This is a genomic window from Pseudomonas sp. NPDC085632, from assembly GCF_044541255.1.
Lineage (GTDB): Bacteria > Pseudomonadota > Gammaproteobacteria > Pseudomonadales > Pseudomonadaceae > Aquipseudomonas.
Genome location: NZ_JBITSX010000013.1, coordinates 38508 through 95824 on the forward strand (window position 1 = coordinate 38508; position 57317 = coordinate 95824).

The 57317-nt window shown below is 60.2% G+C and carries 49 protein-coding genes (1 of these 49 only partly in view); 26 read left to right on the forward strand and 23 right to left on the reverse strand.

All coding sequences use genetic code 11. The annotated features are described in order from the left end of the window. From ACIF4X_RS11965 to fdhA, 6 genes are all read left to right on the forward strand, one after another. Positions 1 to 411 (forward strand): FAD-dependent oxidoreductase (locus ACIF4X_RS11965; RefSeq protein ID WP_397482280.1); only part of this gene is annotated, 411 nt, incomplete at its 5' end. Between the two features lie 14 nt (positions 412 to 425). Then, complete coding sequence (locus tag ACIF4X_RS11970; protein ID WP_016986286.1) at positions 426 to 755, forward strand: sarcosine oxidase subunit delta; 330 nt, start codon at positions 426 to 428, stop codon at positions 753 to 755. Further along, positions 752 to 3769 (forward strand): sarcosine oxidase subunit alpha, encoded by a 3018-nt coding sequence (locus ACIF4X_RS11975; protein ID WP_158833404.1) that lies wholly within the window; start codon positions 752 to 754, stop codon positions 3767 to 3769. The genes ACIF4X_RS11970 and ACIF4X_RS11975 overlap by 4 nt, the downstream gene beginning before the upstream one ends. A gap of 132 nt (positions 3770 to 3901) precedes the next feature. After that, a complete protein-coding gene (locus tag ACIF4X_RS11980; RefSeq protein WP_397482281.1) occupies positions 3902 to 4534 on the forward strand; it encodes a sarcosine oxidase subunit gamma in 633 nt (210 codons plus the stop codon). A 221-nt stretch (positions 4535 to 4755) separates the two neighbouring features. Then, positions 4756 to 5613 (forward strand): formyltetrahydrofolate deformylase, encoded by an 858-nt coding sequence (gene purU, locus ACIF4X_RS11985; RefSeq protein WP_008086918.1) that lies wholly within the window; start codon positions 4756 to 4758, stop codon positions 5611 to 5613. A gap of 153 nt (positions 5614 to 5766) precedes the next feature. Beyond that, positions 5767 to 6966: a formaldehyde dehydrogenase, glutathione-independent gene (fdhA, locus tag ACIF4X_RS11990; RefSeq protein ID WP_008086916.1), complete on the forward strand. Its 1200-nt coding sequence runs from the start codon at positions 5767 to 5769 to the stop codon at positions 6964 to 6966. Between the two features lie 268 nt (positions 6967 to 7234). On the opposite strand, the gene ACIF4X_RS11995 is transcribed toward fdhA, so the two are convergent. Both ACIF4X_RS11995 and ACIF4X_RS12000 read right to left on the reverse strand, forming a co-directional pair. Continuing rightward, complete coding sequence (locus ACIF4X_RS11995; protein ID WP_397482282.1) at positions 7235 to 7909, reverse strand: anti-sigma factor domain-containing protein; 675 nt, start codon at positions 7907 to 7909, stop codon at positions 7235 to 7237. Next, positions 7906 to 8541, reverse strand: coding sequence for a sigma-70 family RNA polymerase sigma factor (locus tag ACIF4X_RS12000; protein WP_397482283.1), 636 nt, complete (start codon positions 8539 to 8541; stop codon positions 7906 to 7908). Before ACIF4X_RS12000 ends, ACIF4X_RS11995 begins: the two co-directional genes overlap by 4 nt. 150 nt (positions 8542 to 8691) lie before the next feature. Here ACIF4X_RS12000 and ACIF4X_RS12005 point away from each other — a divergent pair, with 150 nt between their 5' ends. Next, positions 8692 to 9249: a DUF2780 domain-containing protein gene (locus tag ACIF4X_RS12005; protein ID WP_064119218.1), complete on the forward strand. Its 558-nt coding sequence runs from the start codon at positions 8692 to 8694 to the stop codon at positions 9247 to 9249. Between the two features lies 1 nt (position 9250). On the opposite strand, the gene ACIF4X_RS12010 is transcribed toward ACIF4X_RS12005, so the two are convergent. Continuing rightward, positions 9251 to 10138, reverse strand: a complete 888-nt coding sequence (locus ACIF4X_RS12010; RefSeq protein WP_397482284.1) for an acyltransferase — start codon at positions 10136 to 10138, stop codon at positions 9251 to 9253. Between the two features lie 257 nt (positions 10139 to 10395). Here ACIF4X_RS12010 and ACIF4X_RS12015 point away from each other — a divergent pair, with 257 nt between their 5' ends. From ACIF4X_RS12015 to creD, 4 genes are all read left to right on the forward strand, one after another. Then, the gene (locus ACIF4X_RS12015; RefSeq protein ID WP_110720758.1) at positions 10396 to 10899 is read left to right on the forward strand and encodes an ATP-dependent zinc protease; all 504 of its coding nucleotides are present in this window, start codon (positions 10396 to 10398) and stop codon (positions 10897 to 10899) included. Positions 10900 to 10966: 67 nt separating this feature from the next. Beyond that, positions 10967 to 11647, forward strand: a complete 681-nt coding sequence (gene creB, locus ACIF4X_RS12020) for a two-component system response regulator CreB (RefSeq protein ID WP_077574813.1) — start codon at positions 10967 to 10969, stop codon at positions 11645 to 11647. Next, positions 11647 to 13065 (forward strand): two-component system sensor histidine kinase CreC, encoded by a 1419-nt coding sequence (creC, locus tag ACIF4X_RS12025; protein WP_397482285.1) that lies wholly within the window; start codon positions 11647 to 11649, stop codon positions 13063 to 13065. Before creB ends, creC begins: the two co-directional genes overlap by 1 nt. Positions 13066 to 13234: 169 nt before the next feature. Continuing rightward, complete coding sequence (creD, locus tag ACIF4X_RS12030) at positions 13235 to 14605, forward strand: cell envelope integrity protein CreD (protein WP_397482286.1); 1371 nt, start codon at positions 13235 to 13237, stop codon at positions 14603 to 14605. Positions 14606 to 14813: 208 nt separating this feature from the next. On the opposite strand, the gene ACIF4X_RS12035 is transcribed toward creD, so the two are convergent. From ACIF4X_RS12035 to ACIF4X_RS12070, 8 genes are all read right to left on the reverse strand, one after another. Next, a complete protein-coding gene (locus ACIF4X_RS12035; RefSeq protein WP_397482287.1) occupies positions 14814 to 15443 on the reverse strand; it encodes a glutathione S-transferase in 630 nt (209 codons plus the stop codon). Between the two features lie 209 nt (positions 15444 to 15652). Further along, complete coding sequence (locus ACIF4X_RS12040; RefSeq protein WP_194935251.1) at positions 15653 to 15832, reverse strand: hypothetical protein; 180 nt, start codon at positions 15830 to 15832, stop codon at positions 15653 to 15655. Further along, the gene (locus ACIF4X_RS12045; RefSeq protein ID WP_397482288.1) at positions 15829 to 16959 is read right to left on the reverse strand and encodes a PepSY-associated TM helix domain-containing protein; all 1131 of its coding nucleotides are present in this window, start codon (positions 16957 to 16959) and stop codon (positions 15829 to 15831) included. The genes ACIF4X_RS12040 and ACIF4X_RS12045 overlap by 4 nt, the downstream gene beginning before the upstream one ends. A gap of 74 nt (positions 16960 to 17033) precedes the next feature. Beyond that, the gene (locus ACIF4X_RS12050; protein WP_397482289.1) at positions 17034 to 19460 is read right to left on the reverse strand and encodes a TonB-dependent siderophore receptor; all 2427 of its coding nucleotides are present in this window, start codon (positions 19458 to 19460) and stop codon (positions 17034 to 17036) included. 231 nt (positions 19461 to 19691) lie between these two features. Then, entirely contained in the window at positions 19692 to 20666 is a 975-nt protein-coding gene (locus tag ACIF4X_RS12055; RefSeq protein WP_397482290.1) for a FecR domain-containing protein, read from the reverse strand. After that, the gene (locus ACIF4X_RS12060) at positions 20663 to 21139 is read right to left on the reverse strand and encodes an RNA polymerase sigma factor (protein ID WP_189684071.1); all 477 of its coding nucleotides are present in this window, start codon (positions 21137 to 21139) and stop codon (positions 20663 to 20665) included. Before ACIF4X_RS12060 ends, ACIF4X_RS12055 begins: the two co-directional genes overlap by 4 nt. A 332-nt stretch (positions 21140 to 21471) precedes the next feature. After that, a complete protein-coding gene (locus ACIF4X_RS12065) occupies positions 21472 to 22179 on the reverse strand; it encodes a PolC-type DNA polymerase III (protein WP_397482291.1) in 708 nt (235 codons plus the stop codon). Then, positions 22176 to 24110: a DUF294 nucleotidyltransferase-like domain-containing protein gene (locus tag ACIF4X_RS12070; RefSeq protein ID WP_397482292.1), complete on the reverse strand. Its 1935-nt coding sequence runs from the start codon at positions 24108 to 24110 to the stop codon at positions 22176 to 22178. Before ACIF4X_RS12070 ends, ACIF4X_RS12065 begins: the two co-directional genes overlap by 4 nt. A 258-nt stretch (positions 24111 to 24368) precedes the next feature. Here ACIF4X_RS12070 and ACIF4X_RS12075 point away from each other — a divergent pair, with 258 nt between their 5' ends. Then, on the forward strand, positions 24369 to 24815 hold the full coding sequence (locus ACIF4X_RS12075) for a response regulator (RefSeq protein WP_397482293.1): 447 nt from the start codon (positions 24369 to 24371) through the stop codon (positions 24813 to 24815). 339 nt (positions 24816 to 25154) lie between these two features. On the opposite strand, the gene ACIF4X_RS12080 is transcribed toward ACIF4X_RS12075, so the two are convergent. Next, the gene (locus ACIF4X_RS12080) at positions 25155 to 27332 is read right to left on the reverse strand and encodes a malate synthase G (RefSeq protein WP_397482294.1); all 2178 of its coding nucleotides are present in this window, start codon (positions 27330 to 27332) and stop codon (positions 25155 to 25157) included. A gap of 453 nt (positions 27333 to 27785) precedes the next feature. On the opposite strand from ACIF4X_RS12080, the gene ACIF4X_RS12085 reads away from it, so the two are divergent. Next, complete coding sequence (locus tag ACIF4X_RS12085; protein ID WP_016983184.1) at positions 27786 to 28304, forward strand: glycine cleavage system protein R; 519 nt, start codon at positions 27786 to 27788, stop codon at positions 28302 to 28304. Positions 28305 to 28527: 223 nt separating this feature from the next. Here the strand turns inward: ACIF4X_RS12085 and rarD are convergent, their stop codons facing one another. From rarD to ACIF4X_RS12110, 5 genes are all read right to left on the reverse strand, one after another. Beyond that, positions 28528 to 29415: an EamA family transporter RarD gene (rarD, locus tag ACIF4X_RS12090; protein WP_007910020.1), complete on the reverse strand. Its 888-nt coding sequence runs from the start codon at positions 29413 to 29415 to the stop codon at positions 28528 to 28530. A gap of 174 nt (positions 29416 to 29589) precedes the next feature. After that, entirely contained in the window at positions 29590 to 30564 is a 975-nt protein-coding gene (locus ACIF4X_RS12095) for a serine/threonine protein kinase (protein WP_016983182.1), read from the reverse strand. A gap of 167 nt (positions 30565 to 30731) precedes the next feature. Beyond that, on the reverse strand, positions 30732 to 32633 hold the full coding sequence (locus ACIF4X_RS12100; protein ID WP_397482295.1) for a PhoX family protein: 1902 nt from the start codon (positions 32631 to 32633) through the stop codon (positions 30732 to 30734). 70 nt (positions 32634 to 32703) lie between these two features. Continuing rightward, entirely contained in the window at positions 32704 to 33468 is a 765-nt protein-coding gene (locus ACIF4X_RS12105) for a TOBE domain-containing protein (RefSeq protein ID WP_397482296.1), read from the reverse strand. Positions 33469 to 33655: 187 nt separating this feature from the next. Continuing rightward, on the reverse strand, positions 33656 to 34390 hold the full coding sequence (locus ACIF4X_RS12110; protein WP_397482297.1) for a ComF family protein: 735 nt from the start codon (positions 34388 to 34390) through the stop codon (positions 33656 to 33658). Positions 34391 to 34481: 91 nt separating this feature from the next. On the opposite strand from ACIF4X_RS12110, the gene bioB reads away from it, so the two are divergent. From bioB to ACIF4X_RS12165, 11 genes are all read left to right on the forward strand, one after another. Beyond that, entirely contained in the window at positions 34482 to 35537 is a 1056-nt protein-coding gene (bioB, locus tag ACIF4X_RS12115; protein WP_129395794.1) for a biotin synthase BioB, read from the forward strand. 130 nt (positions 35538 to 35667) lie between these two features. Further along, positions 35668 to 36846 carry an 8-amino-7-oxononanoate synthase gene (gene bioF, locus ACIF4X_RS12120; protein WP_397482298.1) on the forward strand — a complete coding sequence of 393 codons (1179 nt, stop codon included), beginning with the start codon at positions 35668 to 35670 and terminating at the stop codon, positions 36844 to 36846. Further along, entirely contained in the window at positions 36839 to 37570 is a 732-nt protein-coding gene (locus ACIF4X_RS12125) for an alpha/beta fold hydrolase (RefSeq protein WP_397482299.1), read from the forward strand. Before bioF ends, ACIF4X_RS12125 begins: the two co-directional genes overlap by 8 nt. Continuing rightward, positions 37563 to 38375: a malonyl-ACP O-methyltransferase BioC gene (gene bioC / locus ACIF4X_RS12130; protein WP_397482300.1), complete on the forward strand. Its 813-nt coding sequence runs from the start codon at positions 37563 to 37565 to the stop codon at positions 38373 to 38375. Before ACIF4X_RS12125 ends, bioC begins: the two co-directional genes overlap by 8 nt. Continuing rightward, a complete protein-coding gene (gene bioD, locus ACIF4X_RS12135) occupies positions 38372 to 39052 on the forward strand; it encodes a dethiobiotin synthase (RefSeq protein ID WP_397482301.1) in 681 nt (226 codons plus the stop codon). Before bioC ends, bioD begins: the two co-directional genes overlap by 4 nt. A gap of 107 nt (positions 39053 to 39159) precedes the next feature. Next, the gene (locus ACIF4X_RS12140) at positions 39160 to 39456 is read left to right on the forward strand and encodes a hypothetical protein (RefSeq protein ID WP_016983171.1); all 297 of its coding nucleotides are present in this window, start codon (positions 39160 to 39162) and stop codon (positions 39454 to 39456) included. Positions 39457 to 39731: 275 nt separating this feature from the next. Then, positions 39732 to 41537, forward strand: a complete 1806-nt coding sequence (locus ACIF4X_RS12145) for a phenylacyl-CoA dehydrogenase (RefSeq protein WP_110720737.1) — start codon at positions 39732 to 39734, stop codon at positions 41535 to 41537. 273 nt (positions 41538 to 41810) lie between these two features. Beyond that, positions 41811 to 43913 carry a cytochrome-c peroxidase gene (locus ACIF4X_RS12150; protein WP_397482302.1) on the forward strand — a complete coding sequence of 701 codons (2103 nt, stop codon included), beginning with the start codon at positions 41811 to 41813 and terminating at the stop codon, positions 43911 to 43913. 197 nt (positions 43914 to 44110) lie between these two features. Further along, positions 44111 to 45400: a GGDEF domain-containing protein gene (locus tag ACIF4X_RS12155; protein WP_397482303.1), complete on the forward strand. Its 1290-nt coding sequence runs from the start codon at positions 44111 to 44113 to the stop codon at positions 45398 to 45400. Between the two features lie 90 nt (positions 45401 to 45490). Further along, positions 45491 to 47287, forward strand: coding sequence for an acyl-CoA dehydrogenase C-terminal domain-containing protein (locus ACIF4X_RS12160; protein WP_397482304.1), 1797 nt, complete (start codon positions 45491 to 45493; stop codon positions 47285 to 47287). A 209-nt stretch (positions 47288 to 47496) separates the two neighbouring features. Continuing rightward, positions 47497 to 49275 (forward strand): acyl-CoA dehydrogenase C-terminal domain-containing protein, encoded by a 1779-nt coding sequence (locus ACIF4X_RS12165; protein WP_397482305.1) that lies wholly within the window; start codon positions 47497 to 47499, stop codon positions 49273 to 49275. Positions 49276 to 49502: 227 nt separating this feature from the next. Here ACIF4X_RS12165 and ACIF4X_RS12170 read toward each other — a convergent pair whose 3' ends face one another. Then, positions 49503 to 50417: a LysR substrate-binding domain-containing protein gene (locus ACIF4X_RS12170; RefSeq protein ID WP_397482306.1), complete on the reverse strand. Its 915-nt coding sequence runs from the start codon at positions 50415 to 50417 to the stop codon at positions 49503 to 49505. Between the two features lie 168 nt (positions 50418 to 50585). Here ACIF4X_RS12170 and ACIF4X_RS12175 point away from each other — a divergent pair, with 168 nt between their 5' ends. After that, complete coding sequence (locus ACIF4X_RS12175) at positions 50586 to 51869, forward strand: aspartate aminotransferase family protein (RefSeq protein ID WP_397482307.1); 1284 nt, start codon at positions 50586 to 50588, stop codon at positions 51867 to 51869. Positions 51870 to 52063: 194 nt separating this feature from the next. After that, positions 52064 to 52222 carry a YqaE/Pmp3 family membrane protein gene (locus tag ACIF4X_RS12180; protein ID WP_003228885.1) on the forward strand — a complete coding sequence of 53 codons (159 nt, stop codon included), beginning with the start codon at positions 52064 to 52066 and terminating at the stop codon, positions 52220 to 52222. A 133-nt stretch (positions 52223 to 52355) separates the two neighbouring features. Here the strand turns inward: ACIF4X_RS12180 and ACIF4X_RS12185 are convergent, their stop codons facing one another. From ACIF4X_RS12185 to pqqB, 5 genes are all read right to left on the reverse strand, one after another. Beyond that, entirely contained in the window at positions 52356 to 54155 is a 1800-nt protein-coding gene (locus ACIF4X_RS12185; protein WP_397482308.1) for a S9 family peptidase, read from the reverse strand. Next, positions 54121 to 55260, reverse strand: a complete 1140-nt coding sequence (gene pqqE, locus ACIF4X_RS12190) for a pyrroloquinoline quinone biosynthesis protein PqqE (protein ID WP_397482318.1) — start codon at positions 55258 to 55260, stop codon at positions 54121 to 54123. Before pqqE ends, ACIF4X_RS12185 begins: the two co-directional genes overlap by 35 nt. Next, complete coding sequence (gene pqqD / locus ACIF4X_RS12195) at positions 55253 to 55528, reverse strand: pyrroloquinoline quinone biosynthesis peptide chaperone PqqD (RefSeq protein WP_158953217.1); 276 nt, start codon at positions 55526 to 55528, stop codon at positions 55253 to 55255. The genes pqqE and pqqD overlap by 8 nt, the downstream gene beginning before the upstream one ends. Next, positions 55525 to 56277, reverse strand: coding sequence for a pyrroloquinoline-quinone synthase PqqC (pqqC, locus tag ACIF4X_RS12200; protein ID WP_122599223.1), 753 nt, complete (start codon positions 56275 to 56277; stop codon positions 55525 to 55527). Before pqqC ends, pqqD begins: the two co-directional genes overlap by 4 nt. A 134-nt stretch (positions 56278 to 56411) precedes the next feature. Next, positions 56412 to 57317 carry the 3' portion of a pyrroloquinoline quinone biosynthesis protein PqqB gene (gene pqqB, locus ACIF4X_RS12205; RefSeq protein ID WP_397482309.1) on the reverse strand. Its footprint extends 6 nt past the window's final position, so only the last 906 of its 912 coding nucleotides appear in the window; the start codon falls outside the window, past its right edge; the stop codon is at positions 56412 to 56414.

Sequence of the window (57317 nt, forward strand, 5' to 3'; positions counted from 1 at the left end):
TTCGGCGCTCAGTACCGGGGTCAGCGTCTGGCTTGCGTACCTGTTGGCGCGCCGGCTCTGGAACAACCCGCGCATCAGCGCGGCTCGTACCCGGTGATCGAACACACCATTCAGGCCATCGTCGAGATGTTCCCGGTGTTGTCCCGCGTGCGCATGAACCGCCAGTGGGGCGGCATCGTCGACACCACGCCGGACGCTTGCCCGATCATTTCGAAAACCCCGGTCCCGAACATGTTCTTCAACTGCGGTTGGGGCACTGGTGGCTTCAAGGCAACGCCTGGCTCGGGCAACGTGTTTGCCGCGAGTCTGGCCAAGGGTGAAATGCACCCGTTGGCCGCACCGTTTTCCATCGACCGTTTCCACAACGGCGCACTCATCGACGAACACGGCGCTGCTGCCGTCGCCCACTAACAGGAGAAATCCCCATGTTGCATATCTTCTGTCCTCACTGCGGCGAACTGCGCTCCGAAGAGGAATTCCACGCATCCGGTCAGGCGCACATTCCGCGTCCGCTCGACCCTGGCGCCTGCACTGACGAGGAGTGGGGCGACTACATGTTCTTCCGCGACAACCCGCGCGGTCTGCACCACGAACTGTGGGATCACGTTGCCGGTTGCCGCCAGTACTTCAACGTCACCCGCGACACCGTGACCTACGAGATTCTCGAAACCTACAAGATCGGCACCAAGCCGCAATTCACCGACAAGGCTGATACGGCGAAAACAGCCACGACGGCGCTGGGAGAGAAGGTATGAGCCAGACCAATCGCCTGTCCAACGGTGGACGGATCGACCGTAACAAAGTGCTGAGCTTCACCTTCAACGGTCAGAGCTACAAAGGCTTCGAGGGTGACTCGCTGGCCGCCGCGCTGATCGCCAACGGCGTCGACATCATCGGCCGCAGCTTCAAGTATTCGCGTCCTCGCGGGATCTTCGCCGCCGGTGCCGAAGAGCCGAACGCGGTGCTGCAGATCGGCGCGACCGAAGCCACCCAGATTCCTAACGTGCGCGCCACGCAACAGGCGTTGTATCAAGGTCTGGTCGCGACCAGCACCAACGGCTGGCCGAGCGTCAACAACGACATGATGGGCATTCTCGGCAAGGTCGGCGGCAAGCTGATGCCGCCGGGTTTCTACTACAAAACCTTCATGTACCCGCAATCGTTCTGGATGACCTACGAGAAGTACATTCGCAAGGCCGCCGGCCTGGGCCGTTCGCCGACCGAAGTCGATCCGGACACTTACGACTACATGAACCAGCACTGCGACGTGCTGATCGTCGGCGCTGGCCCGGCCGGTCTCGCCGCTGCATTGGCAGCGGCGCGCAGCGGTGCCCGAGTGATTCTGGCGGACGAGCAGGAAGAGTTCGGCGGCAGCCTGCTCGACTCGCGCGAAAGCCTCGACGGCAAACCGGCGATGGACTGGGTCGCCAGCGTCATCACTGAACTGAAGAACACCCCGGACGTGCTGCTGTTGCCGCGCGCCACGGTCAACGGTTACCACGACCACAACTTCCTGACCATTCACGAACGCCTTACCGATCACCTCGGTGACCGCGCGCCGATCGGTCAGGTGCGTCAGCGTATCCATCGTGTTCGCGCCAAGCGTGTGGTGCTGGCGACCGGTGCTTGCGAGCGTCCGCTGGTTTACGGCAACAACGACGTGCCGGGCAACATGCTTGCTGGTGCGGTGTCGACTTACGTGCGTCGCTACGGCGTGGCCCCAGGCAAAAAACTGGTGCTGTCGACCAACAACGATCACGCTTATCGCGTCGCTTTGGATTGGCTCGATGCCAGTCTGCAAGTGGTTGCCATCGCCGATGCGCGTAGCAATCCGCGTGGTGCGTTGGTGGAAGAGGCGCGTGCCAAAGGCATCCGCATCCTCACCGGCAGCGCCGTGATCGAAGCCCGTGGCAGCAAGCGCGTGACTGCTGCCCGCGTGGCGGCGATTGATGTCAAAGCGCACGCCGTGACCAGTCCTGGCGAGTGGCTCGACTGCGATGTAGTTGCAAGTTCCGGCGGTTACAGCCCGGTGGTTCACTTGGCTTCGCACTTGGGTGGCAAGCCGACCTGGCGTGAAGACATCCTCGGTTTCGTACCGGGCGAAGCACCGCAGAAACGCGTGTGCGTCGGTGGCATCAACGGCGTTTACGGTCTCGGCGATTCGCTGGCTGATGGTTTTGAAGGTGGCGTGCGCGCTGCCGCTGAAGCCGGTTTCCAGACCGTCGAAGGTGTGCTGCCGAAAGCCCTGAGCCGCCACGAAGAACCGACGCTGGCGCTGTTCCAGGTGCCGCATGAAAAGAACACCGCACGGGCGCCGAAGCAATTCGTCGACCTGCAAAACGACGTGACCGCTGCGGCGATCGAACTGGCGACCCGCGAAGGTTTCGAGTCGGTCGAGCACGTCAAACGCTACACCGCGCTGGGTTTCGGCACCGATCAAGGCAAGCTCGGCAACGTCAACGGTCTGGCCATTGCCGCCCGTTCGCTGAATGTGACCATCCCGCAGATGGGCACCACGATGTTCCGCCCGAACTACACGCCGGTGACTTTCGGCGCCGTGGCCGGTCGTCACTGTGGGCACATTTTCGAGCCGGTGCGTCATACCGCGCTGCATGCCTGGCATGTGAAGAATGGCGCCGAGTTTGAAGACGTCGGTCAGTGGAAGCGTCCTTGGTACTTCCCGAAAAACGGTGAAGACCTGCACACCGCCGTGAAGCGCGAATGCAAAGCCGTACGCGACAGCGTCGGCCTGCTCGATGCCTCGACCCTCGGCAAGATCGACATTCAAGGCCCGGATGCGCGCGAGTTCCTCAACCGCGTGTACACCAACGCCTGGACCAAACTCGATGTGGGCAAGGCGCGCTACGGTTTGATGTGCAAAGAAGACGGCATGGTCTTCGACGACGGTGTGACGGCGTGCCTGGCCGACAACCATTTCGTCATGACCACCACCACCGGCGGCGCGGCTCGCGTGCTGCAATGGCTGGAGCTGTACCACCAGACCGAATGGCCGGACATGAAGGTTTACTTCACCTCCGTCACCGACCACTGGGCAACCATGACCCTGTCCGGGCCGAACAGCCGCAAGCTGCTCAGCGCAGTGACTGACATTGATCTGAGCAATGAAGCCTTCCCGTTCATGACCTGGAAAGAAGGGCTGGTCGGCGGTGTGCCGGCGCGGGTGTTCCGCATCTCGTTCACCGGTGAGCTGTCGTACGAAGTCAACGTGCAGGCCGACTATGCGATGGGCGTGCTGGAGAAAATCGTCGAGGCCGGCAAGCAATACAACCTGACCCCGTACGGCACCGAGACCATGCACGTCCTGCGGGCCGAGAAGGGTTTCATTATCGTTGGTCAGGACACTGACGGCTCGATGACCCCGGACGACCTGAACATGGGCTGGTGCGTGGGTCGCACCAAACCGTTCTCGTGGATCGGCCAGCGTGGCATGAACCGTGAAGATTGCGTGAAGGATCAGCGCAAACAGTTGGTGGGCTTGAAGCCGATCGATCCGAACGTCTGGCTGCCGGAAGGTGCGCAGTTGGTGTTCAACACCAAGCAGGCGATCCCGATGACCATGGTCGGCCACGTGACCTCCAGCTATGCGCACAACTCCCTCGGTTATTCGTTTGCCATGGGTGTGGTCAAGGGCGGTCTGAAGCGCCTCGGTGAGCGGGTATTTGCACCGCTGGCCGATGGCAGCGTGATCGAGGCGGAAATCGTTTCTTCGGTGTTCTTTGATCCGAAAGGTGATCGCCAGAACATCTGACACTGATCGTTCCCACGCTCTGCGTGGGAATGCATCCCGGGACGCTCTGCGTCCCAAGAGCGGACGCAGAGCGTCCATGGCGGCATTCCCACGCAGAGCGTGGGAACGATCAAGAATTCAGGAAGGTGCTTTATGACCACAGCCAACGTGTACCAACAACGCCCGACCACTGGGGCCCGTGCCGAGTCGTCGCTGCACCATGCCGACCTCGCCAGCCTGGTCGGCAAGGGCCGCAAAAACGCCGGCGTGATCGTGCGTGAAAAGAAACTCCTCGGTCACCTGACCATCCGTGGTGATGGCCACGATGCCGCGTTCGCCGCCGGTGTGCACAAAGCCCTGGGCATCGAACTGCCCGGCGCGCTGAGCGTTATCGTCAAAGGCGAAACCAGCCTGCAATGGATGGGCCCGGACGAGTGGCTGCTGATCGTGCCAAGCGGCGAAGAGTTCGCCGCTGAACAGAAACTGCGTGAAGCGCTGGGCGATCTGCACGTTGCGATCGTCAACGTCAGCGGCGGCCAGCAAGTGCTTGAGCTGAGCGGGCCGAATGTGCGTCAGGTGCTGATGAAATCCACCAGCTATGACGTGCACCCGAATAGTTTTCCGGTGGGTAAGGCGGTTGGCACAGTGTTCGCCAAGTCGCAGTTGATGATTCGGCATACGGCAGAGGACACGTGGGAATTGCTGATTCGTCGCAGTTTTTCGGATTACTGGTGGTTGTGGTTGCAGGATGCTTCGGCTGAGTACGGGTTGAGCGTTCAGGCCTGACAGATCAAGAGCTACCCCCTCACCCCAGCCCTCTCCCCCAGAGGGGAGAGGGGGAAAGGGAGCAGATTTGTGTAGTTTTCGAGACTGAGTTCGACCCGATATTTCAGGTCGGCGTAGCTCGAAAGAACAACTCGGTCAGTCCCCTCTACCTCCGGGAGAGGGCTAGGGTGAAGGGCAAAAATCCCCCAGACACCCGCACAAAGAACAGGAGTCACCGCACCATGAGCCGCGCCCCAGACACATGGATTCTGACCGCCGACTGCCCCAGCGTCCTCGGCACGGTGGACGCGGTCACGCGTTTTCTGTTCGAGCAGGGTTGCTACGTCACCGAGCACCATTCGTTTGATGATCGCCTCTCCGGGCGTTTTTTCATTCGCGTGGAATTTCGTCAGCCCGACGGCTTCGACGAACAATCCTTCCGCGCAGGCTTAGCCGAGCGCGGGCAGGCCTTCGGCATGATCTTCGAGCTCACTGCACCGAACTACCGGCCAAAAGTGGTGATCATGGTTTCCAAGGCCGATCACTGCCTCAACGACTTGCTCTACCGCCAGCGCATCGGCCAGTTGTCGATGGACGTTGCCGCGGTGGTGTCCAATCACCCCGATCTCAAACCGCTGGCCGACTGGCACCAGATTCCCTACTACCATTTCCCCCTCGACCCCAACGACAAACCATCGCAGGAGCGTCAGGTGTGGCAGGTGATTGAAGAGTCCGGCGCCGAACTGGTGATTCTCGCCCGCTACATGCAGGTGCTGTCACCGGAGTTGTGCCGCAAGCTCGATGGCAAGGCCATCAACATTCATCACTCGTTGCTGCCGGGCTTCAAGGGCGCCAAGCCGTATCACCAGGCTTACAACAAGGGCGTGAAACTGGTGGGCGCGACGGCGCATTACATCAATAACGATCTCGATGAAGGGCCGATCATTGCCCAAGGCGTCGAGGCGGTGGATCACAGTCACTACCCTGAGGATCTGATTGCCAAGGGGCGGGATATTGAAGGCCTGACTCTGGCGCGGGCGGTTGGGTATCACATCGAAAGAAGGGTGTTTTTGAACGCCAATCGCACGGTCGTTCTTTAGATCGCTAAAAGATCGCAGCCTTCCGCAGCTCCTACAGGGGGATGCGATTCATGTAGGAGCTGCCGAAGGCTGCGATCTTTTGATTTACCGAGCACTCAACGCGCTGCCTGCCTGGGCAACGCGGTTCCATAAAAACAACAGCGAGGTGAAAGCATGTCTGGCAATCGTGGTGTGGTGTATCTCGGCGCTGGCAAGGTCGAAGTACAGAAAATCGACTATCCGAAAATGCAGGACCCGCGCGGTCGCAAGATCGAGCACGGGGTCATTCTCAAAGTGGTTTCCACCAACATCTGCGGCTCCGACCAACACATGGTGCGCGGCCGTACCACGGCGCAGACCGGTCTGGTGCTGGGCCATGAGATCACCGGCGAGGTGATCGAGAAGGGCTCCGACGTTGAAAACCTGAAAATCGGCGATCTGGTCTCCGTGCCGTTCAATGTCGCTTGCGGGCGCTGCCGTTCCTGCAAAGAGCAACACACCGGCGTCTGCCTGACCGTCAACCCGGCCCGTGCCGGTGGCGCTTACGGTTATGTCGACATGGGCGACTGGACCGGTGGCCAGGCCGAATACGTGCTGGTGCCGTACGCCGACTTCAACCTGCTGAAACTGCCGGATCGCGACAAGGCCATGGAGAAAATCCGTGACCTGACCTGCCTCTCCGACATTCTCCCGACCGGTTATCACGGCGCCGTCACTGCCGGCGTTGGTCCGGGCAGCACCGTTTACATCGCGGGCGCTGGCCCGGTCGGTCTGGCCGCTGCCGCTTCTGCACGTCTGCTCGGCGCTGCGGTGGTGATCATCGGCGACGTCAACACCATCCGCCTGGCTCATGCCAAGGCGCAAGGTTTTGAAATCGTCGACCTGTCGAAAGACGCGCCACTGCACGAACAAATCGCTGCGTTGCTGGGCGAACCCGAAGTGGATTGCGCGGTGGACTGCGTCGGTTTCGAAGCCCGCGGTCACGGCCATGACGGTGCAAAATCGGAAGCACCGGCCACCGTACTCAACTCGTTGATGGGCGTGGTACGCGTCGCCGGCAAGATCGGTATTCCAGGTCTGTACGTCACCGAAGACCCGGGTGCCGTGGACGCTGCCGCGAAAATGGGCAGCCTGAGCATTCGCTTCGGTCTGGGCTGGGCCAAGTCGCACAGCTTCCACACTGGCCAGACGCCAGTGATGAAGTACAACCGTCAACTGATGCAGGCGATCATGTGGGATCGCATCAACATCGCCGAAGTGGTGGGCGTGCAGGTGATCAGTCTGGATCAGGCACCGGAAGGTTACGGCGAGTTTGATGCGGGCGTGCCGAAGAAATTTGTGATTGATCCGCATAAGTTGTTCAGTGCGGCGTAAGGCTTAAGCGCGATGCAAAACGGCGACTTCAGGGTCGCCGTTTTTTTGTTGCAAGCCCAGGTCAAAAGCTACCCTCATCGGAACGCCGCCCGCCCAGCCCTCTCCCGGAGGGAGAGGGGGCCGACCGAGGTGTCTTGCGTCGCACATCGACCTGAAAGATCGAGTCGACTATGGATTCAACGCAAGTCTTTCACGTCGGCGTATTACGTCAATATCCCACGGTCAGTCCCCTCTCCCTCGGGGAGAGGGCTAGGGTGAGGGGCTTGCTTCAAAGGGCTGCCAAGGCACCCTGATAAAGAACCGGCCCCGTCGGGTGCCCTGTCGGCGAACCACCTTTCGGCTCCAGACTGACTGCCAGCGCAATCGGTTTCCCGATCAACACCTTCTGCGCCTCACTCAACTCAACCTTGCCTTTGCCCCCCGCCGGAATTACACCCAGCGAGATCGGCTTGCCATCCGCCGGTATCGCCCACAGTTCCAGGCTGCGATCCGCATCAACCGCCGCCAGCGTCAGCGGCTCGACTTGCAGATAATCCGCATGCGCCTCGACCTTCAGTGCCGGCTGCGCATCGGCGCTCAGCAGAGTGGCGCGGTAGCGGGCGTCGTCGCGGTTATAAAGTGAGCCGAAGAACACCAGCACGGCAATGGAGCAGACCGCAGCGGTGAGTCGCAGCCAGTTCCAGAACGGCCGTTTCTTAGGCACATGCAGCACTTGCGGTTCAATCCGCGCGGTAATGCTGTGCCACACACGCTCCGGCACCGGTTGTTCCGGCAACGCTTCGGTCAAAGAGGTCAGGCTTTCCTGCCATTGCGCCACTTCAGCTCGCAACACCGCGTCGTCCAGCAGCAATTGTTCAAACCGCCGCCGCGCTGGCGCAGACATCAGGCCGATGGCGTAATCGGCAGCGAGGGCGCGGCGCAGGGCAGGGGTCTGGTATTTCATGATTCAAGGCACCGGCGCAGACGTTCCATGCCACGACGGATCCACGATTTCACCGTTCCCAGTGGCGTGGCCAGGTGTTCGGCGAGTTCCGTGCACGACAAACCCTGAAAGTACGCCACAGTGATCGACTGGCGCTGCATGCCGTCGAGGGTTTCCAGACAGCGGTTCAACGCACGGGCCTCGCGGGCGCTGCTCAATTGTTCATGGGCGGAGGGGCTTTCGTCCGGCAGGGCGTCCTGTTCGAGGTCAGTCAATGGCCGGTCGCGATGTTTGCGCAACTGATCGATGGCCTGATTGCGGGTAATGTTGATCATCCAGGTCAGCGGTGCCGACAGGTGTGCTTCGTAGCGCGAGGCGTTGTTCCAGATGCGCACGAAGGCTTCCTGCAGCACTTCTTCGGCCAGATCCGTGCGGCCCATGAAGCGCAGGGCGACCCCGTGCAAGCGCGGGCCGACGCTGCGATAGAGCGTTTCGAAGGCGCGACGATCGCCCAGTGAACACTGGGCCAACAGCTTTCGCAACTGATCGGTGTCGGCGATGGAAATGACAACTCTCCAGGCAAGAGTGAGCGCGCGAGGGCGAGACTCGGAATGTTCACAGGCTAGTTCAGCGACAGCGGTTGTGCCATTCATCGCGAGGGTGTCCGGGATTTCACGTTTTATATACGCAGGCCGGATGAAAATGGATGCACCGCGCCGGAACATGCCGGCGGATACCCGGTCAAACCGGCAGTTTCGCCGCCCGTTCTACGGGTGGTTTTCACAGCGCAAGAGGATGTCTGAATGAAGATTTCACGCGGTATTGCCATGGCTTCGCTGATGACCCTTGCGGCCAGCCCGGTGTTCGCCGGTTTCAGTCTGGACGACGTGACCAAGGCGGCTTCGAGCATGCAGGGCGGCAACGCGGCCACAGCCGCCGCACCGACCTCGGAAACCGCCGGTCTGCTGCAAGCGGTCACCGGTCTGGGGGTTACCCCGCAGCAAGCCGTTGGCGGCACCAGCGCCATGCTTGGTCTGGCGAAGAACCAATTGAGCAGCACTGATTATTCGCAATTGGCCAAAGAAGTGCCGGGCATCGACAAACTGTCGGGCGGTAGCGGCAATCTGGCGGCGTTGAGCGGGCTGCTCGGTCAGTCCGGCAAGTCTGCCGGTCTGGAAAACGCGCTGGGCAACGTCAAGGACACCAATGACCTGAACAACGCTTTCGGTGCGTTGGGCATGGACAGCGGCATGGTCGGCCAGTTTGCCCCGGTGCTGCTCAAGTATCTGGGTGATCAAGGCGTCGGTGGCCCGCTGCTGCAAAGCCTGGGCAGCATCTGGGGCGCCGGCACCGGTAGCTGAGTCAGCGGCGCTCGCTGCGCAGTTCGGCGATGCGCTGATCTTTCTCGTTCCAGAGCTGGTTGACCCAGCTCTGGACCTTCTCGCGAAACACCGGATCATTCTCATAATCGCCCTGCCACAGCGCCGGGTCGAGTTCGCGGGTCTTGATGTCGATGATCACGCGCGGCACGTTGCCGCTGATCAAATCCCAGAAGCCCGGGATTTTCGCCTGTGGATAAACCACGGTGACGTCGAGAATCGCATCCAGCTGTTCACCCATCGCCGCCAACACAAACGCCACGCCGCCCGCCTTGGGTTTGAGCAAGTGGCTGAACGGTGATTGCTGTTCGGTGCTTTTCGCCGCCGTGTAGCGCGTGCCTTCCAGATAATTCACCACGGTCACCGGCTGGCGCTTGAACAGCTCGCAGGCCTGTTTGGTGATTTCCAGATCCTTGCCGGCCAGCTCGGGGTTTTTCGCCAGAAAGGCTTTGGTGTAGCGCTTCATGAACGGGTAATCCAGCGCCCACCACGCCAGCCCCAGGAACGGTACCCAGATCAGTTCTTTCTTGAGGAAGAATTTGAAGAATGGCGTGCGCCGGTTGAGCGTCTGGATCAGCGCCGGAATGTCGACCCACGACTGGTGATTGCTGACCACCAGATACGAGGTGTCGCCGCGCAAGTCTTCGCCGCCGCGAATGTCCCATTGAGTGGGAATGCACAGGCGGAAAATCAGCTTGTCGATTTCGGCCCAGGTCTCGGCGATCCACATCACCGCCCCCGACGCGTAATCGCGCCAGCGGCCTGGTGCGATCAGTTTGAGCAGGGCAAACACCAGCAATGGCCCGATCAGGATCAGGGTGTTGAGCAACAGCAGCAGGGTGACGAAACAGCCGGTGAGCAGGCGGCGCATAAGCAACTCTTTGCAAACGGATGGGCGCGCCATGATAAGCAGCTTCGCGCGACAGGCCAAATCGGTGGTGACGAATGTTTCACTTTAGTCGCGTTAACCTGATCGTTCCCACGCTCTGCGTGGTAACGCCGCCCGGGACGCTCCGCGTCCCTGTGACGCAGAGCGTCACTGGATGCATGCCCACGCAGAGCGTGGGAACGATCAAGCGCGCAACGGTCTAAAATCCCGTTGCCCAACCTCTCAAGGAAGCCCCTTACGTGAAATCCCTCCTTGCACTGTTTGCCCTCGTCGCCCTGCCAGTCATGGCCGCCGAGCCGACCCTGTACGGGCGCTACGAATACATCGCGCTGCCGGAAATCGGCGGCGAAGTGCTCAAGGCCAAGATGGACACTGGCGCGCTGACCGCCTCGCTGTCGGCCAAGGACATCGAAACTTTCACCCGCGATGGCGACGACTGGGTGCGTTTCCGCCTCGCCACCAAGGACGCCAGCAACAAGGTTTATGAACACAAGGTTGCGCGCATCAGCAAGATCAAGAGCCGCTCGGATGAAGAGGACGAGGGCGAAAGCACCGAAGTCGCCAAGCGCCCGGTGGTCGATCTGGAACTGTGCCTGGGCAACGTCAAGCGCACCGTCGAGGTCAACCTGACCGACCGCAGCAACTTCAATTATCCGTTGCTGATCGGTGCCAAGGCCTTGCGCGAGTTCGGCGCGGCAGTGAATCCGGCGCGTCGCTTCACGGCCGACAAGCCGGACTGCTAAGTGGTCTCATTGACGTAACGTCAGGCTTGGGGCACCGTTCGCGCACTCAACCATGGGCTCGGACGCCATGCCTCATATCCTGATTGTCGAAGACGAAGCGGCGATTGCCGACACGCTGATTTTTGCCCTGCAAGGCGAGGGATTCAGCACCACGTGGCTGAGCCTCGGCGCGGCGGCGTTGGAGCATCAGCGGCAGACGCCTGCCGATCTGATCATCCTCGACATCGGCCTGCCGGACATCAGCGGCTTCGAGACCTGCAAACAGTTGCGACGCTTCAGCGAGGTGCCGGTGCTGTTCCTGAGTGCCCGGGATGCCGAGATTGATCGCGTGGTGGGCCTGGAAATTGGTGCCGACGACTACGTGGTCAAGCCGTTCAGCCCTCGAGAGGTGGCGGCGCGGGTCAAGGCCATCCTCAAACGCATGGCACCGCGTCCCGTCATTGAAGCCAGTTCAGCGCTGTTTCGTATTGATCCGGAGCGGATTCAAATCCTTTATCGCGGCCAGACCCTGAGCCTGACCCGCCACGAATTCCGCCTGCTGCAATGCCTGCTCGAACAACCCGAGCGGGTGTTCAGCCGCGAGCAATTGCTCGACGCGCTGGGCGTCGCCGCGGACGCAGGCTACGAGCGCAGCATCGACAGCCACATCAAAAGTGTGCGCGCCAAACTGCGTCTTGTGCGTGCCGACGCCGAGCCGATCCAGACCCATCGCGGCCTCGGTTACAGCTACAGCCCGGGGCACAGCTGATGTCACTGGGGTTGCGGATATTTCTGGTGTACGTGCTGTTTGTCGGCCTCACCGGCTATTTTGTGCTCAACACGGTGATGGAAGAAATCCGCCCCGGCGTGCGCCAGTCCACCGAAGAAACCCTGGTCGATACCGCCAACCTGATGGCAGAAATCCTCCGTGACGATTTCAAGGCCGGCACCCTCAGCGAGAACCGCTGGCCCGAGCTGCTGCGCGCGTATGGCGAGCGCCAGCCGCAAGCGACCATTTGGGGCTTGCCGAAAAATCAGGTCAACCACCGCATCTACGTCACCGACGCCAAAGGCATCGTCGTGCTCGATTCCAGTGGCGTCGCGGTCGGGCAGGATTACTCGCGCTGGAACGACGTTTACCTGACCCTGCGTGGCGAGTACGGCGCACGTTCGACTCGCAGCGATCCGGACGACGCGAGCTCGTCGGTGATGCACGTCGGCGCGCCGATCCGCGATAACGGCAAGATCATCGGTGTGGTCACCGTGGCCAAGCCCAACAGCTCATTGCAGCCGTATGTCGATCGAACCGAACGGCGTTTGCTGTTTTACGGTGCCGGTTTGATCGGACTCGGTCTGCTCTTTGGCGCATTGCTGTCGTGGTGGCTGAGCCGCGCGCTGCACCGACTGACCGGTTATGCCCAAGCGGTGAGCGAAGGTCGGCGGGTGGAAGTGCCGCATTACCGTGGCGGTGAACTGGAACAACTGGCCACCGCCGTGGAGCAGATGCGCACACAGCTGGAAGGCAAGGCCTACGTCGAGCGCTATGTGCACACGCTGACCCATGAACTGAAAAGTCCGCTGGCGGCGATTCGTGGCGCGGCGGAGTTGCTGCAAGGGGACATGCCGCCGGTTCAGCGCCTGCGCTTTGTCGGCAACATCGACAGCGAAAGTGCGCGGATGCAGCAGTTGATCGAACGGTTGCTGAATCTGGCCCAGGTTGAACAGCGTCAGGGTCTTGAAGAGCGGGTCGCCGTGCCTTTGGCAGTGTTGGTCGATGAGTTGCTGCAAGGGCAGGCGGCGCGGATCGAGGGTAAGCAGTTGCGGGTCGAGCAGGCGATTGCAGCGGATCTGTTGCTGATCGGCGAGCCGTTTTTGCTGCGTCAGGCGTTGGGTAATCTGCTGGAGAATGCGCTGGATTTCACCCCGGTTCAGGGGCTGCTACGTTTCAGTGCCGAGCGGGTTGGCGAGCAGATCGAATTTCGATTGTTCAATGAAACGGCGCCGATTCCTGACTACGCTTTGCCGCGTTTGACTGAGCGTTTCTACTCGTTGCCGCGTCCGGACAGTGGGCGCAAAAGCACGGGGTTGGGGCTTAACTTCGTTGAAGAGGTGGTCAAGTTGCATAGTGGGGCGATGCAGATTCGCAATGTCGAGAACGGTGTGGAAGTGACATTGCGCTTGCCTTGATACCGTCAAAAGTTCGCAGCCTTCGGCAGCTCCTACATTGGATTGCGTACACCTGTAGGAGCTGCCGAAGGCTGCGATCTTTTGATCTTTCCACACAATCTCCATATTCACCCCACATTCCCCTCATACAGCACCACCAGACTCTGCCCATCCAAACAGGGAGAGTCCCATGAACAAGAATCTGACGATAAAGCTCGGCGCCATCGCCCTGCTGATCCTGCTGTTATTGATCCCGCTGCTGATGATCGATGGCGTCATCGACGAGCGCCAACAGTTGCGCGACGGCGTGCTTGAAGACATCGCCCGCAGCGCCAGCTACAGCCAGCAACTGAGCGGGCCGGTGATGGTGGTGCCGTATCGCAAAGTGATTCACAACTGGAAAACCAACGACAAAACCAACCAGCGCTACGACGAGCCGAGCGAAGAGCGCGGCCGTTTGTACTTCCTGCCGGAGCGTTTCGAGCTCGACGGCCAGGTGCAAACCGAACTGCGTGCGCGAGGCATTTATGAGGCGCGGCTGTTCCACGCCGACAACCGCATCAACGGCCATTTCACATTGCCTGCGCAATTGGGCATCAAAGAAGACTTCAGCGATTACCAGTTCGATGCAGCGTTTCTCGCGGTCGGTATCAGCGACATTCGCGGCATCGAAAATGCGCTGAAGCTGGAGCTTGACGGCCAGCGCCTGGACTTCGTTCCGGGCACCCAGGTCGGTTGGCTTGGCGAAGGTGTGCGAGTGACGTTGCCGCTGCTCGACACCAGTAAAACCACCGAGCTGAGCTTTGGTTTTGACCTGCGCCTGCAAGGCACCGGTTCGTTGCAAGTGTTGCCGGTGGGCAAGACCAGCAGCGTCAGCCTCACGGCCAATTGGCCACACCCCAGTTTCATCGGCAATTTCCTGCCGGCCAAGCGTGAGATCAACGATCAGGGTTTCAGCGCCGATTGGCAGACCACGTTTTTCTCCACCAACCTGCAAGACGCCATGAGCCGTTGCGTCAGCGGCAATGATTGCGAGGCGTTCAACGGTCGCAGCTTCGGCGTGAGCTTCGTCGATCCGGTGGATCAGTATCTGAAGAGCGACCGGGCGATCAAATATGCGCTGCTGTTCATCGTCCTGACGTTCGCTGGTTTCTTTCTGTTCGAAGTGCTCAAGAGTCTGGCCGTGCACCCGGTGCAATACGCGTTGGTCGGTGTCGCGCTGGCGCTCTTTTATCTGTTGCTGCTGTCGTTGTCGGAGCACATTGGTTTTGCCCCAGCGTATCTGCTGTCGGCCAGCGGTTGTGTGTTGTTGATCGGGTTTTATGTCTGCCATGTGTTGCGCAGCGTGCGCCACGGTTTGAGTTTTTCGGCGGGGCTGGCGGCGTTGTATGGCCTGCTTTATGGATTGTTGAGCGCTGAGGATTACGCGCTGCTGATGGGCTCGTTGCTGCTGTTCGGTCTGCTCGGTGTGTTCATGGTGCTGACGCGCAAACTGGACTGGTACGGGATCGGGCAGAAGCCGGCCAAGCCGTTGGAGTTTGATGTGGGGGCGATGCAATGAGTCGGTCGCTGGGATTGCGTGAGGATCAGTGCTGGAAGGATGAGTTGGTGACGCGGATTATCGGGTTTTTGCCTGTGGAACCGAGGTGGTGCCATCGCTGGCAAGCCAGCTCCCACAATGAGTTCGGTGATGACACAAATCCCCGATCTACCACAAATCCTGTGGGAGCTGGCTTGCCAGCGATAAGGCCGGAACTGGCGCCGCCGATTTAAGGCTTGGGCATGGTCGCGATCATGGACGGTCGCTGACTCACTTCAAAAAACCAGTTGGCCAGTTGCGGGTTGGCGTCACGCCAGCCCAGATCCGGAAAGCGTAAATCGAGATAACCCAAGGCACAGGCCACGCTGATCGCCGCCACGTCGAAATGGCTGGTCAGCTCGGCAATCGCCTCCTTTTCAAGTACAGCGAGGGCGCGGCGGATCTTGTCGCGCTGGGCTTCGAGCCATTCGTCCCAATGCTTTTCCGGAGCACGCAGGACCATTTCATAACGCACCATCACCGACGCATCCATGATCCCGTCGGCCATCGAAGCGAGGGTCAGACGCCGCCATCGAGCCGCGCCTTCGCGGGGGATCAACGGATTGCCGACGTGTTGCTGGTCGAGGTATTCGAGGATGACGCGGCTGTCATGGATGACATTGCCGTCGGCCAGGCGCAGTGCAGGGATCTTGCCCAGCGGGTTGTCGAGATTGAGCTCGGCGCTCGGGCTGACCGGGCTCAGCACGCAGTCTTGCAGGGCGACGCGATCCTGCTGACCGGTTTCGTGCAGCACCACCATTACTTTGCGCACGAACGGGGAGAGGGTGTTGTGGTACAGGGTCATGCTGGGTGCGGACATTGGCAAACCTCGGTGATCGTCGAAGAGCAGGTGGTTAGCCTAGTCAGAACCGCGATGGCTGGCGAGGGAATTTATGGCGCCCATCCGGCCGCCATCGCTGGCAAGCCAGCTCCCACAGGTGTTTGCAGTGAACACACATTTCAGGCCCAGCAGAGATTCTTGTGAGAGCTGGCTTGCCAGCGATGAGGCCATCACCGACAGCACAAAAACTACCTGCGCAGCAACAATCCCCTGATCGCCAGAACGGCCGGAACACCCAGCCCAACCCAGCTCAACGCATCCCAAATCCCATCTCCAAGCAACGCTGCAAACAACCCCGCCGCACTGAGCAGCGCGATCACGATTGGCGTGCTGAATACCTTCCAGAAATTCGACTGACGCGGCTTCATGCAGACGCCTCCGCCGTTTCCAGCACAGGCTTGGCCGCTTTGCGCCGTACCACCCACAGATACACGCCACTGCCGAGCACAATGATCGTCAACACATCGAGCGTGGCCCAGAGAATCTTCATCGGCATGCCGCCGTAGTCGCCGAAGTGTAGGGGTTGCGACATGCCCATGGCGTCCATGTACCACGGTCGTTCGGCCACGGCAGTGACCTGCAGCGTGGTGGCATCGATCAGCACCGGCGTCAGTAGATGCGAGGTCAGGTGCGTGCCGCCCTTCATGAACACCGAGTAATGGTGCTCACTGGAAAAGCGTGTGCCGGGGAAGGCAATGAAATCCGGCTTCATCCCCGGTGCCACTTCGGCGGCGATGTCGAGCAAACGCGTGGCCGGCGCCAGATGCGTCAGCGGAGGTGCATCGCGGTAAGGTTCAATCAGCGCAGTCAGTGCTTCATTGCGCCAAGCGGCGATCAGCAGGTCGGCGCAGGCGCTGATCACGCCGGTCACGCCGACCACCAGCGCCCAGGTCAGGGTGACCACGCCAATCAGGTTGTGCAGGTCGAGCCAGCGCAACCTTGTCGACTTGTCCTGGCGTACGGTGCCGAATTTCAAACGACGCATGAACGGCAGGTACAGCACCGTCCCGGAAACAATCGCCACGACAAACAGCAATCCCATGAACGCCAGCAGCAGCTTGCCCGGCAGCCCGGCGAACATGTCGACGTGCAGGCGCAGGATAAACAGCATCAGGCCGCCGTTGGCCGACGGTGTTTCCAGCGCCTCTCCGGTACGCGCATCGAGCATGAAGGTGTGCGATGAGTTCGGTTCGGTGCCGGCGGTTTTCGCCATGATCGTCAGCACGGCATTCGGCTCATCGTCGTCGAAACCGAAGTACTGCACGACTTCCTCGGGACGATATTTTTCCGCTGCTTCGACTAACTGCGCCAGATTCAGCCGTGGCGTGTCGGCCGGCATCTCGCGCACTTCGGGCGCATCGCCGAGCAAGTGCTCGATCTCGTGATGGAAAATCAGTGGCAGACCGGTCAATGCCAGCATCAGCAAAAACACGGTGCAGACCAGGCTGGTCCAGGTGTGGATGAACGACCAGCGACGGATTGTTTTACTTTTCATTTCATGACCTTCAAAAACACCAAAGCCGTCCACGAAGGACGGCCTGGTCACAGGGCCTGTTTCAGCTCAGTTGCTTACCACTTGTAAGTGGCGCTGGCGACGACGCTGCGCTGGTCGCCGTAGTAGCAGTAGAAGCTGTCGCAGGTGGAAATGTAGTCCTTGTCGAACAGGTTGGTCGCGTTGAGTGCCAGCGATGCGCCTTTGAGGCTGTTGTCCAGACGGCCGAGGTCATAATGCACGCTCGCGTCGAACACGGTGTAGGCATCCGCCTTGCCCAGCCAAGTGTTGGCCTTGTCGCCGTAGGTGTTGCCGGTGTAACGCACGCCACCGCCAATGCCGAAGCCGTCGAGCACGCCGGCGTGCCAGGTGTAATCGGTCCACAACGATGCTTGCTGGTTCGGCATCAGTTGCAGGCGATTGCCCTTGTCGACGCCATTCTGCACTTCGGATTTGGCCAAGGTGTAGGCAGCGATGACTTTCAGGTTGTCGGTCACGTCGGAAACCGCTTCCAGCTCCAGGCCTTTGACTTTCACTTCGCCAGTCTGGCTGGTGATCGATACGTTGTTGACGAAGGTGTTGACCGAGACGTTCTTCTGGGTGAGGTCATACACGGCGGCAGTCAGCAGGGTTTTGCTGCCCGGGGGCTGGTACTTGATGCCCAGCTCCCACTGCTTGCCTTCGGTCGGTTTGAGCGATCCGGTCGAGGTGGCGTCGGCGCCCGTGGTCGGCTGGAAGGATTCGGCGTACGACAGGTACGGCACGAAACCGTTGTCGAACACGTAGCTGAGCGCGGCGTTGCCGCTGAAGGCTTTGTCACGCTGAGTGTTGGTGGCATCGCCCTTGTTGATGAACTTTGTGCTGGTGTGCACCCAGTCTTCACGGCCGCCGAGGGTCAGGCGCCACTGGTCGAGGGCCATCTGGTCCTGGATGTACAGGCCGGTCTGGTAGGTCTTCTGGTTGTAGTCGTAAAACGCCGTCGAGCGCGCCGGGCGCACGATCGGCTGACCGTAGATCGGCGTGATCACGTTGGTTGGCAGGCCATCACCGAAGATCGAGGTGTAGTTGGTGTTGCTGCGCTGGTGATCCAGACCCAGCAGCAGGGTGTGGCGGATGTCACCGGTGGCGAAGTCGGCCTGGAAGTTGTTGTCCACGGCGAACTGGCTGATGTCTTCGTCGACGCTGGTGCTGGTGCGGTTTACGTTGCCCTGATCGTCAACTTGCGCGAACGGATAGGAACCCGGCGTCAGCGACTGGAACGACAGATCCGACTTGGTGTAGCGCAGGTTCTGCTTGAACTGCCAGACATCGTTCAAACGATGTTCGAAGGCATAGCCCAGCGCGTAGTAGGTGCGGTCGTAATATTCCCAGTCCGGATCACCGAGATTCTTGTGGTGGGAAATATCACCGAACGGTGACTTGATCTTGGTGCCCTGCACCGGCAGGAACTGGCTGGTGATGCCGGTATCGTCGCGGGTGAACTGGCTCAGCAGGGTGAACTTGGTGTCGTCGTCGATGTTCCAGGTCAGGCTCGGCGCGATGTTGTAGCGTTTGTTGTCGACGTGATCGACCTGCGTGCCGCTGTCGCGCACCACGCCGCTGAGTCCGTAGAGAAACTGGCCGGCGTCATCGATCTTGCCGGTGCTGGCGAAGTTGATCTGGCGATGGTTGTCGCTGCCGTACTGCAACTGGATTTCGCTGCTGGCTTCGGCGCTTGGGCGACGGCTGACCATGTCCAGCAGGCCGCCCGGTGGGGTCTGGCCGTAAACCGACGAGGCCGGGCCGCGGAGCAGGGCGAGGCGGTCGAGGTTCCAGGTTTCCTGTTTCGGGTTGGCGTACACGCCTTTCGGCAGCGGCAGGCCGTCGAGGAATTGCGTCGGTTCGAAACCGCGTACGCGCAACCAGTCGGCGCGGGTATCGCTGCCGTAGCTGCTGGCGGTGATGCCCGGCATATAGCGCACGGCGTCATCGAGGCTGTGCACGCTGCGGTCGTCCATTTGCTGGCGGGTGGCTACCGAGATCGAACGCGGTGCTTCGACCAGCGCGGTGTCGGTCTTGGTGCCGGCGGCGGTACGGGTGGCGGTGTAGCCTTCGACCGGGCCCCAGGCACTTTCAAAGTTTTCCACGCCGATAACCGATGTTTCCGGCAGGGCCAACGTCCCTTCAGGCACGGCCACCAGGGTGTAGGTGCCGGTGCTGCTTTGTTCCAGTTGCAAACCGGTGCCACGCAGGGCCGCGCGCAGAGCGCCCGCCGCATCGTACTGGCCGCTCACCGGGGCCGAGGTCTTCCCCGCTGCCAGCGACGGGCTCAGCGACAGCGCAATGCCGCCCTGGCTGGCGATCTGATTCAGGGTGGTCGACAGCGGCGCCGCCGGCAGGTTGTAGGCGCGCACGCTGGACGCTTGTTCAGCGGCGAGCAACGGACTGCTGATCAGCGGCGCGCTGAGCGCGATGGCGACGGCCAGCAGACTGGGGCGCAACAAGGTGTCTAGCGAACGGGACATACGGCGGCTCCTGAATGGAAATATTTCTCAATTGCCTGTGTGCCGGATGAAAAGCAGAAAGTGATAGGGCTGGATGAAAATAATTTCGATTAACTGAAAGTGCAGGCTGTAGGAGCCTCATCGCTGGCAAGCCAGCTCCCACAGGTTTCAGTGCTGTTAACAAAATTGATGCTCACCGCAGATCCCTGTGGGAGCTGGCTTGCCAGCGATGGCGGCCGCGCAGGCGCCACACTACTCAGGCTTGATATCAGCCTTCGCGACGGTCACCCAATACGGCGTATGCCGCTCGATCTGCACCGGCAGGGTCGGCAGCAGCGCGCTCAAGGCCTTATCGGTGTCATGCAGCGGGAAGCTACCGGTAATCCGCAGATCCGCCACTTCCGGCGCCACGCCCAGATGCCCGCGACGATAACGCCCCAGTTCATGCACCAGATCGCCGAGGCGCGCGTTATCCACCACCAGCATGCCACGCGTCCAGGCGTCGGCACCGGGATTGAGCGCGACAATCGAGCCCAGCCCGTCACTGCGCAGCAGCACTTGCTGGCCTTCATGGAGAATTTGCTCTTCAGGGTTGGATTGCGGGTGCGCCGCGACCGCCGACTGCAACACGCTCAGGCGTGTGCCTTCGTCTTCACGCTTGACCAGAAACCGCGTGCCCAAGGCACGCATGCTGCCTTCGCGGGTTTCAACGATGAAGGGCCGCGGATCGCCGTGACCGGTCTCGACGAGAATTTCGCCTTCCTGCAACACGATCAGTCGGCGTGTCTCATCGAAGCGCACATCCACCGCACTGTGAGTATTGAGATTCAGCACGGTGCCGTCAGCCAGGCGCACGGTGCGCTGCTCACCGGTAGCGGTGCGCTGATCGGCGAGCCAGTAATCCAGCGGCATAAACCGTTCACTGGCGAACAACCCCAGACCCACGATCACCACCACGCTGGCCAACCCGCTGCCAAGCTTGCGTACCCGCCGGCGAATGCCCTCACGCGATTGCAGCAGTGCACTGCGCGCTGGCCCTTTGGCCACGCTGAAACGCTGATCGAGCATGCCCAGCTGCCGCCAGGCGCGGGCGTGTTCTTCGTTGGCCGCATGCCATTTGGCGAACTCTTCGCGCTCCAGCGGACTGCTCGAATCGAGGGTCAGTTGCCAGGCAATCGCCGCATCCAGTACATGCGCCGGTACGGGACTGGAACTGGCCGGACTCACGTCGGTTCACCGTACAGGGCGATGTAGCACTGACGAATGCCTTGCGCCAGGTACTGACGCACGCGCGGCACCGAGACGCCGAGCTTGTCGGCGATCTCGGCATGGCTGAGCCCGTCGAGGCGGTTATAAAGAAAAGCGGCACGGGCCTTGGTCGACAGTTTGCCGAGCAAGCGGTCGATGGCTTTGAGGTCTTCGAGGATCATTTGCTGTTCTTCCACCGAGGGTTGTTCGCCTTCGGGGATCAGCATCAATTCGGTGAGGTAAGCCTGCTCCAACGCCGCGCGGCGGAAGTAGTCGAACAGCAAGCCTTTGGCGATTGCCACCAGAAAGGCGCGCGGTTCGCGGGGTGTCAGCATTTCATCGCGCCCGAGCAGGCGGACGAAAGTGTCCTGGCTCAGGTCTTCGGCACGTTGCGGACACGCCACATTGCGCCGCAGCCATGCCAGCAGCCAACCACGATGGTCACGATACATCGCACCGACGAGCTCACTGTGAGGGCTTGGGACTGACGACACCGGACATCACCGATTGGGAAATGTTAACTAACGCGAATTGTTCGCGATTGTGGCAGAGGTGGGAATGGTTAGCAATTGGCCACTGGTCAGGTGGGCGTTTAAAGGCGGGCCCTCACCCTAGCCCTCTCCCGGAGGGAGAGGGGACCGATCGGGGGATATTCAGGAGATACACCGACCTGAGCGATCTTTAGTGAATCCATAATCGACTCGTTTTTTCAGGTCGATGCAAGTCTTCAGGCGACGCGGTCGGCTCCCTCTCCCTCGGGGAGAGGGCTGGGGTGAGGGTGCTTCTAAAAAGAAGGCGCCTGCTGCCGCCGCTTCCACTGACTCAACCGCTGCTGCAAATTCAACGGACTATGAATCTGCTGCCCCCGCGCCCGGCTGAACAGAATCAACGCCAGCTCCGCCGTGGCCAGCGCATCGGCACTCGCATTATGCCGCTCGAACACCTCAAGCTTGAACCAGTCGATCCACTCATCCAGCCCGGCCTCACGAATCTGCGCATGTGGACACACCAGCGGCGCGATATCAGCGACATCCAGAAACACTTGCTGCAATTTGTGCCCCAGATGCTCCTTTAATGCGCGGCCCAGCATGTGCTGATCAAACGGCGCATGAAACGCCAGCACCGGGCTGTCACCGACAAACTCCATGAACTCCAGCAACGCCTCGGCCGGTTCACTGCCCGCCGCAATCGCGTTCGGCCCCAATCCGTGAATCAACACGCTGGGGCTGAGCTTCAATTCCCGGCATTGCAGCGTCCGCTCGAACTGCTGACTGAAATCGATCGCGCCGTCCTCGATCACCACCGCGCCAATCGACAGCACGCGATCCTTGTTCAGGTTGAGCCCGGTGGTTTCCAGATCCAGCACCACCCAACGTTGTTCGCGCAGCGTGCATTCGCTCAGCTCGGTGATCGCCGGCAGCTTCGTCAGACGCTGCTGAAAATCTGCCGGCAGCACCGGACTCGCCGGGCGCAGCCACGAGAACAGACTCATAGCTGATACCGCAAGGTCAGGCTGCTTTGCAGGCGTTGAGCCTGACGCAGGGATTCACGCAGGATGCGCCGGTCCAGATGGTTGAGGCTGTCGGGGTCGACACGGTTGGAGTAGGGCAGGTTTTCCCGCGTCTGCAGTTGATGTTGTTGCATGCGCGTTTGCTGAATGAAGTGATAGGCCTCTTCATAAGCCGCGCCATCCAGCCGCTCGATCACTTCTTTTTCGACCAACTGACGGAAGCGTTCGAGGGTGTTGTTGGTATCGATGCCATTGGCCAGCGCCAGCAGTCGCGCGCCATCCACGAACGGTGTCAGCCCCTGTACCTTGAGATCCAACGTGGCTTTCTCGCCATTCTTGCGCGCCAGCACGAACTCGCGGAAACGCCCCACCGGTGGACGATTGCGCAAGGCGTTCTCGGCCATCATGCGCTGGAACAAACGGTTGTCGCCGACCTGCTCCAGAATGCCCCGGCGCAGTTGTTCGCAGCTCGTTTCATCGCCCCAGACCACGCGCAGATCGAAATAGATGCTCGACCCAAGAAGATTTTCAGGCGTCGCCTCACGGATAAATGCCGCGAAGCGTCGCGCCCATTCTGCTCGCGACAAACACAGCTCGGGGTTGCCGGCCATGATGTTGCCTTTGCACAGGGTGAAGCCGCACTGCGCCAGGCTCTGGTTGATCTGCTGGGCAATCGGCAGCAGCTTGCCGCGAATCTCCGCCGCATGCGCAGCATCGCGGGCATCAAACAGAATGCCGTTGTCCTGATCGGTGTGCAGGGTCTGCTCGCGCCGGCCTTCGCTGCCGAAACACAGCCAACTGAACGGCACGCCGGGATCGCCTTTTTCGGCGAGGGTCAGTTCGATCACCCGGCACACGGTGTGGTCGTTGAGCAAGGTGATGATGTGGGTGATCTGCGTCGAAGACGCGCCGTGGGCGAGCATGCGTTCGACCAGTTGGCCGATCTCGCCGCGCAGGCTCACCAGTTGTTCAACGCGCTGGGCGCTGCGAATCGTCCGCGCCAGATGCACCAGGTCGACTCGTTGCAGCGAGAACAGATCGCGCTCGGAAACCACGCCACACAGGCGCTGATCCTTGACCAGACAGACGTGCGCAATGTGCCGTTCGGTCATGGCAATCGCCGCATCGAACGCGCTGTGATCCGGCGACAGATAGAAGGGCGCGGGCGTCATGTGTTGCTCGATGGCTTCACTGAAATTGCCGACGCCTTCAGCCACGACATGGCGCAGATCGCGCAGGGTAAAAATGCCCAGCGGTGCCCTGTGTTCATCCACCGCAACGATGCTGCCGACCTGCTGCTCGTGCATCAACTTTACCGCCTCACGCAACGGCGTGTCGGGGCTGCAGGTCACCGGATGACGCATCGCCAGTTCGCCCAGTCGGGTGTTCAGCGAGTACTGCGTGCCGAGGGTTTCCACGGCTTTTTGCTGCACTTGCTGATTGACCTGATCAAGCAGACTGCTGACCCCGCGCAAGGCGAAATCACGGAAGGCGTTGGACAGGGCGAACAGCTTGATGAACGCCAGTTTGTTCAGTTGCAGGCAGAACGTATCTTCGCCGGCCAGATGCTCGGTGCGCGTTGCGCGTTCGCCGAGCAATGCAGCCAGCGGAAAGCATTCGCCGGTGGTGATTTCAAACGTGGTCTCGGTGCCGGGCTTGGTGATGTGCTGACGTTCGCCGACCACCCGACCCTGTTTGACGATATAGAAGTGTTCGACCGGGCCGTCGGCGGGTTTGATGATGCTTTCGCCCTGGCCATAGAAACGCAGCTGACATTGTTCCACCAGATACGCGAGGTGGGCGTGTTCCATCTGATTGAAGGGCGGGAAGCGCTGGAGGAATTGCAGGGTGCCCTGAATGTTCTGCAATACCGCGGTTTTCCCTGCCTGGGTGAAGGCGTCCGCTTTACTCATAACCATTACCGCAGTCTTTTTTGAATTGTTGTTGTCGGATCGTTGCAGCCATGGTCGGCCCCTGCGCGCGGGGTGCCCATTGGACGTAAGTCTAGGTTTTGCCACCATTGGCGCAGTTTCAGAGATGCCCTACGCAAACAGTCGGAAATTCCCTGTATTACCCCCTTGGAAAAAAATCCGACGAAGTGCACATTGAAGCTCTGCCCCGCGATGTCTGACCACTTGCCAAGGGATTGTTTTGAACATTTAGAGAACGCCATGTCCGACCACGATATTTTGAGCGATGCCGAGCGAGAAGCGCTCAGTGCAGTCATGCTCGAACCTGACCTGCCGCCGCAGCGTGTACTGATCGTCGATGACGACAAGGACGCCCGGGAGCTGTTGTCGGAGATTCTCGCGTTGGATGGCATCCGTTGCATGACCGCCGCCAGTGGTGAAACGGCGCTGAAGATGCTCGAAGAAAAACCTTCGATCGGGCTGGTCATTACCGATCTGCGCATGGGCAATGTCGGTGGCCTCGACCTGATTCGCCAGGTGCGAGAATCGGTGCGGGCGGCGATGCCGATCATCATTGTCTCGGGCGATGCCGATGTGAAGGATGCGATTGCGGCGATGCATTTGAGCGTGGTGGATTTTCTGCTCAAGCCGATTGATACGGGCAAGTTGTTGGCGCTGGTGAAACATGAATTAGGCATCGAGCCTTAGAAGCCCCTCACCCTAGCCCTCCCGAAACGTCGGACCGCCCAGAGGGAGAGGGGACTGACCGAGGTGGATGTTCGAGGTACACCGACCTGAGATTCCTCAGTCGAACTCAGGGTTTGAAAAGCACCAATATCTGCTCCCTTGCCCCTCAACCCTTGGCAATTCCTGAGCCGAACTCAGATTTTGAAAAGCATATAGATCTGTTCCCTTTCCCCCTCGCCCCCGTGGGGAGAGGGCTGGGGTGAGGGGGATCGATCTCAAGCCCACCACAAATACAGCCCAAACCGCACAAACAAAAAAGCCCTGATCTCTCGACCAGGGCTTTTTCACATCTACGCAAATTTACAGACCGTTAGCCGCCTTGAACTCGCGACGACGACGGTGCAACACCGGCTCGGTGTAACCGTTCGGCTGCTTGGTGCCTTCGATCACCAGTTCGACCGCCGCCTGGAAGGCGATGTTGCTGTCGAAGTTCGGTGCCAGCGGACGGTACAGCGGGTCGTTGGCGTTTTGACGATCCACCACCGGCGCCATGCGCTTGAGGCTTTCCATCACTTGCGCTTCGGTGACCACACCGTGGCGCAGCCAGTTGGCGATGTGTTGGCTGGAGATACGCAGCGTGGCACGGTCTTCCATCAGGCCGACGTCATTGATGTCCGGCACTTTCGAGCAACCCACACCCTGGTCGATCCAGCGCACCACGTAACCGAGAATGCCCTGGGCATTGTTGTCCAGTTCGTTCTTGATCTGCTCTGGCGTCCAGTTCGGGTTGACCGCCAGCGGGATGGTCAGGATGTCGTCGACCGAAGCGCGAGCACGTTTGGCCAGTTCGGCCTGACGGGCGAACACGTCGACCTTGTGGTAGTGCAGCGCGTGCAGTGCTGCGGCAGTCGGCGAAGGAACCCAAGCGGTGTTGGCGCCGGCCAGCGGGTGAGCGATTTTCTGCTCAAGCATCGCCGCCATCAGGTCGGGCATTGCCCACATGCCTTTACCGATTTGCGCGCGACCTTGCAGGCCGGTGCTCAGACCGATATCGACGTTCCAGTTTTCGTAGGCGCCGATCCACTTCTCTGCCTTCATGTCGGCCTTGCGCACAACCGGGCCGGCCTCCATGGAGGTGTGGATTTCGTCGCCGGTGCGGTCGAGGAAACCGGTGTTGATGAACACCACGCGCTCGCTGGCGGCTTTGATGCAGGCCTTGAGGTTGACCGTGGTGCGGCGTTCCTCGTCCATGATCCCGACTTTCAGCGTGTTGCGCGTAAGGCCCAGCACGTCTTCGATGCGACCGAACAACTCGTTGGTGAACGCCGCTTCTTCCGGGCCGTGCATCTTCGGTTTAACGATGTAAACCGAACCGGTGCGGGTGTTACGACGCGAGGTGTTGCCGTTGAGGTTGTGCATCGCCGCGAGGCAAGTGACCAGACCGTCGAGGATGCCTTCCGGCACTTCGTTGCCGTCTTTGTCGAGGATCGCGTCGATGGTCATCAGGTGACCGACGTTACGCACGAACAGCAGCGAACGACCGTGCAACGTCACTTCACCGCCATTCGGCGCGGTGTAGGTGCGATCCGGGTTCATGGTGCGGGTGAAGGTCTGGCCGCCCTTGGACACGGATTCCGACAGATCGCCCTTCATCAGGCCGAGCCAGTTGCGGTAGATCACCACTTTGTCGTCAGCATCGACGGCGGCGACGGAGTCTTCGCAGTCCATGATGGTGGTCAGTGCCGCTTCCATCAGGATGTCTTTGACGCCGGCGGGGTCGGTCTGGCCAACCGGGGTGGTGGCATCGACCTGGATTTCGAAGTGCAGGCCGTTGTGTTTCAGCAGGATGGCGATTGGCGCGTTGGCGTCGCCCTGGAAACCGATCAGTTGCGCATCGTCGCGCAGGCCAGCGTTGCTGCCATCCTTGAGGGTGACTAGCAGTTTGCCGTCAGCGATCTTGTAGCCGGTCGAATCAACGTGAGAACCCGCAGCCAATGGTGCGGCTTCGTCGAGGAACGCACGGGCGAAGGCGATGACTTTGTCGCCACGCACCTTGTTGTAGCCTTTGCCTTTTTCCGCGCCACCGTCTTCGCTGATCGCGTCGGTGCCGTAGAGGGCGTCATACAGCGAACCCCAACGGGCATTCGAGGCATTGAGAGCGAAGCGGGCGTTCATCACCGGCACAACGAGTTGCGGGCCGGCGGTACGGGCGATTTCATCATCGACGTTTTGTGTCGTTGCCTGGAAATCAGCCGCTTCTGGCAGCAGATAACCGATTTCTTGCAGGAAGGCTTTATAGGCCACGGCGTCGTGCGCCTGACCGTTGCGTTCCTGATGCCAGGCGTCAATGCGTGCCTGGAAGTCATCGCGTTTGGCGAGTAGGGCTTTGTTCTTCGGCGCCAGGTCATGAATGACCTTGTCGGCACCTTCCCAGAATTTGTCGGCGGTGAGGCCGGTACCGGGAATGGCTTCGTTGTTCACGAAGTCGAACAGGACTTTGGCGACCTGCAGGCCACCGACTTGAACGTGTTCAGTCATTGCTTGCCTCACTCTGCTCAGCTATTTCGCTTTTCAGCTCTTCAATTTGACAATGAAGCCTCTGGCCATTTAAACCACAAACCTGCCGACCAGTACATGCCATTGCTGGCGGCTGGGCTGGGACCAATCAACGGCTTGGGGCCTTGCTGACGGGGCTTTCAGGGTTGCGAACAGGCCTTGGGCAGACATCGATCCAGCGTTATGTAGTGCGCGCTGCGGCATACTACATGATGAGTTGCGCTTGTGAAAATCAGACTAATTACGTCGTTCTGCGACCTCATGTCGCATTGCGGTCACATCGCGGAACGGGATGTTCTCAAAAAACCGATGGATTGTTCCAGCTAAATATAAAAAGTTGTACACGATTTGTCTTTTCGGGCGTCTGAGGCGGCTGACCATCCCTTGCCTATACTTGCCCTTCTACAACAAAAGTCATGACAAGAGGGCTGCGCCATGGACCATCTCGTACTCACCGTTTTCGCCCCGGACAAGCCCGGGCAGGTCGAGCGCATCGCCCAATGCATTGCCGAACACGGCGGTAACTGGCTGGAAAGCCGCATGTCGCGGATGGCCGGGCAGTTCGCCGGGATTCTTCGAGTGGGGGTACCGGCAGAGGCTTACGACGAATTAGTCGATGCCTTACAAGCCCTGTCGACTCATGGCATTCGCGTGCTGATCGCCGAAAGCGGTATCGAACAATCCTGCACCTGGAAACCTATCGCCATGGACCTGGTGGGCAATGATCGTCCGGGGATCGTGCGCGATATCACGCGGTTGTTGAGCGAGCAGGGTGTGAATCTGGAAAGGTTGGTAACCGAAGTGCGTCCGGCGCCGATGAGCAGCGAGCCGTTGTTTCATGCCGAGGCGATTCTCGCGGTGCCGCTGACCTTGTCGCTGGACGTCCTGCAGTCGCGTCTGGAAACCCTGGCTGATGATCTGATGGTAGAACTGGTGTTACGCACAGACGTTTAAGCGTCGGTCAGGTTATCCAGTTTAAACGTGCACCTGCCTGTGGATAACCTGTAGAGACACCCCGCAACGCGAGGCCTGCCGTGGCTTTGCAGCAGGTGATCAAAAAACCGCCAACATTCAGTGACTTGCACACAAACGGCGGGGATCACGCTGTGGATAACCTTGGGAAGGAACGATGCAGGCCACGAGAATCGTGGCCTGTGAAGGTTTGTGCGTTTTTTGATCAGCTGCGCCGACGCAAACTGATCACCGCATCGACGCTATAAACGGCCAGACCGGCCCAGATGAAGATAAACGCCACCAGTGTGCTGGACGATAGATGCTCACCGAACAGCAACACCGCTTGCAACAGCACCAGGGTCGGCGCCAGGTATTGCAGGAAGCCGATCGTGGTGTAAGGCAAGTGGCGCGTGGCGGCGTTGAAGCACACCAGCGGGACCAACGTAACCGGTCCGGCGGCCACCAGCCACCAGGCTTGAGACGTGGTCCAGAACTCAGGCTGGGCGCTGGTCGCGGTCTGGTTGAAGAGCAGCCAGGCGATGGCAATCGGCACCAGCATCCAGGTTTCCACCACCAGCCCCGGCAACGCCTTGACCGGCGCCTGTTTGCGGATCAAGCCGTAGAAGCCGAAGGTCAGCGCGAGCACCAGCGATACCCACGGCAGACTGCCGACCTGCCACACCTGTTGCGCTACACCGACCGCCGCCAGACCGACCGCGATCCACTGCATCCGCCGCAGGCGTTCGCCGAGAATCAACATCCCCAACAGCACGTTTACCAATGGGTTGATGTAGTAACCGAGGCTCGCTTCGAGCATGCGCCCGTTGTTTACCGACCATACGTAGGTCAGCCAGTTGGCCGCGATCAGCGTACCGCTCAAGGCCAGGATCGCCAGTCGCTTGGGATTGTCGAGCAACTCGCGCAACCAGCCCGGGTGTTTCCACACCATCAGCAACAGCGCACCAAACAGCGCCGACCACAACACCCGATGGATGATGATCTCGACCGCCGGCACTTCGGCAATGGCTTTGAAGTAGATTGGGAACAGGCCCCAGATGATGTAGGCACTCAGGCCCAGAATGTACCCGCGACGCGGGTTGGCGGCTTGCATGCAGAATCCTTGCTCAGGCAGCTGACAAAGGGGGGATTGTAAGGAGCTTGTATAGATGTGTCGTGTCAGAAAGCGAAAAGATCGCAGCCTTCGGCAGCTCCTACAGGGATATGCATTCCAAGGTAGGAGCTGCCGAAGGCTGCGATCTTTTGATCTTTTGATCTTTGATTTTGATCAGAAGAGTTTCAGTGGCTCTTCATTCAGCGCCGACAGTTGCTCACGCAACGCCAACACCTGATCGCCCCAATAACGCTCGGTGCCGAACCACGGAAAGCTGTGCGGGAACGCCGGGTCATCCCAGCGCCGAGCGAGCCAGGCGCTGTAGTGCATCAGGCGCAGGGCGCGCAGCGGTTCGATCAGCGCCAGTTCGCGCGGGTCGAAGTCGTGGAATTCGTTGTAGCCATCCATCAATTCCGACAACTGCCCCAGACATTCCTGGCGGTCGCCAGCGAGCATCATCCAGATGTCCTGCACCGCCGGGCCCATGCGGCAGTCGTCGAGGTCGACGATGTGGAACATCTCGTCACGGCACATCATGTTGCCAGGGTGACAGTCGCCGTGCATGCGGATGTTCTGGTGCGGCGTGTTCGCGTAGGCATCTTCCACGCGCTTGAGCAGGTCACGGGCGACGGACTCGTAGGCCGGCAGCAGGCTTTTCGGAATGAAATTGCCTTCGAGCAAGGTGTTCAGCGAGGCGTGGCCGAAGTTCTGCACGGCGAGGGCTTCACGGTGTTCGAACGGCTTGGTTGCGCCGACCGCGTGAATGCGCCCGAGCAACTGGCCGAGGCGATACAGCTGATCAAGATTACCCGGCTCCGGCGCACGGCCACCACGGCGGGGAAACAGGGTGAAGCGGAAACCGGCGTGCTCGTGCAGGGTTTCGCCGTTGTGGATCAACGGCGCCACCACCGGGATTTCGACGTCAGCCAGTTCGAAGGTGAATTTGTGTTCTTCGAGGATGGCTTCGTTGGTCCAGCGTTGTGGGCGGTAGAACTTGGCGATCAGCGGCTCGGAGTCTTCGATGCCGACTTGATAGACGCGGTTTTCGTAGCTGTTGAGCGCCAGGATGCGCGCATCGCTGAGGAAGCCGATGCTTTCAACGGCATCGAGCACGAGGTCGGGGGTAAGGGTTTCAAACGGGTGGGCCATGCTGACTCCTGCGCGCAGCAGGCTGCCGCGTCCGGCCCAGCATGGTAGCGCAGATGGCAGGCCCTTAGGGGTTTGGTGTCTGGGCTGACGCCATCGCTGGCAAGCCAGCTCCCACTAGGTCTTGCGCAAGACCTTGTGGGAGCTGGCTTGCCAGCGATGAGGGCCTGTCAGGCGCCGACGATCCCACCATCCTCACGGGTAATCGCCATCACCGAAGACCGCGGCTTGCCATTCGGCAAATGCTCAGGGAAGGTCGAACCACCGTTCTCCCCCGGATGCTGAATCCCGACAAACAAAGTCTTCTGATCTGGCGAGAAGCTGATCCCCGTCACCTCGCAACCAATCGGCCCGACCATGAACCGGCGAATCTCGCCGGTCTTCGGGTCGGCGCAGAGCATCTGGTTATTGCCCATCCCGGCAAAATCCCCGGCATTGCTCGAGTCACCATCGGTGAGAATCCACAAGCGACCGGCCTTGTCGAAGCCCAGACCATCCGGGCTGTTGAACATGTTCTGCGGAGTAATGTTCTTTGAGCCGCCTTTCGGCGTCCCGGCATGCACGCCCGGGTTGCCAGCGACCACAAACAGATCCCAGGCAAACGTCTTCGAAGCGTGATCATCGCGGTCGGTGCGCCAGCGCAGGATCTGCCCGTAAACGTTTTTCTCTCGCGGGTTCGGTCCGCCCACTGGCTGGCCGTCTTCGCCACGCTTGGCGTTGTTGGTCAGGGTGCAATAAACCTGGCCGTCCTTGGGGCTGACGACGATCCATTCCGGACGGTCCATGCGTGTTGCGCCAACCACACTGGCAGCGAGGCGCGCGTGGATCAACACTTCAGCCTGATCGGCAAAGCCGCTGCTGGCATCGATGCCGTTCTTGCCGTGGGTCAGTTCGATCCACTGGCCCTGGCCTTTCGGGTGATCGGGGTTGTTGTCGCCATTATCGAATTTCGCCACGTACAGGGTGCCGTGATCGAGGATGTCGCGGTTGGCCTTGGCGTTGCGGTGATTGATGCGGTCGCGGCTGACGAATTTGTAGATGAACTCACCACGTTCGTCATCGCCCATGTACACCACGGCGCGACCGTCATCGGTCTCGGCCAGAGCGGCGTTCTCATGCTTGAAGCGGCCCAGCGCGGTGCGTTTGACCGGGGTCGATTGCGGATCGAATGGATCGATCTCGACCACCCAGCCATGACGGTTGAGTTCGTTGGGGTTCTTCGCCATGTCGAAGCGCGGGTCGTACGGGTGCCAGTTGATCTCGCGGCTGGCGACCGAAACGCCGTAGCGCTTTTGCGCCGGGTCGAACTGCTGCTGGGCATTGCTGCTGCCGAAGCAGTCGGTAAAGTTTTCTTCGCAGGTCAGATAGGTGCCCCACGGCGTTTTACCGTTGGCGCAGTTCTGGAACGTGCCGAGGACTTTTTTGCCGTGTTTGTCCGCAGCGGTTTTCATCAGGTCATGACCGGCCGCCGGACCGCTGATGCGCAGTGGCGAGTTACCGTGAATGCGGCGGTTGTAGCGCGAGCCCTGAACAAACTGCCACTGACCGTTCTTGCGTTGCACTTCGATCACCGAGACACCTTCGCAGGCCAGCGCCTTGCGCACGTCTTCGGCCGATTGCGGCATGCCGCCGTGCGGGTAGAGGTAGCGATAGTTGGTGTATTCGTTGTTGATCGCCATCAGCGCGCGGTTGCGATCGTCGGGGAAGGCGAACAGGCTCATGCCGTCGTTGTTGTCGCCGAATTGCACTTCCTGTGCGGCGGCGGTGCCGTTGCCGCTCGGGTCGAACGCCGGGCCGTTCTTTTGCAGGGGCTGGCCCCAACTGATCAGGACTGAAGATTTGTAGCCTTTGGGCAGTGTGATGACGTCGGTGGTCGCGGCAGGAATGCTCTCGAAACCGAGCAAGCGACTGTTACCGGCGCTGACTCCGGCGGCCAGCGCGCTGCGGCTCAACAGGCTGCCGCCGAGGAACATTGCCGCACCGCACAGCGCACCGGCGCCGATGAAACCGCGACGGCTGAGGCCGACCATTTTTTCCAGGTCAGTGGATTGGTTTTCTTCTAATAGGCTCACATCAGGCTCCCTGCTTGGTTTTGGCAGCCACCTTAATGAGCGTCGATGACGCTTTCGTTGCAGCGCTCGATTAGAGCGGTGTACCGATGAGCACGTTGGACGGTGAAAACTGCACCTGCACCGGTTGTTCGACGGTCAGGCCACGGGTGCGCAAGTCCAGTGGCTCGGCCAGGGCGCAGAGGGTATGGCCGTTGGGCAGGGTAATGCGAACTTCGCTGGGGCCGTCCTCGGCGTCGAGAATGGCTTCGATGGTGCCCTGTAGAAGATTGTGACCAGACGTTGCAGATTGCTCGCTGCCCAGCAATTCCAGCCAGCCAGCCTTGATCAACGCGACCACTTCGGTGCCGGTTTGCAGCTCCAGATGGACGGTGCTGTCGTGGGTGATCTGCGCGTCGAGGCACAGCCCTTCGGCCAGCTCGAGGCGGATCAGATCGTTGCGGCCCTGCGCCTCGATCGCCACGACTTTGCCGTGCAATTGATTGCGCGCGCTGGTTCTGAGCATCAAGCGACCGAGCAGGTCGAGGTCGCTGGCGTCTTCCGCTGCTTCCAGCACCTGGGCCTGCAAGGCCTGCAGCTTTTGATACAGGCGCAACACGCGTTCGCCTTCGCTGGACAGTTTTGCACCGCCACCGCCCTTGCCGCCCACGGCGCGTTCGACCAATGGTTTCTGCGCCAGGTTGTTCAGCTCATCGATGGCGTCCCACGCGGCTTTGTAGCTCAGGCCTGCGCTCTTCGCGGCGCGGGTGATCGAGCCCTGTTCGGCGATGTGTTGCAGCAAAGCGATGCGCTGCGGACGGCGGACGATGTGCTGGGATAACAGGGAAGGCATGGACATGGATGGATGCTTTTTAGCTGTGGCGGTGGGGGGTGAAGTTGGCCGCTTGCAACGCGAGAGTCAAGCCCGACACAGAACCCTGTGGGAGCGAGCTTGCTCGCGAAAGCGGCGTGTCAGTCAACAGTGATTTTGAATGTTCTGGCCCCTTCGCGAGCAAGCTCGCTCCCACAGGGGTTATGTGTTGGCTTCAACTTCCGGGTTTCGGCGTGCGCGCCAGGCAATAGACATCGACCCGCGCAGCGCCAGCGTCCATCAATAGACGCGCAAGCGCCTGCGCCGTGGCGCCAGTGGTCAGCACATCATCAACCAGCGCCAGATGCCGACCTTTCACCTGCGCATCCGGCATGAGGTTGAAAGCATTACGCAGATTGCGTTTACGCGCCTTGGCGTCGAGATCCTGCTGTGCGTCAGTCTCCTTGACTCGCCGCAGAACCTGTTCTTCGCACGGCAGATCCAGCGACTGACTCAACCACCTCGCCAGCATCGCAGCCTGATTGAATCCTCGTTGACGCAGACGTTTACGCGCCAGCGGCACCGGCAACAACGCATCGGGCCTCGGCAAACCTTCGTCGAAGCGATGTTGCAGGTATTCCCCGAGAACGTCGGCGAGCAGGTGGCCAAACGGCCATGTCGCGTTGTGTTTAAAGCGCGTAATCAGACTGTCGACAGGGAAACCATACAACCAAGGCACGACCACCTGCTCGAACGCAGGCGGCTCTAGCAGGCACTCGCCACAGGTCAGGCCCGCTGCGGCCAAGGGCAAAGCGCAGGTGACGCACTGCTCGCCGAGCCAAGGCAGATCAGTTTCGCAGGCGCTGCAGATTGGCATTTGTGCTTCTGCCGGTTCATCGCAGAGCAGGCATGTCTGTACATTATTTAAACAGATGTAAACCGGTCCTTCGTATCGTGGTTGACAGCGCATGGCTCTTCCTTAAATATGCCGAACATCCGTGTAGCACCTGTGGGTATTTCGTTCCCGCAGCCGCAAGCCAAGCATAACCAAGGAATTACCCATGAGCGCGAGCACCACTGCCACCCTGCGTCACGACTGGTCTCTGGCCGAAGTCAGAGCACTCTTCGTACAGCCATTCAACGACTTGCTGTTCCAGGCGCAAACGGTGCACCGCGCACATTTCAACGCCAACCGCGTGCAGGTTTCGACCCTGCTGTCGATCAAGACCGGCGCCTGCCCGGAAGACTGCAAGTACTGCCCGCAGTCCGGTCACTACAACACCGGCCTTGAAAAAGAAAAGCTGATGGAAGTGCAGAAGGTCCTCGAAGAGGCAGCACGCGCCAAGGCCATCGGTTCGACACGTTTCTGCATGGGCGCGGCATGGAAGCACCCGTCGGCCAAAGACATGCCGTACGTGCTGAAAATGGTCGAAGGCGTGAAGGCCATGGGCCTGGAAACCTGCATGACCCTCGGCCGTCTCGACCAGGATCAAACCGAAGCACTGGCCAAGGCCGGCCTCGATTACTACAACCACAACCTCGACACGTCGCCTGAGTTCTACGGCAGCATCATCACCACCCGCACCTACAGCGAGCGTCTACAGACGCTGGCGTATGTACGTGAATCGGGGATGAAGATCTGCTCCGGGGGCATCCTCGGCATGGGCGAGTCGCTGGACGACCGCGCCAATCTGCTGATCCAGTTGGCCAACCTGCCGGAGCATCCGGAATCGGTGCCGATCAACATGCTGGTGAAAGTCGCCGGTACGCCGCTGGAAAACGCCGAAGACATCGACCCGTTCGACTTCATCCGCATGCTCGCCGTGGCGCGCATCCTTATGCCGCAATCCCACGTGCGCCTGTCCGCTGGCCGCGAAGCGATGAACGAGCAGATGCAGGCGTTGGCGTTCTTCGCTGGGGCCAACTCGATTTTCTACGGCGACAAGTTGCTGACCACCGCCAACCCGCAGGCGGACAAGGACATGCAGTTGTTTGCGCGCCTGGGTATCCAGCCGGAGGCTCGTGAAGAGCATTCCGATGAGGTGCATCAAGCCGCGATCGAGCAGGCCCTGGTGGAGCAGAAGAGCAGCGAGCAGTTCTACAACGCCGCCGTCTGATCGCCCCACGGATTCCATGTAGGAGCTGCCGCAGGCTGCGATCTTTTGCTGTTGTTTTTTAAAAGACGAGATCAAAAGATCGCAGCCTTCGGCAGCTCCTGCACAGTCATTTTTCAGATGTGAGGCCTGCATGTCTTTCGATCTCGCCGCACGCCTTGCTGCCCGTCGTGCCGAAAATCTTTATCGCCAGCGACCGCTGCTCGAATCCCCGCAGGGACCTGAAGTGGTGGTCGACGGCAAACCCTTGCTCGCCTTTTGCAACAACGATTACCTCGGCCTGGCCAATCACCCGCAAGTGATCGAAGCCTGGCGCGCCGGCGCTGAACGCTGGGGCGTCGGTGGCGGTGCGTCGCATCTGGTGATCGGCCACAGCGGTCCGCATCATGCGCTGGAAGAAGCACTGGCTGATCTCACCGGGCGCCCGCGTGCTTTGTTGTTCACCACCGGTTACATGGCCAATCTTGGCGCCGTTACGGCGCTGGTCGGGCAGGGCGATACAGTTCTGGAAGATCGCCTCAATCACGCTTCGCTGCTGGATGCGGGGTTGTTGTCCGGTGCGCGTTTCAATCGCTATCTGCACAACAATGCGGACAGCCTGGCCAAACGTCTGGAGAAAGCCACCGGCAACACGCTGGTGGTCACTGACGGCGTGTTCAGCATGGATGGCGATCTCGCGAATCTGCCGGCGCTGGCCCGTGAAGCCAAGGCCAAAGGTGCCTGGTTGATGGTCGATGATGCTCACGGTTTCGGGCCGCTCGGCGCGAACGGCGGCGGCATCGTCGAACATTTCGGATTGAGTCAGGAGGATGTGCCGGTGTTGGTCGGCACCCTCGGCAAAGCCTTCGGCACCGCCGGGGCATTTGTCGCAGGCAGCGAAGAGCTGATCGAAAGCCTGATCCAGTTCGCCCGCCCGTACATCTACACCACCAGCCAGCCGCCGGCGCTGGCCTGCGCAACGCTGAAAAGTCTGGAGCTGCTGCGCACTGAACACTGGCGTCGTGAACATCTGCGGACGTTGATCGACCAGTTCCGCCGTGGCGCCGAGCAGATCGGGCTGGAACTGATGGACAGCTTCACGCCGATTCAGCCGATCATGATTGGCGATGCCGGGCGCGCGGTGCGGCTGTCGCAGATGTTGCGCGAGCGCGGGTTGATGGTCACCGCGATCCGCCCACCCACCGTGCCCGCCGGCAGCGCGCGGCTGCGCGTGACCCTGACCGCCGCCCACAGCGAGGCGCAGGTGCAGCTATTGTTAGAGGGACTGGCCGATTGCTTTGCCCAACTGACGTCGGAGCCAAGCCATGCGTGATCGCCTGATTCTGCTGCCCGGTTGGGGTCTCGGTGTGTCGCCGATGGAACCCCTTGCCGCCGCTTTGCAAGGGCTCGACGAACATCTGAAGGTTGAAATCGAGCCGTTGCCGGAACTGGATTCCAGTGATCTGCAAGACTGGCTCGAGGAACTCGATGAAAACATTCCTCAAGACGTCTGGCTGGGTGGCTGGTCGCTGGGCGGCATGCTTGCGTCCGAACTGGCGGCACGGCGCGGCGAGCGTTGCTGCGGGTTGCTGGCGCTGGCGAGCAATCCTTGTTTTGTTGCCCATGAACAATGGCCGAACGCGATGCCGGGCGAAACGTTCGATGCGTTTCTCGCCGGTTGTCAGACCGATCCGCGGATGACCCTCAAACGGTTTTCGCTGCTCTGTGCTCAAGGTGCGCAGGATCCGCGCGGCCTGTCGCGGTTGATGTTGGGCGGCGCACCGCACACTGCGCCGGCTGCATTGATGGCGGGACTGGAATTGCTCGCGCAGATGGACACACGCGAAGCACTGCAAGCCTTTCGCGGTCCGCAATTTCATCTGTTCGCGGGACAGGATGCCCTGGTCCCCGCGGAAGCGGCGGGGGCGTTATTCGCCCTGTTGCCGGATATCGAAATGGGTCTGATCGAACAGGCCTGTCATGCGTTTCTTCTGGAAGACCCCCATGGACTGGCGGGCGCTATCCAGGCTTTTCTACACGAGTGCGGTGATGACTGATTTGTCTCTTGTTGCGCTGCCTGGCGGCTTGCCTGACAAGCGTCAGGTCGCGGCTTCTTTTTCTCGCGCGGCGGCCAGTTACGACAGCGTCGCCGAATTGCAACGTGATGTTGGTACGCAGTTGCTGCAGCGCTTGCCGGTGGATTTCGTACCGTCGCGCTGGCTGGATCTGGGCTGCGGCACGGGTTATTTCACCCGGGCGCTGGCCGAACGTTTTGTCGAGGGGCATGGACTGGCGTTGGACATTGCCGAGGGCATGCTCAATCACGCGCGTCCATTGGCTGGCGCTGAGCATTTCATTGTCGGTGATGCCGAGCGGCTGCCTTTGCAGGATTCGACCTGCGAGCTGATCTTCTCCAGCCTCGCGGTGCAGTGGTGCGCGGATTTCGAGGCGGTGCTCAGCGAGGCTTTTCGCGTGCTGAAACCGGGTGGGATTTTTGCGTTTGCTAGTCTTTGTGTAGGGACTTTGTTTGAGCTGCGCGATAGCTGGCGGCAGGTCGATGGGCTGGTGCACGTCAACCGCTTCCGCGAGTTCGCCCGTTATGAGCAGCTGTGTGCGTCCAGCGGTTTGCGGGCGTTGAGTCTGGAGCAACAGCCGCACGTATTGCATTACCCGGATGTGCGTAGCCTGACCCATGAATTGAAAGCCTTGGGCGCGCACAATCTGAACCCGGGGCGGCCGGGCGGTTTGACCGGGCGGGCGCGGATTCTCGGTTTGGTTGAAGCTTACGAGCAGTTCCGTGAGGCGTCGGGGTTGCCGGCGACTTATCAGGTGGTCTACGCCGTGTTGGAGAAACCCGTATGAGCGCAGCCTATTTCATCACCGGAACGGATACCGATGTCGGCAAGACCACCGTTGCCGCCGGGTTGCTGCATGCAGCTCGTTCGGCAGGGCTAAGTACGGCGGCGGGTAAACCGGTGGCGTCCGGGTGCGACGTCACGCCCAAGGGGTTGCGCAATGCCGACGCGTTGGCGTTGTTGGCCGAATGCTCGCTGCCGCTGACTTATCAACAGGTCAATCCGGTGGCGTTCGAGCCGGCGATTGCTCCGCATCTGGCAGCGCGCGAGGCCGGTGTAGCGTTGACCGTGCAATCGTTGCTGGCGCCGATGCGCGAGATTCTGGCGATGAATGCCGATTTCACTCTGATCGAAGGCGCGGGTGGCTGGCGGGTGCCGTTGGCAGATCAGGACAATCTGTCGGATCTGGCGATTGCGCTGAAACTGCCGGTGATTCTGGTGGTGGGCGTGCGGTTGGGCTGCATCAGTCATGCCTTGCTGACGGCGGAGGCGATTGCTCGCGATGGGCTGCAACTGGCCGGCTGGGTGGCAAATATCATCGATCCGAAAACTTCGCGCCTGGAAGAAAATCTGGCGACATTGGCCGAGCGAATTCCGGCGCCGTGCCTGGGCCGCGTGCCAAAACTCAAGGCTTTGAGCGCAGAAGCGGTGGCGGATCATTTGCAACTGGATTTGCTCGACTAAGCTTTTCTCTATGGGCAGGCACTGTGCCATTAGTGTTTTTGACGGGTGTTTTTCTGACGCCTCTGTTTCAATGGCGCCATTGATCCTTCGCAAGGATGAGAACCGTTATGGAAATCTCCGGTAACACAGCTTTTTATGCAGGTCTGAGCTCGATTCAAAGCGGCCAGAACCGCGTCGATCAGGCCGCCAGCCAGATTGCCAACAACACCATTGAGCGTTCGGTGACCAGCCAGTCTTCGGAGGCCCAGGTCGACCGTCTGCGTGGCGTGGATCGCAGCCAGCAAATGGACCTGGGCAGTGACATGGTCCAGATGGCCCAAGGCAAATTCCAAGTGGAACTAGGCGTGAAAGTCGCCAAAGCCTCCGACGAAGTGCTCGGTACGATCATCGACACCTTCGCCTGATTTTTTCGCAATCTGCATCCTGAACGCCGCGCCTTGTCGCGGCGTTTTTCGTTGTAAGTCCTTCTCCCTCAACTAATCTTTTTTCAGCGCCCGTGGCTCGTTCGCGATCATGGCAGTTTGCTGTGCCCGGCATTTGAAAGATCTGATGACGAACGGCAAAAGATCGATGCTTGACAAGATTTCGGCGTAAACGTATGTTTCAAACAACTGTTTGACCGTCACAACAAATCAACACGGTCGTTCATTCCCGGTTACATCAGCAGAGGTTTATCGCTATGCCTGACTACAAGGCCCCCTTGCGTGATATTCGCTTCGTTCGTGACGAACTGCTCGGCTACGAAGCGCACTATCAGAGCCTTCCGGCTTGCGCAGACGCAACTCCGGACATGGTTGACGCCATTCTCGAAGAAGGCGCCAAGTTTTGTGAGCAGGTACTGGCACCGCTGAACCGCGTGGGCGACCTCGAAGGTTGCACCTGGAGCGAGTCCGGCGTGAAAACCCCGACGGGCTTCAAAGAGGCTTACAAGCAATTCGTTGAAGGCGGCTGGCCAAGCCTCGCTCACGACGTTGAGCACGGCGGCCAAGGCCTGCCGGAGTCGCTGGGTCTGGCCGTGAGCGAAATGGTTGGCGAAGCCAACTGGTCGTGGGGCATGTACCCTGGCCTGTCGCACGGTGCGATGAACACCATCTCCGAGCACGGCACGCCAGAGCAGCAAGAAGCCTATCTGACCAAACTGGTCTCCGGCGAATGGACCGGCACCATGTGCCTGACCGAACCGCACTGCGGCACCGACCTGGGCATGCTGCGCACCAAGGCCGAACCTCAGGCCGATGGTTCCTACAAAGTCTCCGGCACCAAGATCTTCATCTCGGCCGGTGAACACGACATGGCCGACAACATCGTCCACATCGTGCTGGCTCGCCTGCCGGACGCACCGGCTGGCACCAAAGGCATCTCGCTGTTCATCGTTCCAAAGTTCATGCCGAATGCTGACGGCACCGTCGGTGCACGCAACGCTGTGACCTGTGGCTCGCTGGAACACAAGATGGGCATCCACGGCAACGCCACCTGCGTGATGAACTTCGACGGCGCCACTGGTTACCTGATCGGCCCGGCGAACAAAGGCCTGAACTGCATGTTCACCTTTATGAACACCGCACGTCTGGGTACTGCGCTGCAAGGTCTGGCCCACGCCGAAATCGGTTTCCAGGGCGGTCTGAAATACGCTCGCGATCGTCTGCAAATGCGCTCCCTGACTGGCCCGAAAGCGCCGGAAAAAGCCGCTGACCCGATCATCGTGCACCCTGACGTACGCCGCATGCTGTTGACCATGAAGGCGTTCGCCGAAGGCAACCGTGCGATGGTGTACTTCACCGCCAAACAGGTCGACATCGTCAAATACGGCGTCGATGAAGAAGAGAAAAAGAAAGCCGACGCACTGCTGGCCTTCATGACTCCGATCGCCAAAGCGTTCATGACCGAAGTCGGTTTCGAATCCGCCAACCACGGCGTACAGATCTATGGCGGCCACGGCTTTATCGCCGAGTGGGGCATGGAGCAGAACGTTCGCGACAGCCGCATTTCGATGCTGTACGAAGGCACCACCGGTATCCAGGCACTCGACCTGCTCGGCCGTAAAGTGCTGATGACTCAAGGCGAGGCTCTGAAAGGCTTCACCAAGATCGTTCACAAGTTCTGCCAGAACAACGAAGGCAACGAAGCCGTTGCAGAATTCGTTGCACCGCTGGCAGCCATCAACAAGGAATGGGGCGAGCTGACCATGAAGGTCGGCATGGCTGCCATGAAAGATCGCGAAGAAGTGGGCGCGGCCTCCGTGGACTACCTGATGTACTCCGGTTATGCCTGCCTGGCTTACTTTTGGGCCGACATGGCGCGTCTGGCCGCTGAAAAGCTGGCAGAAGGCAGCGGCGACGCAGCGTTCTACACCGCCAAGCTGCAAACCGCGCGCTTCTACTTCCAGCGCATCCTGCCGCGTACCCGTACGCACGTGGCCACCATGCTGTCGGGCGCCAACAACCTGATGGACATGAAAGAAGAAGACTTCGCACTGGGCTACTAAGCCTTAACGCGGTCGCTTGAAAAACCGCTGCTCCTTTGGGGGCAGCGGTTTTTTTTGCATTGGATTTATCCCCAACTCTGGGGGCGATTCCCCAGCAGAAACGGTGAGCTGACGGCAGCAACCCCCAGCGTTTATTGATTCAAAATGTTTCTCGGAAGGATGGCCAATTAATTGCACTGCGCAGATTAACCGGCGCTCACGAGAAATCCTCTGCTGTTCCACGACGCCTCTCGCCCGGCAAATCGCATAACAACAACCGTCAGGGTGAAGCACATGAACATCTGCCGACTTGTCTGGTTAACCCTAACACTTGCTGCCTCCAGTGCCATGGCGGCTGATCCCGCCGAAGTGGATCCGCCCGTCCCGGAAGTGCCAAGTCTGCAATCCTTGCGTGGCATGGTTCCGCCCGATCCTTCCGGGACAGAAGGCGGGCGCAAGGTCGATCTGATGACCGACTACGTGCTCAACCGCTCCGCCGCAATCCTGCTGGGCAAGGCGCTGTTCTGGGACATGGAGGTCGGCAGCGATGGCGCCACCGCTTGCGCATCCTGCCACTACCATGCCGGCGTCGATCACCGCATCACCAACCAGCTCAACCCCGGCCAGGCGCACACCAACGCCAACGTTGCCTCGATCTTCAACAAACCCTTTGTAGCGTCGGATATTCCCGGCGACGTGGCGTCCTACGCGACGCTGTCCGGTGGCAAAGGCGGGCCGAACTACGCGCTGAAGAAAACCGATTTCCCGACCCACGTGCTGAGCAATCCACTGGAGCGCAACTCGCCGATCGTTTATTCGAGCGACGATGTCGTCGGCTCCCAAGGCGTATTCGATGCCAACTTCGTCAAACCCAACCAGCCACGTTTCGACAAATGTACCCAGCAGCCCGACGGCATTTTCCAGGTCGGCGGCATTAACGTACGTCGCAGCACCGGGCGTAACGCGCCGTCGGTGATCAACGCCGCGTTCAATGTGCGCAACTTCTGGGATGGCCGCGCGAACAACGTGTTCAACGGTTTTTCGCCGTTCGGTAATCGCGATCCCGATGCGGGGATTTACGTGACCGCCGAGCGCAGCACCGTGGCAAGCAAAGTCCGGCTGGCGCTCAACGATGCTTCCGCCGCGTCGCAAGCGGTGGGCCCGCCGGGTAGCGGGGTGGAAATGTCCTGCGGCGGTCGCACCTTCGCCGACATTGGCCGGCGCATGCTCGATCAACTGATGCTCAAGCAACAGCGAATTTCCTCCAACGACTCCGTGCTCGCCTCTGTATCCGGAGCACGGCGTCCAACCTATCGCGAACTGATCAAGAACGCCTTCCAGCCACGCCTGTGGAATGCCACGCAAAACGTGCTGGTGGGTGGCGCGCCGTACACGCAAATGGAAGCCAATTTTCCGTTGTTCTTCGGGCTGGCGATTCAGATGTACGAATCTACTTTGATCTCCGATCAGGCCCCCATCGATGCCTATCTGCAAGGCGATTCAACCGCCATGAATGCGCAGCAAGTCCAGGGCATGAACCTGTTCCTCGGCAAGGGTAAATGCGTCAATTGCCACGGCGGTGCGGAACTGACCAACGCCGCCAGCCGTTTGCTGATGCACCCGCGTGAACGCATCGAACGCATGGTCATGGCCGACAACCTGACCACCCTCTATGACAACGGCTTCTACAACACCGGCGTGCGTCCGACCTCAGAAGACCTCGCACTCGGTGGCTCGGATGCCTGGGGCAATCCGTGGTCATTCAGCCGTCAGTACAACAAACTGTTGCAGGGCGGCAGCATTCCCGATCCGCTGGATGTCGATGTCTGCACCTTCGAAGCACCGCTGAGCGCAGCGATCCCGTGCGACGCCACGCTAAAACCCAACGTCAACTTTCGCGATTCGGTCGACGGCGCTTTCAAGACGCCGACCCTGCGCAACATCGCGCTGACCGGGCCGTACTTCCATAACGGAAGCCGCGCGACGCTTAAACAAGTCATGGAGTTCTACAACCGTGGCGGTGATCGCCGTGGCGAAGACGCCAACAACACCAGCGGTTTCGAGCACCCTTCGGCGAATCAGCACAACACCTCAAACCTCGATCCGGACATGACCAATCTCAACCTGACGCAGGAGGAGATCGACGCACTGGTGAAATTCATGGAAGTTGGCCTGACCGATCCGCGTGTGGCCTGGGAACGGGCGCCGTTCGATCATCCGTCACTGGTCATCCCGCAGGGCCATATCGGTGATGAAAATACCGTGACCCAACGTCCGGCCAGCCCGAAAGTCACCACCCGCCAGGCAGCGGACGCTTCACTCAACCTCAAGCCCTACGGTGCCGAGGGGCGGAGCACGGCGGAGGGGCCATTACTGCCGTTCTACAACGATTTGTGAGGAATATTTCCAGACCTGGCCATCAGTGATGGTGGCCAGATGGCAAACCGGGCAAAAAACTTGGCAAATCGCTCAGATAGTCAGGTTTTCTGCCGTTAAAGAGACTGCGTGTGATCTGGATCACATTGTGTGTGCTTAACTGGCCACATTGCAGGCACAATGCCATCTCTTTGATATGACGGGTCGGAGCTTTACCCTTGCCGCGTTCTTCCGCTGTACGTTTCAGTCATTTCCTACCTTCACTGCTGTTGTTACTAGCGGGGTTGGCGGCTGCGTACGTCAAAGACCTCAACGTGTTCTTCACATCCCTGTTCAACGTGTTGCCGACGTTGGTGCTGCTGTTGGGTGGCGCGTATTGCGCGGTTTATCGACGCCAGCGTGAACTGTTTCTGATGCTCACGGTGTACATCGCCTACTTCTTGCTCGATACCCAGACCGACTATTACCGCGACAACGGCAAGGTGCGCGAAGACGCTGCGGTGGTCTTCCACCTCGTCTGTTTATTGCTGCCGTTGTTGTTTGGGCTATTTGCGGCGTGGCAGGAGCGCACGCATCTGTTTCAGGACATGGTTGCGCGCTTCGCCGTTTTGCTGGCCTTTGGCAGTGTGGCATTGGGCCTGGAGCAAAGTTACCCCCAGGCATTGCTGATCTGGCTTTCGGAAATCCGCTGGCCAGCGCTGCACGGCGCCTGGATGAGTCTGATCCAACTGTCCTACCCGGTGTTTATCTCGGCGTTCCTGCTGCTGGCCTGGCAATACTGGCGCAATCCGCGCCCATTGCACGCGGCGCAACTGGTTGGCTTGCTCGGCGTGTTCTGGATGCTGCCGAAAACCTTCATCCTGCCGTTCACCCTGAACATCATGTGCAGTCAGGTGATGTTGATGATCGCCGCTGCCGTTGCGCACGAGGCTTATCAAATGGCCTTCCGCGACGAACTCACCGGTCTGCCGGGGCGCCGCGCCCTCAACGAACGCATGCAGCGCCTTGGTCGCAACTATGTGCTGGCGATGAGCGACGTTGACCACTTCAAGAAATTCAACGATACCCACGGCCACGATGTCGGTGACCAGGTGCTGCGATTAGTCGCCAGCAAGCTGTCGAAAATCAGCGGTGGCGGTAGGGCATATCGCTATGGTGGTGAGGAATTTGCCTTGGTGTTCGCAGGCAAAACCCTTGAAGAGTGCATGCCGCATCTTGAGGTGATCCGCGAGTCGATTGCTTCCTACAACATCCAACTGCGCAATCAGGAAAATCGACCGCAGGATGATCAGCAAGGTCGTCAGCGCCGCGCCGGTTCGGGGGCGTCCAGTGTGTCGGTGACGGTGAGTATCGGCGTCGCCGAACGAGTGGAGCAGCGCAACCCGGAACAAGTGCTCAAGTCTGCCGATGAGGCGCTTTACGCCGCAAAGGGCGCGGGACGTAACTGCGTGATGGCATACGGACAAAACCGTCGCGGCGCGGTGCGTATGGACACGGCCGCAGGTTGAGTGATGACGGCGCATTCAGCGTCTGCACAATGATTGTGGGGCGTGGTGGCCGGCAGTAGGTTGGAGATATCTGCTGACGGAGAAGCCACCATGCCTGAGTACAAAGCTCCCCTGCGCGACATGCGCTTTCTGATCGACCACGTCTTCGACTTCCACGCCAACTACGCCGCCCTTGGCGCCCACGACGCCAGCCCGGACATGATCAACGCGATCCTCGAAGAGGGCGCGAAGTTCTGTGAGAACGTGCTCGCACCGCTCAATCGCAGTGGTGACGAAGAGGGCTGCCATTTCGACAATGGCGTGGTGACAACGCCTGCAGGCTTCAAGCAGGCTTTCGCACAATACGTTGAGGGCGGCTGGCACGGTCTGGCCGCAGACCCGACCTACGGCGGCCAAGGCCTGCCAAGTTCGCTGGGGCTGGTGATCAGCGAAATGGTCGGCTCCAGCAACACCTCCTGGGGCATGTACCCGGGCCTGACCCATGGTGCGATGTCCGCGATCCATGCCCATGGCACTGCCGAGCAAAAAGACACCTACCTGAGCAAACTCACCGCCGGCCAATGGACCGGCACCATGTGCCTGACCGAGGCCCATTGTGGCACTGACCTGGGCATCATCAAGACCCGCGCCGTGCCTCAGGCGGACGGCAGTTACGCGATCACCGGCAGCAAGATTTTCATCTCTGCCGGCGAACACGACATGAGCGACAACATCATCCATTTGGTGCTGGCCAAACTGCCGGATGCGCCGGCCGGGACCAAAGGGATTTCGCTGTTTATCGTGCCGAAGTTCTTGCCGGATGCGGCGGGTGAGGCAGGCGCGCGCAACGGCGTTTCCTGCGGTTCGATTGAACACAAAATGGGCATCAAGGCGTCGGCCACCTGCGTGCTCAACTTCGACGGCGCCAAAGGCTATCTGATCGGCGAGCCGAACAAGGGCCTGAACTGCATGTTCACCATGATGAACCATGCGCGCCTCGGCACCGGCATGCAGGGTTTGTGTCTGGGCGAGGCAAGTTTCCAGGGCGCGATCAAATACGCCAACGACCGCTTGCAGATGCGTTCACTGACCGGCGCCAAAGCCCCGGGCAAAGCTGCTGACCCGATCATCGTCCACCCGGATGTGCGGCGCATGTTGCTGACCATGAAAGCCTTCAACGAAGGCAACCGCGCGCTGACCTACTTCACCGCGCAGTTGCTCGATGTCGCACACCTGAGCAGCGACGCCGAGGCACGTCAGGACGCCGAAGACTTGTTGGCGTTCCTTACCCCGATCTGCAAGGCGTTCATGACCGACACAGGCCTGGAAGTGACCAACCACGGCATGCAGGTGTTCGGTGGCCACGGCTTCATTCGTGAATGGGGCATGGAGCAGTTGGTGCGCGATTGCCGGATTGCACCGATCTACGAAGGCACCAACGGCATTCAGGCGCTGGACCTGCTCGGGCGCAAGGTGCTGGGCAGTCAGGGCAAGTTGCTGCGTGGGTTTACCAAAATCGTCCACAAATTCTGCGCGGCCAATGCCGAGCATCCGCAATTGGGCAGTTTTGTTGCGCAACTCAACGAGCTGAATCAGCAGTGGGGCGACCTGACCCTGAAGGTCGGCATGGCGGCGATGAAAAACCCGGATGAAGTGGGCGCCGCTTCTGTGGATTACCTGATGTACAGCGGTTACATCATTCTCGGTTATCTGTGGCTGCGCATGGCGTTGGTGGCGCAGGCACAGATGGAGGCGGGCGAGGGTGATGCGGACTATCTGCGCGGGAAACTGGCGACGTGCGAGTTTTACTTCAAGCGTTTGTTGCCGCGTACGGCGGCGCATCGGGCGGCGATCGAGGCGGGGAGTGATTGTTTGATGAAGTTGCCTGCTGAACTGTTTTCTCTTTAGGAAAAAGCAAAAGATTGCAGCCTTGGCAGCTCCTACATGGGATCGAGTTTTACCTGTAGGAGCTGCCGAAGGCTGCGATCTTTTTCTGGTGACCAAAAATAACAAATCAGTCACCGGTTGACCCTATGTGTCGCAAAAGTTGTTGGGGTACACTCAGGCCCAGAAAACATCATTCCACGAATCACCGTTTAGATCTTGCGAGGTTTGCCATGGCTGACTACAAAGCGCCGCTGCGCGATATGCGCTTCGTCCTCAATGAAGTGTTCGAGGTCGCCAAACTCTGGGCCGAACTGCCGGCGCTGGCCGAGACCGTCGACGCGGAAACCGTTGAAGCCATTCTCGAAGAGGCCGGCAAGGTCACCAGCAAAAGCATCGCGCCACTGAGCCGTGCCGCTGACGAAGAAGGCTGCCATTGGGCCGACGGTGCCGTCACCACCCCGGCCGGTTTCCCACAGGCCTATCAGACTTATGCCGAAGGCGGCTGGGTCGGCGTTGGCGGTGATCCAGCTTACGGTGGCATGGGCATGCCCAAAGCCGTGTCGGCGCAAGTCGAAGAAATGGTCAACTCCGCCAGCCTGTCCTTCGGTCTGTATCCGATGCTGACCGCCGGCGCCTGCCTGTCGATCAACGCCCACGCCAGCGAAGAGCTGAAAGCCGCCTACCTGCCGAACATGTACGCCGGCGTCTGGGCCGGTTCCATGTGCCTGACCGAGCCACACGCCGGTACCGATCTGGGGATTATTCGTACAAAAGCCGAGCCTCAGGCCGACGGTTCCTACAAAGTCAGCGGCACCAAAATCTTCATCACCGGCGGCGAACACGATCTCACCGAAAACATCATCCACCTGGTGCTGGCCAAACTGCCGGACGCCCCGGCGGGCCCGAAAGGTATTTCGCTGTTCCTGGTACCGAAGTTCATGGTCAACGCCGACGGCAGCCTCGGCGCGCGTAACCCGGCGAACTGCGGTTCGATCGAACACAAGATGGGCATCCAGGCCTCCGCGACCTGTGTGATGAACTTCGACGAGGCCGTGGGTTACCTGGTCGGCGAGCCGAACAAAGGCCTCGCCGCGATGTTCACCATGATGAACTACGAGCGTCTGGGCGTCGGCATTCAAGGCCTGGCGACTGGCGAGCGCTCGTACCAGAACGCCGTTGAATACGCCCGCGATCGTCTGCAAAGCCGTTCGCCGACGGGCGCGCAGAACAAAGACAAGGTGGCTGACCCGATCATCGTCCACCCGGACGTGCGTCGCATGCTGCTGACCATGAAAGCCTCGAACGAAGGCGGCCGTGCGTTCTCCACCTACGTGGCGATGCAACTCGACACCGCCAAGTTCAGCGAAGACGCCACCACGCGCAAGCGTGCGGAAGATCTGGTTGCGTTGCTGACGCCGGTGGCCAAAGCGTTCCTGACTGATCTGGGACTGGAAACCACCGTGCACGGCCAGCAGATTTTCGGCGGCCACGGCTACATCCGCGAGTGGGGCCAGGAACAACTGGTGCGTGACGTGCGCATCACGCAAATCTACGAAGGCACCAACGGCATTCAGGCGTTGGATCTGGTTGGGCGCAAGATCGTCGGCAGCGGCGGCGCGTTCTACAAGCTGTTCGCCGACGAGATTCGCCACTTCACTGCTACCGCGAATGCCGATCTGGGCGAATTCACCAAACCGCTGAACGACGCCGTCGACACTCTCGATGAGCTGACGTCGTGGTTGCTGGATCGGGCGAAAAACAATCCGAACGAAATCGGCGCGGCTTCGGTCGAATATTTGCAAGCGTTCGGTTACGTGTCCTACGCCTACATGTGGGCGTTGATGGCCAAAGCCTCATTGGGCAAAGAAGCGCAGGACGATTTTTATGCCAGCAAACTGGGCACCGCGCGCTTCTACTTTGCCCGTCTGCTGCCGCGTATCCACTCGTTGAGCGCGTCAGTGAAGGCCGGCAGCGAGTCGTTGTTCCTGCTCGATGCCGCGCAATTCTGATGCGATAGCGTTATGTAAGCATTCTCTTACATGACGTGCTGCTGTTCTCCCATATGCGTGGATTGGATCCACGGCTAATCTACATTTCATGGACGTCGCGCAGGAAGCGCAAAGCAACAACACGGACACGTAGGATTCTGCCAGGGTGGCGGAGTGAAATGGATGTCAGGGAAACAGTCTGCAAAGCCCCGCTTCGGCGGGGTTTTCTTTTGCCTGCAGAAAAGTAGTCAGGCCAAAGGATCCTGTTCGGGCCTCACTTCACGCTGCATCACTTCCTCCAGCAATGTCTGCAACAGCGCCAAGGGTGCTTGCTGGCGTTGCACATCGCGACAGACCAAACCAACCTTCAGTGGCACCCGTGGTTCGCTCAGCGGTTTCCACAGCAATTCCTGATCGTCATATTCCTTCTGCGACCGCCCCGGCAACACCGTCGCCAGTTTGGTGTGCGGCAGGCTGTCGAGAATCCCCACCATATTGTTCAGCTCTGCCTGCACCTGTGGACGTCGCCCCAGAGCGGTCAGTTGCGCCTGCCAGATCTGGCGGATCTGAAACTCTTCGCCCAATAGCAGCATCGGCAGCTCAGCGGCCTGGCGCATCGAGACTTTCTTGAATTCGCGCAACGGATGATCCGCCGGGATCACCAGCGTCAGTTCATCTTCGTAAAGCATCACGCCGTGCAGGCCCGGTTGGCGCGGCGGTAGATAACTGATGCCAATATCCAGCGAGCCATTGAGCAGACGTCGTTCGATCTCAAGTCCGGTCAATTCATAAATCTGCACCACCAGATGTGGTTGCGCCTTGCGCACCCGCTCAAGCATTTGCGGTACCAGACTGGTGTGCACCGTTTGCAGCACGCCGATTGCCAGTGTGCGCAAGGCGTGGCCCTTGAAGTTGCCCAATGCCTCGCGCGCCCGTTGCAATCCATCAAGCAATGGCAAGGCATGGTTGTACAGCGTGTGCGCGGCGAGAGTTGGCAGCAGGCGTTTGCTGCTGCGTTCGAACAGAGTGACGTCGAGGTTTTGCTCGAGTTGGCGGATCTGCTGCGACAGGGCAGGTTGCGAGATCGACAGGCGTTCAGCGGCACGGCCGACATGGCCTTCTTCGTAGACCGCGACGAAATAACGCAGTTGTTTAAAATCCATAAGCAATACTTATCGAAAATGCTGGTAAATCGAAATGGCCCGAAGCCGTCCGTGCGCCTAGTCTAACCGCATCACAAGGCTTGCAGGGCCAGAAAGCGCGATGACTAGCGTTCGCTTCGACAGTGTTTACATAGGCAATTCAGAACACCTCAAACGAGGTGTTTTTCAATGAATCTGTTCAGTTTGCGACGGCAGACGCCGAGTCTTGATGACCTTGCGTTCGAGGCCAATGCCTCTGAAAACAGCGAAAATTTTAGCGCTGAGCGATTGATGCCCAGCGTCGAGCGGCCGCAACAGGTGTTCGTCCGTGGTCAGGGTTCGTGGTTGTGGGACAGCAATGATCGTGCGTACCTCGATTTTTCCCAGGCCGGTGGCGCCAATAGCCTTGGCCACAGCCCTTCGGCGCTGGTCAAAGCCATCAGCAGTCAAGCGCAGGCGCTGATCAATCCCGGTTTCAACCTGCACAATCGCGGCATGCTCAGCCTCGCCGAGCGTCTGTGCGCCGCTACTTCCAGTGATCAGGCCTACTTGCTCAATAGCGGCAGTGAAGCCTGTGAAGCGGCGATCAAACTGGCGCGCAAGTGGGGCCAGTTGCATCGCGGCGGCGCCTCGCGAATTATCGTCGCCAAACAGGGATGTCATGGCCGCAGTCTGGCGACGATTTCCGCCTCGGACAGCTGCAATCTGCACAACCGTTTCGCGCCGTTACTGCCGGGTTTCGATTGGGTGCCGTTCAACGACTTGCCGGCGCTGCATGCGGCAGTCGATGCGCAAACCGTGGCAATCATGCTCGAACCGATGCAGAGCGATGCCGGGGTCGTGCCGGCGACCGAGCATTACCTCAAAGGTGTTGAGCGTCTGTGCCGTGAACTGGGCATTCTGCTGATTCTCGACGAGGTGCAAACCGGCATCGGCCGCTGCGGCACTTTGCTCGCCGAACAGTCCTACGGCGTGCGCGCCGATATCGTCGTGCTCGGCAAAGGGCTGGGCGGTGGTGTGCCCTTAGCGGCACTGTTGGCGCGGGGCAAGGCCTGCTGTTTCGAGGCGGGCGAACTCGGCGGCACCCATCACGGCAACGCGCTGATGACCGCTGCCGGTCTGGTGGTGCTCGACAGCGTGCACGACCGCAGCTTTCTCCAGCAGATCAACGATAACGGTCAGCACCTGCGTGAAGGTCTGGTCCGATTGGCGCACCGTTACGACCACGGTGAGTTGCGCGGCCAGGGCCTGTTCTACGGATTGACCCTGTCAGACGACTCCGCCGAAGCCGTGGTCCACGCTGCACTGCACGAAGGCCTCCTGCTCAACGCCCCGCAAGCCAACTGTTTGCGCTTCACTCCGGCCCTCACCGTGAGCAAAACCAACATCGACGAAATGCTCCTGCGCCTGGGCCGCGCCTTCTCGCGAGTGCGCACCGCACAACTGCAATGCCGCAAAGGGATTGCCGTCTGAGCTGAAGTTTCCTACCCGATTTCCAGAACCGTCTCGCGGTATAACGCACGCCCCACGCCTGATTCTTTTGGCGTGGGGCGTTTTTTTGTGGGGTGATGGCGATCAAATGGCAGTTGCACTGAACCCTGACGAACGGCGCGGGTCGATTAGCTGGTATGGCTCAAGTGAGCCAACCCCCATACAGGAGCTGCCCCATGGATTTCATTCGCATCATCATCGCTATTCTGTTGCCACCACTGGGCGTGTTTCTGCAGGTCGGGTTTGGCGGGGCGTTCTGGCTGAACATTCTGCTGACGTTGTGCGGGTATATTCCGGGGATCGTGCATGCGGTGTATATCATCGCCAAGCGCTGAGTTCTGCGGCGCCAAGTAGATAGCTTTCGCGAGCAGGCTCGCTCCCACAGGGGATTTGTGAACAACGCAGATCCAATGTGGGAGCGAGCCTGCTCGCGAATGGGGCAACTCGATTTTGAATGGGGCGCGGTGATCAGTCCGCCAATCCCATCACCCGCCGATAAAACGCCCACTCCTGCTCCAACGCATGCGCCTGATTGGCCGCACGGCGGAAGCCGTGACGTTCTTCGGGGTAGTAGTGAGCTTCGACCGGGATGCCGTTCTGCTCCAACGCCGCGACCATATCGCGGGTCTGTTGCGGTACGACAACGGCGTCCAGCTCGCCTTGAAAGAAAATCACCGGTACGCGGATGTTGCTCGCGTGCAGTAACGGCGTGCGGGCGGCATAACGTTCGGCGTCTTTTTCGGGATCGCCGATCAGCCAGTCCAGATAATCCCCTTCGAACTTGTGCGTCGCCCGAGCCAACGCCACCGGGTCGCTGACGCCGTAGAGACTGGCGCCGGCGCGAAAGACTTGCTGGAACGCCAAGGCACACAGCGTGGTATAGCCGCCCGCGCTGCCGCCACGAATGAATGCGCGTTCACCGTCGATCAAACCCTGCTCGGCGAGATAGCTCACAACCGCGCAAGCATCCTCGACATCCACCTCACCCCAGCTCAAATGCAAAGCCTGGCGGTATTCCCTGCCATAACCGCTGCTGCCGCGATAGTTGAGATCGGCGACGGCGAAGCCGCGTTGCGTCCAGTACTGAATGCGTGGGTCTAGCATCGGGTAGCAGGCTGACGTCGGGCCGCCGTGGATGAACACCACCAGCGGCGGTTTCGTCTCACCGCTCATGGCTGGATAAAAGAACCCATGAGCCTCGCCCGAACCGCTCGGGTAACAAAGCGTTTGCGGACGGCTGATACGCTCAGCGGGCAACGGGGCCACGCCACCGGCCAGCACTTTCACTTCGCGGCTGGTTCGATCAATGGCGATGACCGCCGAAGGGCTGATCGGCGAGGCGGCGATGCAGTAGATATTTTGCTCATCCAGCGCCAAATGCCGGAAGCGGCTGTAGTCGCCAGTGAAATCTTCATCGCCAAGCGTCAGGCGTCCGAAACCACCTTCGCTCCAACTGGCTAAAAACGAATCCTCCACAGGCAACCAGGTGCACCCGCCGAGTTGCCAAGGCGCCGGTGCATGATCGGCCAGCGCAGCGGGCAATGGTTGCAAACCGTCGCTAGTCTCAACCCAAGGCTGCCAAAAGCCACCGCGGTCAGTCAGGCAAAACAGCCGACCTTCGGCATCGAATCGCGGTTGTTGAATGGATTCTTCAATCTCGGCGCCAGCCACACAACGGGGCGCAGAAAAATCACCGTCAGCGACCATCAATCGGGTCGATGTCCACGGTTGATGCGGTCGGCTCCACTCGATCCAGGCCAAACGCTGGCCATCCGGGCTGAGGGTGGGCGCAGCGTAAAAGTCCGCGCCCTCAGCCAACAGATGCCGCGTGCCGTCCGCCAGATCAATCGCCACCAGCCGATGCTGATCTTGCTGTTCTTCAACCGCCAGCACTTGGCCGAACGCAAAATGCAGATCACCATAACGACACTCGCCCGATGTCAGCGCCTCAGGTTCGCCATCCAAGGCCTGTCGATACAACTGCTGATCGGCCTCCGCGACGAAAACCACCCCGTCCGGCGTCAGACAAAACGCGCCACCACCATATTCGTACACCCGACTGCGCACACTGAAGCCATTCGGCGTCAGACATTTCGCCACGCCATCGCGCCAATGCCAGATCCGGCACGCGGCATCTTCCGGGCGATATTCATTCCAGAACAAACCGTTGGCACCGAGTTGCAGCTCGGCGAAGTCCATGCCGGCAGCGACGGCTTGCGAGGCGCTGAAAGGCTCAGCCCTTGGCGATGAGGCGCGAGTTTCGTTCATTGCGGAAGGCCAGTTGTTCAATGGTTTGGGTGGCGGTCTCGGCTTCTTCGCGGGCCTTGAGGATCACGCCGTGATGTTCGGACTTGCTGCACACAGGGTCGGCGTTGCTCGCATCGCCGGTGAGCATGAACGCCTGGCAGCGGCAGCCACCGAAGTCTTTTTCTTTCTCGTCGCAGGAGCGGCACGGTTCGGGCATCCAGTCGTAACCGCGAAAGCGGTTGAAGCCGAACGAGTCGTACCAGATGTGCTGCATGCTGTGATCGCGCACATTGGGAAATTGCACCGGCAGCTGTCGGGCGCCATGGCAGGGCAGGGCGGTGCCGTCCGGCGTGACCGTCAGAAAGATACTGCCCCAGCCGTTCATGCAGGCTTTCGGGCGTTCTTCGTAGTAATCCGGGGTGACGAAAATCAGCTTGCACGGATGCCCTTCGGCTTCCAGTTTCGCCCGATATTCGTTAGTGATGCGTTCGGCGCGCACCAGTTGTTCCTTGGTCGGCAACAGGCCGACACGATTGAGCTGCGCCCAACCGTAGAACTGGCAAGTGGCGAGCTCGACGAAGTCGGCTTCCAGCGCAATGCACAGCTCGATGATGCGGTCGATCTTGTCGATGTTGTGCCGATGGGTGACGAAGTTCAGCACCATCGGATAGCCGTGTGCCTTCACTGCGCGAGCCATTTCCAACTTCTGCGCGAAAGCCTTTTTCGAGCCAGCGAGCAGGTTGTTCACTTGCTCATCGCTGGCCTGGAAACTGATCTGGATGTGATCGAGGCCAGCCTTCTTGAAGTCGCTGATTTTCTGCTCGGTCAGGCCGATGCCGGAGGTGATCAGGTTGGTGTAGAAACCCAACTGCCGCGCTTCATGAATCAGCTCGGCGAGATCCTGACGCACCAGCGGCTCGCCGCCGGAAAAGCCCAGTTGCGCCGCGCCCATCTCCCGCGCTTCGCGGAAGACCTTGATCCACTGCTCGGTGCTCAGTTCTTTGCCCTGCTCGGCGAAATCCAGCGGATTGGAGCAGTACGGGCATTGCAGCGGGCAGCGGTAGGTCAGCTCGGCGAGCAACCACAGCGGCAGGCCGATTTCAGGCTTGGGCGGCAGATCAGGCAAGTTCGATCCAGTGCTGCGCACGGGCAACCTCCATGAATTGCTCGATGTCGTCACCGAGTTCGGGCACGCCGGGGAACTGCTCATCGAGTTGGGCGATGATCGCCGCGACATCGCGCTCGCCGTCAATCAAACCGCCGATCAGCGCCGCCGTTTCGTTGAGCTTGATCATGCCTTCCGGGTAAAGCAGCACGTGGCCTTTCTGCGCCGGCTCGTACTGGAAGCGGTAGCCGGGACGCCAGGTCGGGACTTTGCTGCGGTCGAAACTCATAAGGTGATTCCTTTATGCCAGACGCGTTGTTCGGTGACGCTGTGGTACGGCGGGCGGTTCAGTTCGTAGGCCATGCTCATGGCATCGAGCATGCTCCAAAGAATGTCCAGTTTGAACTGGAGAATTTCCAGCATGCGCTCCTGACCTTCGCGGGTCTTGTAGTGCTCCAGCGTGATCGCCAGACCGTGCTCGACATCGCGCCGTGCCTGACCGAGGCGGGTGCGGAAGTATTCGTAACCGGCCGGGTCGATCCACGGGTAATGCTGCGGCCAGCTGTCGAGGCGCGATTGGTGGATCTGCGGCGCGAACAGTTCAGTCAGCGAGCTGCTGGCGGCTTCCTGCCAACTGGCGCGGCGGGCGAAGTTGACGTAGGCATCGACGGCGAAACGTACGCCGGGAAGCACCAGTTCCTGGGAGCGGAGTTGATCCGGGTCGAGACCGACCGCTTGGCCGAGTCGCAGCCAGGCTTCGATGCCGCCGTCTTCACCGGGGGCGCCGTCGTGGTCGAGCAGACGTTGAATCCACTCGCGGCGGATTTCCCGATCGGGGCAGTTGGCGAGGATGGCCGCGTCTTTCAGGGGGATGTTCACCTGATAATAGAAGCGGTTGGCGACCCAGCCCTGAATCTGCTCGCGAGTGGCGCGGCCTTCATACATCGCCACGTGATACGGGTGGTAGATGTGGTAGAAGGCGCCTTTGGCGCGCAGGGCCGCTTCGAATTCGGTGGGGGACATTGGCGTGTCAGTCATGTCTGTTCTCCGGGAACAACCGTTGGATTCTGTGGTGTCTGTCAGGACGTCATCGCTGGCAAGCCAGCTCCCACAGGTTTTGTGTACGCCACAGAACCTTGTGGGAGCTGGCTTGCCAGCGATGGGGCCATCCGCTACAGCACAATACTCATGCCATCGAACGCCACTTCAACATTGCGTCGCGCCAACTCCGCACGCTCCGGCGAATCTTCATCGAGAATCGGATTGGTGTTGTTGATGTGGATAAGCACCTTGCGCTGATCAGGCAGTTGCTCCAGCACTTCCAGCATGCCGCCAGGGCCGTTCTGCGCCAGATGGCCCATCTCGCGACCGGTGCGGGTGCCGACGCCACGACGCTGCATCTCATCGTCATCCCACATCGTGCCATCGACCAGCAGGCAATCGCTGCCGGCCATGATCTCCAGCAACGGCGCATCGACCTTGCCCAGACCCGGCGCATAGAACAGCTTGCCGCCAGTGTTCAGGTCTTCGACGATCAAACCGATGTTGTCGCCCGGATGCGGATCGAAGCGGTGCGGCGAGTACGGCGGCGCGGCGCTGCGCAATGGCAGCGGGGTGAAGCGCAGGTTCGGGCACGCAGCCACGGTGAAACTCTGGTCGAGTTCGATGCGGTTCCAGTTCAGCCCGCCATTCCAGTGGGTAAGCATCTTGAACAATGGAAAACCGGTGCTCAGGTCTTCGTGAACCATGTCCGTGCACCAGACCTGATGCGGGCAGCCTTCGCGCAGGCTGAGCAGGCCGGTGGTGTGGTCGATCTGGCTGTCCATCAGGATGATCGCGCTGATGCCGGTGTCACGCAGGGCACGGCCCGGTTGCATCGGGGCGAAGCTTTGCAGCTGCGCGCGGATGTCCGGCGAGGCGTTGCACAGCACCCAGTTCACGCCGTCATCGGAAATCACGATGGACGATTGGGTGCGGGCCTTGGCATTCAGTCTGCCGTCGCGAAAACCTGCGCAGTTGACGCAGTTGCAGTTCCACTGCGGAAAACCGCCGCCAGCGGCCGAACCCAGAATCTGGAC

Coding starts and splice junctions, on each gene's coding strand:
- ACIF4X_RS11970 (WP_016986286.1), top strand. CDS start 426: ATGTTGCATATCTTCTGTCCTCACTGCGGCGAACTGCGCTCCGAAGAG.
- ACIF4X_RS11975 (WP_158833404.1), top strand. CDS start 752: ATGAGCCAGACCAATCGCCTGTCCAACGGTGGACGGATCGACCGTAAC.
- ACIF4X_RS11980 (WP_397482281.1), top strand. CDS start 3,902: ATGACCACAGCCAACGTGTACCAACAACGCCCGACCACTGGGGCCCGT.
- purU (WP_008086918.1), top strand. CDS start 4,756: ATGAGCCGCGCCCCAGACACATGGATTCTGACCGCCGACTGCCCCAGC.
- fdhA (WP_008086916.1), top strand. CDS start 5,767: ATGTCTGGCAATCGTGGTGTGGTGTATCTCGGCGCTGGCAAGGTCGAA.
- ACIF4X_RS11995 (WP_397482282.1), bottom strand. CDS start 7,909: ATGAAATACCAGACCCCTGCCCTGCGCCGCGCCCTCGCTGCCGATTAC.
- ACIF4X_RS12000 (WP_397482283.1), bottom strand. CDS start 8,541: ATGAATGGCACAACCGCTGTCGCTGAACTAGCCTGTGAACATTCCGAG.
- ACIF4X_RS12005 (WP_064119218.1), top strand. CDS start 8,692: ATGAAGATTTCACGCGGTATTGCCATGGCTTCGCTGATGACCCTTGCG.
- ACIF4X_RS12010 (WP_397482284.1), bottom strand. CDS start 10,138: ATGCGCCGCCTGCTCACCGGCTGTTTCGTCACCCTGCTGCTGTTGCTC.
- creB (WP_077574813.1), top strand. CDS start 10,967: ATGCCTCATATCCTGATTGTCGAAGACGAAGCGGCGATTGCCGACACG.
- creC (WP_397482285.1), top strand. CDS start 11,647: ATGTCACTGGGGTTGCGGATATTTCTGGTGTACGTGCTGTTTGTCGGC.
- creD (WP_397482286.1), top strand. CDS start 13,235: ATGAACAAGAATCTGACGATAAAGCTCGGCGCCATCGCCCTGCTGATC.
- ACIF4X_RS12035 (WP_397482287.1), bottom strand. CDS start 15,443: ATGTCCGCACCCAGCATGACCCTGTACCACAACACCCTCTCCCCGTTC.
- ACIF4X_RS12040 (WP_194935251.1), bottom strand. CDS start 15,832: ATGAAGCCGCGTCAGTCGAATTTCTGGAAGGTATTCAGCACGCCAATC.
- ACIF4X_RS12045 (WP_397482288.1), bottom strand. CDS start 16,959: ATGAAAAGTAAAACAATCCGTCGCTGGTCGTTCATCCACACCTGGACC.
- ACIF4X_RS12050 (WP_397482289.1), bottom strand. CDS start 19,460: ATGTCCCGTTCGCTAGACACCTTGTTGCGCCCCAGTCTGCTGGCCGTC.
- ACIF4X_RS12060 (WP_189684071.1), bottom strand. CDS start 21,139: ATGTATCGTGACCATCGTGGTTGGCTGCTGGCATGGCTGCGGCGCAAT.
- ACIF4X_RS12065 (WP_397482291.1), bottom strand. CDS start 22,179: ATGAGTCTGTTCTCGTGGCTGCGCCCGGCGAGTCCGGTGCTGCCGGCA.
- ACIF4X_RS12070 (WP_397482292.1), bottom strand. CDS start 24,110: ATGAGTAAAGCGGACGCCTTCACCCAGGCAGGGAAAACCGCGGTATTG.
- ACIF4X_RS12075 (WP_397482293.1), top strand. CDS start 24,369: ATGTCCGACCACGATATTTTGAGCGATGCCGAGCGAGAAGCGCTCAGT.
- ACIF4X_RS12080 (WP_397482294.1), bottom strand. CDS start 27,332: ATGACTGAACACGTTCAAGTCGGTGGCCTGCAGGTCGCCAAAGTCCTG.
- ACIF4X_RS12085 (WP_016983184.1), top strand. CDS start 27,786: ATGGACCATCTCGTACTCACCGTTTTCGCCCCGGACAAGCCCGGGCAG.
- rarD (WP_007910020.1), bottom strand. CDS start 29,415: ATGCAAGCCGCCAACCCGCGTCGCGGGTACATTCTGGGCCTGAGTGCC.
- ACIF4X_RS12095 (WP_016983182.1), bottom strand. CDS start 30,564: ATGGCCCACCCGTTTGAAACCCTTACCCCCGACCTCGTGCTCGATGCC.
- ACIF4X_RS12105 (WP_397482296.1), bottom strand. CDS start 33,468: ATGTCCATGCCTTCCCTGTTATCCCAGCACATCGTCCGCCGTCCGCAG.
- ACIF4X_RS12110 (WP_397482297.1), bottom strand. CDS start 34,390: ATGCGCTGTCAACCACGATACGAAGGACCGGTTTACATCTGTTTAAAT.
- bioB (WP_129395794.1), top strand. CDS start 34,482: ATGAGCGCGAGCACCACTGCCACCCTGCGTCACGACTGGTCTCTGGCC.
- bioF (WP_397482298.1), top strand. CDS start 35,668: ATGTCTTTCGATCTCGCCGCACGCCTTGCTGCCCGTCGTGCCGAAAAT.
- ACIF4X_RS12125 (WP_397482299.1), top strand. CDS start 36,839: ATGCGTGATCGCCTGATTCTGCTGCCCGGTTGGGGTCTCGGTGTGTCG.
- bioC (WP_397482300.1), top strand. CDS start 37,563: ATGACTGATTTGTCTCTTGTTGCGCTGCCTGGCGGCTTGCCTGACAAG.
- bioD (WP_397482301.1), top strand. CDS start 38,372: ATGAGCGCAGCCTATTTCATCACCGGAACGGATACCGATGTCGGCAAG.
- ACIF4X_RS12140 (WP_016983171.1), top strand. CDS start 39,160: ATGGAAATCTCCGGTAACACAGCTTTTTATGCAGGTCTGAGCTCGATT.
- ACIF4X_RS12145 (WP_110720737.1), top strand. CDS start 39,732: ATGCCTGACTACAAGGCCCCCTTGCGTGATATTCGCTTCGTTCGTGAC.
- ACIF4X_RS12150 (WP_397482302.1), top strand. CDS start 41,811: ATGAACATCTGCCGACTTGTCTGGTTAACCCTAACACTTGCTGCCTCC.
- ACIF4X_RS12160 (WP_397482304.1), top strand. CDS start 45,491: ATGCCTGAGTACAAAGCTCCCCTGCGCGACATGCGCTTTCTGATCGAC.
- ACIF4X_RS12165 (WP_397482305.1), top strand. CDS start 47,497: ATGGCTGACTACAAAGCGCCGCTGCGCGATATGCGCTTCGTCCTCAAT.
- ACIF4X_RS12170 (WP_397482306.1), bottom strand. CDS start 50,417: ATGGATTTTAAACAACTGCGTTATTTCGTCGCGGTCTACGAAGAAGGC.
- ACIF4X_RS12175 (WP_397482307.1), top strand. CDS start 50,586: ATGAATCTGTTCAGTTTGCGACGGCAGACGCCGAGTCTTGATGACCTT.
- ACIF4X_RS12180 (WP_003228885.1), top strand. CDS start 52,064: ATGGATTTCATTCGCATCATCATCGCTATTCTGTTGCCACCACTGGGC.
- ACIF4X_RS12185 (WP_397482308.1), bottom strand. CDS start 54,155: ATGAACGAAACTCGCGCCTCATCGCCAAGGGCTGAGCCTTTCAGCGCC.
- pqqD (WP_158953217.1), bottom strand. CDS start 55,528: ATGAGTTTCGACCGCAGCAAAGTCCCGACCTGGCGTCCCGGCTACCGC.
- pqqC (WP_122599223.1), bottom strand. CDS start 56,277: ATGACTGACACGCCAATGTCCCCCACCGAATTCGAAGCGGCCCTGCGC.